The following is a 51547-nucleotide window of genomic DNA, read 5'->3' on the forward strand; positions in this document are numbered from 1 at the left end:
AGAACCAATAGTTTGTTTAACTGGACGGAGAATTTTCAATACGACAATCAAGACCGCTTAACACATTATACGAATACTCAGGGTGTTCAAGTAGAGCAAATCTATGAGAATGATGGTCGTATTAAAGAAAATACTCTAGGTACTTATAACTATAGTAACAGCACTAAAAAGTATCAAAATACCTCTATAGATGTAACGGCAGAAGCAAAAGCATACTATGCTAATAGACTAGGTTTATTAAATGATAGTATGGAGCAACAAGTGGGTTGGACAACTTATTATGACCCAACTGTTTTATCTTATGATTCAACTGTAGGTCATACAGGAACATCTTCAATAAAAATAAATAATACTACTACGAGTGAGAAAATGATTTTTGCAGAATCATGGATAGCAATAGATAATGCTGTGCCGACCGAATACACCTATTCTGCTTGGGTAAAGAGTGATGGTACTAATCCACAGGCTGAAGTTTTCATGTATATGAAAACAGAAAATGAAACGGCATATGCTACAACTTTTGATGGTGTTCAATCAGCTACTTCAACGGAATGGGTAAAAATTGAGAAAACAGTTTTAGTTCCTGCAAATATTAAAAAATTAAACATCCGTTTAGATAACAATAGTACGGGAATTTTATGGTTTGATGATATTCAAATTAGAAAAACAAGTGAAGCGACTCCTACTGAAAGGCAATTAAATATTTCTTACAACACATGGAAAAGTCCATTTGAGATTTATGAAACAGGTGTAGATCGTATTAGTTTTACGTATAACCATGCTAATAACCGTAGTGCGATGTATTATGGAGGTACACAAGCCGATAAAATGCAACGTCAGTACCGTAAATATTATTCGCTAGAGGGTAGTATGGAAATCAAACACAATACGTACACAGATGAAGTAGAGTTTGTTACTTATGTAGGAGGTGATGGATATACCGCACCGGTAGTGTATAAAACAGATGGTACTACAGGAGAATATTTGTTCTTGCATAGAGATTACCTAGGAAGTATTGTAGCTATTACCGATATTTCAGGAAATGTGGTCGAGAAACGTTTGTTTGATGCTTGGGGAGAAGTAATAAAAGTAGTTGATGGACAAGGCACAATTTTAACTAACTTTGCCGTATTAGATAGAGGAGATACAGGTCACGAACATTTAACAAGTGTGGGACTGGTTCATCTGAACGGGCGTTTGTATGATGCGAAATTACATCGTTTCTTACAACCAGATAATAACATACAAGATCCTTACAATACCCAAAACTACAATCGTTATGGATATGTATTGAACAATCCATTAAAATACAACGATCCAAGTGGTGAATTTGGTCTATTAGCGGCAGTTGTTGTAGGTGCAGTTATTAGTGCTACCAGTTATACTTTAACAGCATTATTGGCAGATGTGCCTTTTACACCTAGTAGTTTTATATTGGCATCATTTTTGGGAGCTCATAGTTCGGCAATGACTTTTGGACTGGGGAATGGAGTAGCAACAATTTTTAATTTTAAATCCACTGCTGTTGGATTTTTTCAAACAGCGTATTATGGCACAGTTAAAGGCTTTGTATCTGGAATTTACAATCATACAGTAACAACGCTCTCTTCTGGAGGAAGTTTAAGAATTGCTGATTTAATAAAAAATGCTTCTACAGCTGCTGCTACTTCTGGATTGTTAGAAGGTATAACAGGAGGTTTAAAGGCGATTAAAGACGATTCAAATTTCTGGACAGGAAAAAGTAACTGGAAAGTAGTTGGAGCTTATAATAGAAATCCTATAACTGGTAAATATGATTTTTCAGGTACAAATTGGGAAGTTAAAGCAGAACTCGAAATAGATTTTAGTAGGCAAACTAGAAATTTAACTTGTACGTATCATTGTAAAAGAGCAGTAGATTGGTTCTTTTTAGGAGGTGACGAACAACAAGAAATTAACTCATCATGGTTTGATAGAGCAGATGCAAATGGTATTAAAAATAGTCATTTACCATTTATGTATGAGTCAGCTGGTTATAATGTTGAAATTTTTTCTCAAAGATTAAATGAAAGAAATATTTCACAATGGGCAATTAACCAAATGAATTCTAATAGAATAGTTCAGATTTCATGGCAACCTGATTCTTCAGTTAATATATATCATGCAAGTTTAATAACAAAAATTGAACAAAACGTAAAGAATTTAACTTATAGATTTAGTTTGATGGATCCTGCTCAATATAGAACATTCAGCTTTAGTAAGTTAAAAGGAGCATTTAGTGTATGGATGGATATAACAAACTAATAAGGATTGTAATCTTATGTTTTTTGGCAATGAACTTAAATAGTCAAAATACTTGTTATAGGATTGATTTTAATAAAGAAGAATATTCAAAAGTTGCTTATGAAAATTTGCAAACTAGATATCTATATACTTTAAAAGTCAAGGATTATTTAGTGAATGAATTAAAAATAGATTCTATGCTTTTGGTAACGCAATATGACTTAGATTCTCTAAAAATTTATTCCATTCCAAAATTCAAATTTAACAACTTGAATTCTAAAGGGAATGTTTTAGAATTAATTGATTTTTCAAATGATTTTTGTTCACAAAAATATTTTGTTTATAATAATAGTAAGATTGTTTTTGATGATAATGTATCATGCGATGCTAAAATATCAGGTAATAATTTTGATAAGTATTTATTTTCTTTAATTAGTGATGATTATTCAAATCCAATTAGGTATGGTAGTTTATCTGGCTATATTGCAAAAATTGATTTTAATAAATTTGAAAATTTATTTTTTATTAAAGGTTTGGAAAATGTATTATTTATAGTAGAGGAGAATTTAGTTTATGCAATCTATAATATTGATAACAATGGCAACTATGAAAAATTAGAAATTAATAAATATTTTTCTAAATATGATTTTTTAGGTAACCAAAGAAATTATCCCATCAAATATAATAGAAAAAAATATCTTGTCGAAATAATCAAATAACATGATTATGTAATTTTTTAAATCAGAATGGGAATGTATATAATGGTATAGCAGCAGGTAATAATGCTTTCTTTGGATTAGGAAGAACGTGGAATTTTACGGTTAGATATGAATTCTAAATAGTTAAGATGAATTAGTTTTAAAAGAGGTTGTAATTTGCAACCTCTTTTTTATTTTATATTTGTGAAATGAAAAATAATAAATACAATAAATGGTTGGCATTACTTACGATTCCTTTTCAGATGGGAGTTGTAATTTTTGGCTTTAATTATTTAGGTGTTTTTTTAGATGAAAAATACCAAACCCATTACATTCAAAAGATAAGTATTTTATTGGGTGTGTTTGTAGCTTTGTATTTCGTTATTAAGCAAGTCAATCAAATTAATAAAGGAGAGAAATAGTATCAATTCAATCAATAGAACCTTAAATGAAATTCAATAAAGCATTATACTTACAATATATCTTATTTCTTATTATTATTTATTTAGCCAATAGATTAGTAATTGCAGTTTTCCAATGGGAGCCTGATTTTGAAAAAACACAGTATAGTCTCCATCAAATTTTTGCTTTTTTAAGCATTAGCAGTGCCATTTTATTATTGATTCATGATTTTGTCAAAAATAAAAATGAAGCTGTCTTAGGCTATGTTTTTTTGGTTACGTTAACGATTAAAGTTGTAGCGTGTTATATTTTTATAGCACCCGTATTGCAAAACGAACCCGTAAATACTTTTGAGAAAGGCTATTTTTTTATTTTGTTTGTTCTTTTTTTATGCATAGATGTCTATTTTACAGCGAGATTGTTAAACAAAAACAACTATTAGATAAAAAAAATGATAAATTCTCAAAAAAAAGTATTTTAGAAACTTGAAATATTAATTAAAATTGTACTTTTGCAAAAATTTTTAACGACCGTAAAAAGAACATTTTATAACGTTATGGTGATTTCAAAAAGACCACTTCATTTATTTGTAGCTTTCGCAGTAGCGATACTACCATTTTTTAGTTCTGCTAATACCATTTCAGATTCTACTCATGTAGCTACTGAAACCACTCACGAATCTCCTAGTGAAGCTCACGAGGCTCATGGAGAAGGACATGGAGAAGCAGAGTCTTTAGATAAAAAAGATAAAGTTAATGCTTACATAGAGCATCACTTACAAGATTCTCACGATTTTACATTCTTTTCTGATGAAAAAGAAGGAAAGCATTATGGGTTTTCTTTACCAGTAATTTTATTTGATAAAGAAGCAGGTGTACAAGTTTTTTCTTCTTCCAAATTTCATCATGGAGAAGAAATTGCAGAAGTAAATGGAAATTACTATGCTTTACACCATGGTAAAATTTACAAAACAAATGCAGAAGGACAATTGAATTATGATGAGCACCATCATCCAACAAATGAAAAACCATTGGATTTCTCAATAACTAAAAATGTGGTTTCCATGTTGTTTACTTCAGCATTATTATTATTCTTGTTTATTGGTTTAGCAAAATCATATAAAAAAGGACCAATCCCGACTGGCTTTGGAAGAGTTTTAGAGCCGTTGATTATCTTTATTCGTGAAGAAATCGCTATACCAAATATTGGAGAAAAAAAATATAGAAAATATATGGGCTTTTTATTAACCGTATTTTTCTTTATTTGGTTGTTGAATTTATTAGGAATGACTCCACTAGGTATTAATGTAACTGGAAATATAGCTGTTACGGTTTGTTTGGCTTTGTTTACCTTTATTATTACACAAGTTAGCGCTAACAAAGATTATTGGAAACACATTTTCTGGATGCCAGGTGTACCAGTTCCAATGAAAATAATCTTAATGCCTATTGAATTATTAGGAACATTGACTAAACCATTTGCTTTATTAATTCGTTTATTTGCAAATATTACAGCAGGTCACGTAGTTATTATGAGTTTGATTGCGATGATTTTTGTGGGTAAAAATTTGGCAGCTGATCTTCCTATATCTTTAGGACTTACATTGTTTATTTCTGTTATCGAAATATTAGTAGCATTTTTACAGGCATTTATTTTTACTATGTTGTCTTCTTTATTTATTGGTATGGCGGTTCAAGATCATCATCATGATGAACACCATAGTGAAGATATGTTAGGAGAGCATGATAATGCCTTAGTTTAATTTTAAAATTTTGTTTAATTATATAAATCAATTTTTATGTACAATTTAATTGGAGCTGGTTTAGTAGTAATCGGTGCAGGTTTAGGTTTAGGTAAAATCGGTGGATCTGCAATGGATGCAATCGCTCGTCAACCAGAAGCTGCTGGTAAAATTCAAACTGCGATGATTATTATCGCGGCTTTATTAGAAGGTTTAGCATTCGCTGCTTTAATCTTAGGAAAATAATAAAGAACCAAAAATAATTACCTGTAACGGTTGGTTGCAGGTAATTTTTTAAAAAAAATTAAACGAATAAATATAATTTTCAACAATGGATAAGTTAATTAACGATTTTTCATTTGGATTGTTTTTTTGGCAAGCGTTAATTTTAGTAATATTAATCATATTATTAGTTAAATTTGCATGGAAACCAATTATGAACTCTATCACAGAACGTGAAGAAGGAATTAAAAATGCTTTATTAGCAGCTGAAAACGCTAAAAAAGACATGCAAAATTTAAAAGCTGATAATGAGAAATTATTAGCAGAAGCTCGTGCAGAGAGAGATACCATGATTAAAGAAGCGCGTGAAATTAAAGAAAAAATGATTGCAGACGCTAAAGAAGAAGCACAAGCACAAGGTGAAAAAATGATTGCTCAAGCAAAAGCAACTATTGAAGCTGAGAAAAATGCAGCTATGGCTGAAATTAAATCTCAAGTTTCTACTTTGTCTTTAGAAATTGCAGAAAAAATATTAAAAGGAGAATTAGCTAACAATGACGCTCAAGCTAAATTAGTTGAGAAAATGTTAGATGATGCTAAATTAAGTTAATTATGGCAACCAGTAGAGCAGCTATCCGATATGCTAAGGCTATTCTAGATATTGCACAAGCAAACAATACAACAGCACAAGTAAATAACGATATGTTACAAATTGTTGTTGCGGTAAAAGAAAGCAAAGAATTGAAAGATTTTTTGAAAAGTCCTGTTGTAAAAGGACCTACTAAGTTTGCTGCTATATCAGAAGTATTTGCATCAGCACAAGGAGAAACTAAAGAATTATTTCGTTTGCTACAAGAAAATAGTAGATTCGAAATTTTAGCAACAATTGCTTCTCAGTACAATACTTTGTTTGATGAATTAAATAATATGGAAACTGCATTGGTTACTACTGCATTTCCTATTACAAAAGATTTAGAAGAAAAAGTATTAGCTAAGATTGCTAGTTTTTCAAATAAAAAAATAACACTTAAGAATATTGTAGATCCATCTATTATTGGTGGGTTTGTATTACGAATAGGTGACAAACAATATAATGCTTCTGTTGTAAATAGTTTACAACAATTAAAAAGAGAGTTTAGTAATTAATAATAGTGATCGCACTTCTTTAAGTGTTAAAATTATAAATTAAAATGGCTGAAATTAAACCTGCTGAGATATCAGCAATATTAAAAAAGCAATTATCAGGTTTTCAATCTGGTACTTCATTAGAAGAAGTTGGAACAGTACTTCAAGTAGGTGACGGTATTGCACGTGTGTATGGATTATCTAATGCTCAATACGGTGAGTTAGTTCAATTCGATAATGGATTGGAAGGTATTGTATTGAACTTGGAAGAAGACAATGTTGGTGTGGTATTATTAGGACCATCTACTGGTGTAAGAGAAGGTTCAAATGTAAAAAGAACACAACGTATTGCATCTCTTAAAGTAGGTGAAGAAATCGTAGGTCGTGTTGTAGATACTTTAGGTAACCCAATCGATGGTAAAGGTGCAATTGGTGGTGAGTTATATGAGATGCCATTAGAAAGAAAAGCGCCAGGAGTTATCTTCCGTCAACCAGTAACAGAACCATTACAAACAGGTATCAAAGCAATTGATGCTATGATTCCAGTGGGTAGAGGACAACGTGAGTTAGTTATTGGTGACCGTCAAACGGGTAAAACAACAGTTTGTATTGACACCATCTTAAATCAAAAAGAATTTTATGATGCTGGGAAACCAGTATATTGTATATATGTAGCTGTAGGTCAAAAAGCTTCTACAGTTGCTGCAATTGCAAAAACATTAGAGGAAAAAGGAGCTATGGCTTATACAGTAATTGTTGCTGCTAATGCTTCTGACCCTGCTGCGATGCAAGTTTATGCTCCATTCGCTGGTGCATCAATTGGAGAATATTTCCGTGATACAGGTCGTCCTGCATTAATTATTTATGATGATTTATCAAAACAAGCGGTAGCGTACCGTGAGGTGTCTTTATTATTAAGAAGACCACCAGGACGTGAGGCTTATCCTGGTGACGTATTCTACTTACACTCAAGATTATTAGAGCGTGCTGCTAAAGTGATTGCTGATGATGATATTGCTAAAAACATGAACGATTTACCAGAATCGTTAAAACCAATCGTTAAAGGTGGTGGTTCATTAACAGCTTTACCAATCATTGAAACACAAGCAGGTGACGTTTCTGCATATATCCCAACAAACGTTATCTCAATTACTGATGGACAGATTTTCTTAGATGGTGATTTATTCAACTCAGGGGTTCGTCCAGCAATTAATGTAGGTATTTCTGTTTCTCGTGTAGGAGGAAATGCTCAAATTAAATCAATGAAAAAAGTAGCGGGTACTTTAAAATTAGACCAAGCACAATACCGTGAGTTAGAAGCTTTCGCTAAATTTGGTTCTGATTTAGATGCGGTTACTTTAAATGTAATTGAAAAAGGAAAACGTAATGTGGAAATCTTAAAACAAGCGGTAAATGATCCATTTACAGTTGAAGATCAAGTTGCAATTATTTATGCTGGTTCTAAAAACTTATTAAAAGATGTTCCAGTTGAAAAAGTAAAAGAATTTGAAAAAGATTTCTTAGCATATTTAAATGCAAAACACAGAGATACTTTAGATGCATTAAAATCAGGTAAATTTGATGATAATATTACCGATGTTTTAGCTAAAGTAGCAAAAGAAATTTCTGCAAAATATTAATTAATTTTCAATTAGTCAATGTGTCGATTAATCAATTGACACATTGATAATTGTCAAATTGACAAATTAAAAAAATGGCAAACTTAAAGGAAATTAGAAATAGAATTAGTTCCGTTTCATCTACGATGCAGATTACATCTGCTATGAAAATGGTTTCTGCTGCAAAGCTTAAGAAAGCACAAGATGCAATTACAGCAATGCGTCCTTATGCAGAAAAGTTAACGGAATTACTACAAAACTTAAGTGCTACTTTAGATGGGAACACTGGAGGAGCTTTTGCTGAACAAAGAGAAGTAAATAAAGTCTTAATGGTTGTAATTACTTCTAATAGAGGTTTGTGTGGTGCTTTCAATTCTAATGTAATTAAAGAAATAAAAAATCGTTCTGAATTTTACAAAGGAAAAACAGTTGATGTGTTTGCAATTGGAAAAAAAGGGAATGATGTTTTGAAAAAAACAAATACAGTAATTGCAAATGAAAGTGCTGTTTTTGATAACCTTACTTTTGAAAATGTTGCTGAAATTGCTCAAGTTTTAATGGATAAATTTGTAGCAGGAGAATATGATAAAATCGAATTGGTTTACAATCATTTTAAAAATGCAGCCACTCAAGTTGTTAAAACTGAACAGTTTTTGCCATTAGCACCAATTTCTGGAGGAGAAGAAATTTCGTCAGATTATATTTTCGAACCTTCAAAAGAAGAAATTGTATTAACGTTAATTCCAAAGTCTTTAAAAACGCAATTATATAAAGCGATTAGAGATTCTTTTGCTTCAGAACACGGAGCAAGGATGACAGCAATGCATAAAGCAACGGATAACGCAACAGCATTGAGAAATCAATTAAAATTAACTTATAATAAAGCACGTCAAGCCGCTATTACTGGAGAAATTTTAGAAATTGTTGGTGGTGCAGAAGCTTTAAATAGCTAGTATTTAAAGATATATAATAGATTAAGAGGCTATTTGGGTAACCAAATAGCCTTTTTTAGTTATATTTGAATGGCTATATTTTTAACATTTTTTTTTAAAAGTGTAACTTTAACAAAGTTTTTGCGTATAATAAAAAACAATATAACACTTAATACATGTCAAAAGAAGGTTTTAATTGGAAGAGTTTATTTATAAACGAAACTGAAAATGGTACTAAAAAAGAAGAATCTATAAAAGCAACACCATCCAATTCATCAACTCAAACTACTCAAACACAAAAATTTCCTGAAGAAAAAATAGCACACGTTAATAACGAATCTAGTGCGAACCCTTTTGTAAACGAAATTTTAGAAGTGTATGAAAAAGGTTTTGAATCACTTAATTTAAATGATTTTGATTTTTTTGAGTTATATAAATCAGTAGTAGCTGTTGGAATTACCAATCCGCAAAGTTATCAAATGGCTTTTATGATGGGGAAATCAATAAAGCCAGACTTAACTAAAGAATATTTGCTGGATAAATCGAAGTTTTATATTGAAGAAATTAACAAAGTACATACTAAATATGATGCTACTGGGAATGCTAAAAAACAAGATTTAAGTGGATTAGTTCAAAAAGAAAAGGAAGCTTTAACCACTTCTATTACTAATTTAGAAGCGAAAATTCTTCAAATGCAACAAGAACTACAGGAAAAAAAATCTTTATTAGCCAATATTGATAGCAAAAACGAACAAGAACTTAGAGAACTTCAATTAAAAATAGAAGCGAACAATTTTGCAAAACAAAAAATCGTAGACTCGATTAATTTAGTCATAAGTGGAATCAATCAATACTTATAATATCAATGAATAAATACGAACAAGAGAAAAGTACTTTATTAGAATTACCTATCTTAAAGCACTTTGATGAATCTAAAGGAGAAATTGCATTAAAAGCAAATTCATTAAAAAAAGGAGAAAAAGGACTTTTTTGGGTAATCGCTCTAGGATTATTAGGCATTGGAGGTTATTTAACCTGGACCTATATTATTCCGCCTTTATTTACCATGTTAGGTCAAGTAATTGCATTATCAGCCACCGCTATTTTCTTGATTTTTTTAGTAATTATGTTTCCAGTGATTATGAAGGCATTGCGATTTGCGGCTAAAAATATTCATAAAGCTTTAATTCAAAGTAATCCCTTTAATGAGTTAGAGGAACAAAAACAAAAAATGATTAAAAACCGTGAAGTTTTTAAGAATACCAAAGCAAAACTAAAAGGTCTTAAAAATGAAATGGAAATGGAAGCTTCAAAATCTGAAAAAGAAGCGAAAGATTACCAAGAACAACTTTTAAGCTTGCAACGTCAATCTGAAAAGTTAAAATCAGCGATGGACGAAATGATTAGGCAACACGGTGCTGGAGCAAAAGATACCGATGAATATGTAGCATTACAAAGTGAATTGGCTAAGAAATTAAGTAATTCACAACGTATTTCAAATCAATATGAGCAAAGCAAAAGTTTTATCCAAAAATACGGGGTGAGAGCAAATGTCTTAGGTAAAATGGATCGAAAATTAACCTTGGCAGGAACAGCTATAGATATTAAAATTGCCGATTTTGATGCCACAATTACCATGCTTAGAAAAGAGTATGAATTTGCTAGAAATGCAAAGGCAGCTACAGAAAGTGCTAAAAATGCTATGATGTTTACTAAAGATTGGGAATTAGAATATGCTTTAGAAGTAGTAACTTCAACCATTGCTCAAGATATTGCAAGAACATCAGAAAATTTATTAGATATAGACACTTTAACGTCTCAATATTCAGTGGATAATGATGAACTATATTCTCGTTTAGATTCTTTAGCAGATAAAATTAAAACGGGCGATAATACCATCCCAGATTCAACTAAATATTCGAATCCAAATTACAAAATGACCAAAGAAGACAAGCAAAACGCAGGTGGCTTTGGTGATATATTTTAATAACTAAAACTAAATTTTTTATACATAATGGGAAAAATTCTTAGAACAAATAAACTAACGACATTATCAGAATTACTTATTGTTATTCTTGGTATAGGAGGAATTTTAGGAGCAATCTATTTTCTATCTCCAGGACTTAGAACAGAAGTTTCAAAGAAATTAGATGGAATTACTTTAGACAAAGCGGAAGTAAACAATGTAGTAAACGCAGATAAAATTGAATTGCCTACAAAAGATGTTTCAAACGAAGTAAACAATAAACCTTTAGTAAGAATCGCGGGTTATGCTTGGAATGCGCAATCTGGAATTATCGTTTCTAATGGTGGTCCAAAAACAACAAAAGGTTCTCTAATGGAAAAAAATGGCGTAAACTTAGAAATCATTCGTCAAGATTGGTTGTCTGAATTACGCAATATGCAAATGAAATTTATTGAAGAATTTGATCAAGGTGCTAAATTTCCAACATCCGATAAAAGTGCATTCGCTGTAATGATTATGGGTGACGGTGCTCCTTTTTATATCAGTTCGGTTCAAAAATCATTAGATGAAAAATACGGGAAGGACAAATACCATTTACAAGTAATGGGTGCTGTAGGAATGAGTTATGGTGAAGATAAACTAATTGGACCACCAAGCTGGAAAACAGATCCGCAAACTATGAAAGGTGCTGTTATTTCTGCCGTTTTAGGTGATGGTGACTGGGTTACTACAGTTAACTATTGTTTCGCAAACGGTTTAAAAGTAAACCCAGATCCAGCGACTTATGATGCAGAAGCTGTTAATATTTATCCTTCAGAAAATGATGATTATATCAAATCAGCTGAAGAATTGATTAAATCCCAAACTACAGGTTGGACTGTTTCTTTAAAAGAAGTTTCTAACGGAAAACTAACTGGAAAATCAGTAAATAGAAAGATTGATGGTTGTGCTACTTGGACACCTGGTGACAAATTGGTTTTTGATAAATTATCTGGTTTTGTTGATATTGTTTCTACAAAAGAATTTAACAACCAAATGCCAACAGTTTTAATTGGTTTAAAAGAATGGGCAAGTCAAAATCCTGAGATTGTTTCTAATATTTTAAAATCGGCTTTAACAGCGTCTAATCAAATGAAAAATTATGATGATTGGAGAGTAAGAGCTTCTGAAGCGGTAACAGATACATACCAAATGGAAAGTCCTAAATATTGGTACGATATGTTCAAAGGACAACAAGGAACAAAAAACGGATTAACCTACAATATGGGTGGTTCTAAAGTATTTAACTACTTGGATGCCATGCAATATTTTGGACTATCGGATGGCGTAAATAGATATAAATCGGTTTATAACCAAGTTGGTACTTATTTAACAGAATTAAATCCTTTTGGTTTTAATGAAAACGTAGGTAAAGTATCGGCTTATGAAGATGCTGTAAATTTATTTTACCTTAAAAATATTAACGATATCCAATCTACGGCTCCTGAAAAAGCAGATTATACAGAACAAGCAACGGAAGTAATGGCTTCTGGTGAATGGAGAATTAACTTTAACACGGGTAGTGCACAAATTTCATCAAGTTCGTCTAGTGAATTAGAAAAAATTTACAACCTATTAATTCAGGCTGAAAATACAAAATTAACGATTGTAGGACACACTGATAATGTGGGTAATCCGGATTCAAACATTAAGTTATCAAAAGATAGAGCGGAAGCAGTTGTGGATTATTTAAGAAAGAAAGGTATTCCATTGAATCGTTTCCAAATGATTGATGGTAAAGGTGCTAATGAGCCAACAGCAGATAACAGTACTGCTGAAGGAAAAGCTAAAAACAGAAGAGTAGTGATTACTTTATTGAAATAAATAAACTAAAAGTAAGAAGCTGTATGAAAAGTGTTGTTTTTGTCATTCCGAATTTATTTCGGAATCTAAAAACATTCGATAATCAATAGTTAAATGAAGCTGAAACAAGTTCAGCTTGACAAGATTGCACTTTTTGTACAGCTTCTTTTTATAACAACATGATGCAATTAATTACCCCTTTTCAGACGATTTCAAAATCTAAGAAAACGATAATTTTAGTCGCTTGGATTGTGCTTTTACTGGTGCTTTGGTTTGTGGGAACATCAGGAGAAAAGCATTTGTTTCCTAATCCTCAGCAAGTTTTTAAAGGCTTTTCGGAACTCTATAATGAAGGATTAGTCGTGCATATTTTCAATTCGTTGAAGTTGTGCTTTCTTTCTATCTTTTTGGCTACCACTATTGCGCTACTTTTTGCGTATAGTTGGCCTATTCCGCTATTAAAACCAGTTTCAGAATTTGTTACTAAATTTCGTTTTTTGCCTTTTACAGGTTTGTCATTTTATGTAGCAATGGTCATTCATGATGCTAGAAACATGCAAATCTGGATTATGGTCATTTTCTTAACGACATTCTTAACGACTTCCTTAATTGCGGTAGTTAAAGATATTCCTCAAGAAGAATTTGATCATGCTAAAACGTTAAAATGCAATCGTTTTGAAGTGCTTTGGCAAGTTATTGTATTAGGAAGACTAGATTATGTAATTGATGTGATTCGTCAAAATCTAGCGATTACTTGGATGATGCTCGTAACGGTAGAATCTATAGTAGTAGCTTCGGGCGGACTTGGGTTTTTAATTAAAAATTCTGATAAGTTCATGAATCATGGAAGAATCATCGCATTACAGATTATTATTTTATTAATTGGGTTGTCCTTAGATTGGTTTATTAACTTTCTAAGAAGAGCACTTTTTAGATACTCTAAAATATAAATTTATGGATTTCGAATACAAAGAAACGCTTTTATATGTAGAAAATCTTAGTGTTGCTTATGATGACACTATTATTATTAAAGACATTAATTTAGTTGAAAAAGATGTCGTGAGAGAAGGACATAACAGTACGTCTCAAGTGATTGCTGTAGTAGGCCGTTCTGGAAGAGGAAAATCTACCTTTTTTAAAGCGTTGACAGGTTTGGTGGAACCCAAAACAGGAAAAATTTTAATTAAAGATTTTACCAGTAATGAAGAAGGTGCTGCCAAAGAAATTAAAGAAGGAGATATTGGTTTTGTGGACCAAAAATATACACTGTTTAGACATAAAACAGTACATCAAACCTTAAAATTTGCGTTGCGAAAAACGAGCTTAACGGACGCTGAAAAGGAAGAAAAAATCATCGAATATTTGCACAAATGGGGTTTAGATAATTTCGCGGATAAGTATCCTAATGAATTGTCAGGCGGACAAAGACAACGTACAGCAATTATTGAACAGCTTTTTTCTTCAGATCAGTTCATCGTTATGGACGAACCCTTTTCAGGACTTGATGTAGGAAATATTATAGAAGTAAAAAAATCCTTCGATTTATTGAATTCTACTTCGGAATACAATACGATTATTTTCTCTACACATGATATTGAATTAGCAGTAGAACTAGCTCAAGTAATTTATGTTATTGGTTACCCAACAGTAAACGGTGAAAAACAAAAATATGGTTCGATAGTGGCAAAATTCGATTTACGAGAATTAGGCTTGGCTTGGAAAGAATTTGGGGAAGAACATTTACACTTAACCAAGCAAATTATCAATCAAATGATGCTTTCGTAGTTTTATGATGATAGTACCTGATGAAAGAAATTATTCTAGTTATGTTGAAGAGAAGGGTTTTGCAATAATAAATGCAGTTTTTACCTTAGAGGAAGTGAATGCTATAATTGATGAAATTAATCAACTTGTTGCAACTTCTAATAACAATTCGTTTAGAAGAACTAAAGATTTATTTGCAATAAGACAATTTTTAAAAGAAGTTCCTTCAATTGAAGCAAAGATTTTTAATGAAAACTTAAAAAGAATCTTATATACTCTTTTAGGTGATACTTATTTTGTAATCAAATCTATTTATTTTGATAAACCAGAAACTTCAAATTGGTTTGTTGCTTATCATCAGGATTTAACCATCTCAGTCAATAAAAAAGAAGATGTGAAGGGATTTTCTAATTGGACAGTAAAACAAAATCAATTTTCAGTGCAACCTCCAGTAAACTATTTGGAACAAATTACAACACTCAGAATTCATTTAGATGACACTACTGAAGAAAACGGAGCATTAAAAATAATTCCTAAATCACACAAAAAAGGAATTATTCGTTTAGAAGAATTAAATTTAAATGAAAGAAATGAAATAAGTTGTAATGTTGCAAAAGGTGGTGTCATGATAATGAAACCCTTATTATTTCATGCTTCAAACAGAACAACGAATGCTTCAAGAAGAAGAGTTATTCATATCGAATTTTCAACGATGGAATTACCCAATAGTTTGTCTTGGGCAGAAAAAAACAGCATCAATTAAATACATTCATGACAATAACAGTAGATTATATTCACCAGCTTAAAAAAGCAACTTCAGAAGCTTTAGCGGTTTGTGAAGCTATAAATAGCGAAACACAAACCATTTCTGAGATCAATGCGTTGTTGCCACAAAAAGGCGATCACAAACTTTTATTAAAAACGGAGAAAATACTCCTTTCAGATCTGATTTATGTATTTAGCAAAGTGAAAAATCTTTCTGAAAAAGCACAGTTTGGATTGGCGTATTATTATGATGCTATTCGAAATCAACATTTTGCAGACGAAAAGGAATTGGAAAACTTAAATAAATTGGTGGCAACCAATGCTTTTAAAAGTCATTTCAACACAATTCTACAAGAAAATATTTTGTTTGATTTAAACCAAAGCAAAACGTATTTGTTGCAATATCTAAAACAAAAAAAACATCCCAAATGGAAAGAAATGCACCAAGCATTTGCTTCATTTTTAGCTTTAGTTTGTGACTTTGATATCCATAAGAATCAAAATGCAACTACAATTTTAGGAGTTGATTTTAATCTGAATTATGCTTTTGAAGTGGAAAACGATTCCTTAGAAAAAGTGTTAGAAGAATTGCACGAATTAGTCGGTTTGGAAAATGTAAAAAAAGACGTTTCGGAATTGGTTAACCTTTTAAAAGTGCAACAAAAAAGAACAGCTCAAGGATTAAAAAATATTGAAATTACTTTGCATACTGTTTTTCTTGGTCCTCCTGGAACAGGAAAAACAACGGTAGCTCGTTTGCTGGGAAGAATTTTCAAGCAATTGGATTTTTTATCTCAAGGACAAATGATTGAAACCGATCGTGAAGGTATGGTGGCAGGTTATGTAGGACAAACTGCTACTAAAGTGGATGCCATCGTAACTGAAGCCAAAGGAGGTGTTTTATTTATTGACGAAGCCTATGCATTAAGTCAGAATCTAGGGAATGATTATGGTGCGGAAGCGGTCAATACCTTGTTGAAACGGATGGAAGATTTCCGAGACGATTTTGCAGTTGTGGTAGCAGGTTATGACGAACCCATGCAAGTATTCATAGATTCTAATCCTGGATTGCGTTCTCGTTTTAATCGTTATTTTCATTTTGATCATTTTTCACCAGATGAGTTATTTGCTATTTTTGAAATCTATTGTAAAAAATCGGATTTTATTCTAACAGAGGAAGCCAAAGAAAAGCTTAAAGATACCTTTGAACTGTTATTTGAAAAACGAGATGATAGTTTTGGTAATGCCAGAGTGATTCGAAATGTTTTCGAAAAAGTCATTCAAAAACAAGCCAATAGAATTGTGACGCTAAAAAGAATTTCTAAAAAAGCATTGCGAACCATTACAGAAGAAGATATTCCAGAACCCATGGAAACTGTAGCACAAGTTTTTTATAAAAAACAAGAAGAATAAAAGACAAAAAGCCATTTTTTAACCAACCTCAATTGGAAAAACCAATCCAATTTTCTATCTAAATTAATTTTATATAATGAATAAGAATTTTTTAAAAACCCTATTTTTAGTTATTACCACGGGTGTTTTCGCTCAAGAAACAAATCCAGAAGAAAGTAAAGTAAAAATTGATGTTTCTGGATATTTAGAAGCGTTTTATGGCTACGATTTCAATCAACCTACATCACCAACTCGTTTAGGGTGGATTTACAATCACAGTAGACATAATGAATTTAATATTAATATTGGAATGTTACGTTCTACAATTAGTTACGAGAATGTTTATGCTAATATTGCCATTCAAGCAGGTACTTATGTAGACGATAATTATACCGCTGAAAGTTTAAAATTATTCCATGAAGCTTATTTAGGGGTTTATTTAGATTCAGATAAAAAACATGTAGTCGAAGCAGGTATTATGCCTTCTTATATTGGATTTGAATCCGCTTCTACCTTCTCTAATCTTACATTAACACGTTCAATTATGGCTGAAAGTTCCCCTTTTTATTTCACTGGTGTAAAATATAAGTATACACCTAATGATTCTTGGAGTTTGGCTTTTATTACTACAAATGGTTGGCAACGTATTGAAAAACCAAATAACAAAGCATTGCCTACTTTTGGAACACAAGTAGTGTATACACCCAATGAAAAAACAACCCTTAATTGGAGTACTTTTATCGGTGACGAACCAGTTGCAGTAGATGTTTTAAGAACAAGATATTTCAACGATTTGTATGTGGATTATGCTTGGAATGACAAATGGAAAACGATTGCTGGTTTTGATTTGGGTTACCAAAGAAACTTAGCAGGAGATGATTTCCAAGATTGGAAAACGATTACTTTAATAACACAATATGCCATTTCTCAAAAATGGAATGTAGCAGCAAGAGCAGAATATTTTGAAGATCAAGAGAACGTGATTGTAGGTGTAGGCGCTCCTTTTGAAGTATTTGGCGCTTCTTTTAATATAGATTTTATCCCGAATTCTAAATTAAAATTAAGAACGGAAGCAAAATGGTTTGATTCAGATGAGCCTATATTTACAAAAGAAACAGGCACAACTACAACCAACTTTTTTGTAGCCACTTCCTTAGCTTTTGAGTTTTAACAAATCTTTATCATATAGATTAAGAGTCAAAGAAATTTGGCTCTTTTTTATTTTTATATTTGTTTATACCAAAAACAATAGCATGAAAAAATACTTTTTCTCTCTTTTTATTTTCTCCACAATAGTTATACAAGCACAAACCCTTCCATTAGAAGAAATCATGAAAGGAGATGATTTTATTGGTCATCAACCCTATAATCAGCGTTGGTCTGCCGATGGGAATACGCTTTATTTTGAATGGAATCCTAAAAATGAAATTTCTGGGAGTACGTATTATTGGCAATCAGGTATGCAAGAGCCTAAATTACTAGAAGAAAATGCATTTGATTATTCTACCGTAAATATAGAATCTCAAAGAGAATTTGAAGAAGTATATTATACAAAAAGAGGCAACTTATATTGTTATGATAAAAAGGCTAAAAAAAGTAAACCTATTTATCTTTCAAATGAACGAATCTATGCAGTAGAAAGAGCGCATAATCCAGCTGTTATTTTCTTTCAAATGAATCGAAATGTATATCAATTGAATACCAAAGATTTCTCTTTTAAACAGTTAACTAATTTTAGAACTGGTTCCGAAAGTCCCAAAAAAGAAAAGGAACCTACTTATTTAGAAAAACAACAAGAAGAGTTATTTCAATATATAAAAGATACCAAAGCAAAAAATGATTGGTTTGCCGAAAAATCCAAAAAAACCCCTTCTGATTTACCCAAATCCATCTTTTATGGAAGTGCTTCTTTAGAACAATTAAAGCCCTCTCCAGATGGTAAGTTTGTCACCTTTCGATTGTCCGATTATACAAATTCCAAAGAAACAAATGTGGAACATTTTATTACGGAAAATGGTTATACAAAAAGCGAATCGGCTCGTTCTAAAGTTTCTATTTCTAATATAAGTTCCCACAAAATGGGAATTTTTAATGTAGAGAAAGATACTGTTTATTATGTTTCGTTTGCCCATTTATCTGGGATTAAAAAAAATCCTGACTATTATCAAGAATATCAAGAGCTAAAAGAAAAAGAAGAGACTGAAAAGCCTATTGTTATGGTTGCACCAATGTATAATAAAAAAGGAACAAAAGCAGTTTTTGAAGCACGAAGTCAAGACAATAAAGACAGATGGATTATGGCTTTGGATTTAAATACAGGAGACATCACTGAACTAGACCATCAACATGATGAAGCTTGGATAGGTGGACCAGGAATACCAAATTATTCTTTTGGAGGTGGTGTTTTGGGTTTTTTAAATGACGGAGAAACAGTTTATTTTCAATCGGAAGCTTCAGGCTTTTCTCATTTGTATACTATCAATTTAAACACAAAGAAGAAAAACCAACTTACAACTGGAAATTGGGAAGTAAGAGAAGCGTCGCTTTCGCTAGACGGGAAAAACTTTTATATAACAACCAATACAAATCATCCAGGAAATAGAGAATTTTATAAGTTAGAGATTGCTTCTAAAAAAATGTCTCCTATTTTAAATGCAGATGGAGCACATGAAGTGGTCCTTTCTCCAGATGAGAAAAAAATGGCAGTGCGTTATTCTTATAAAAATAAACCATGGGAAATATATGTGGCTGATACTAAGGAAAAAGCAACTTTAAAACAAATTACGCATTCCACAACAAAAGCTTTTGAAGCGTATTCTTGGAAAGCTCCTGAAGTGATTACTTTTAAAGCGAAAGACGGAACATCTGTGAATGCGAGATTGTATCAACCTAAGGAAGAAGACAAGAATAAAGCGGCTGTGATTTTTGTTCATGGAGCGGGTTATTTACAAAATGCACACAATTATTGGAGTTCGTATCACAGAGAATATATGTTTCATAATTTATTATCCGATTTAGGATATACCGTTTTAGATATCGACTATAGAGGAAGTGATGGCTATGGTAGCGCGGTGCGAACTGGAATTTATAGACATATGGGTGGTTTAGATTTATCGGACCAATTAGACGGAAAAGACTATTTGGTAAACACTTTAGGGATAGAGGCGGATAAAGTGGGTATTTACGGTGGGTCTTATGGTGGTTTTATTACGCTAATGGCTTTGTTAACGCAACCCAATCAATTTAAAGCAGGTGCTGCATTGCGTTCGGTTACTGATTGGGCGCATTATAATCAAGGATATACGGCTAATATTTTAAATTTTCCAGAAACCGATAGTATGGCTTATAGAAGAAGCTCTCCAATTTATTTTGCTGAAAATTTACAAGATAGATTAGTAATGTTACATGGAATGGTAGACGATAATGTGCAATTTCAAGACGTAGTACGTTTATCGCAACGATTTATAGAATTAAAAAAGAAGAATTGGGATTTAGCTATTTTTCCAGTGGAAGAACACGGTTTTCAAGAAACCTACTCTTGGATAGATGAATACAGTAGAATACTAAACTTATTTAATGAAACACTTTTAGATAAGTAGAAGAACTAAATTTTTACTTTTTTTGCAAAATAAACTTCGCTAATATAAAAAAAGGCAAAGCGACTATTATAGTCGCTTTGTAAGTAAATAAAAGGGTTAAATAAATTTATTCTTTCACAATTTTTTCAATTATATCTAATCCAGTATTCGTTTTTACTTTAAGAATATATATGCCTCTTGGACTATTCTGAATATCAATGGCTGCTTCTTTTTGATTTTTAAGGATTGATTTATAAATAGTCAATCCATACAAATCCATAATTTCAATTTCACCAACTGTATCGGTTTTAAATAACAACTTAAAAACACCATTATTGGGGTTAGGAGCAATTTTTAATTGCTCTTTCAAAGTTTCAGTTTCCACACTTTGTACTTCATAATTATATTCCTCATGAATGGAAGGGTTTACTTGTCTAGCCACGTAAATGTTTGTACAACCTTCAATGTAAGCTCTAAAAGCAGAACCATTAATAGAAGTAAATCCATTTGATAGTAAAACCTCGTTTCCGGCATGGTAAATACCCATAGCTCCAGCGTTAATTGTGTTTGAAGCGTTAATAGTAGATGATGCTTGTTTTGTATCGACCCCAAAGTTTACGTTTAACATAACATTTAATGCTATATCACAATTACAAGTTGAAGGTAAGTCGAAAGCTTGTGTACCGTCATTTTTATCAAAAGAAGATCCTTGACTGGCACTATAACCTAAACCTCTTTTAGCAAATGCAGTCCATATAGCACATTGATTAGCTCCTCCATAAAGTGCTATATCAGCTGCTAAAATTGCGTTTCTTGCGTCTACAAAACCAGGAGAACAGGGTTGTAATTTTAAACCTTCTGTAACTAATGCTAAAGAAATATTATTGCCACCGTTTCCATTTATTAAATCAGCATCAAAACCATGTTGATTAATTAAGTTCCATGTCATTTCCCATAACATTGTGCACCAAACTGAACCAATTGCATGTGGACCAGAAACTGTTTTTATACTGTCATAAGTTTGAGGATTAATAGTCATACTTGTATTGTATGGAAAGGGTCTAATCCCAGCACCATTTGGTCCTTGATTGAATAGATAAGTTCCTACTGTTCTTGAACTTGTTGAAGAGTTTGCACTAGTCATAGTCATTAATAAACCATAATAATCACTCCATCCTTCTCCCATTTGCTCTTGATTCATTAGACAACTAGAATTTGAAGGTCCTCCAGTTAATCGGTTGGATATACCATGGCCATATTCGTGTACTATTACTAAATTATCGAAATCTCCATCTTGAGTACCACAAACATACATTTGCATTCTAGGCGATGAACCATCTGAAGGAGTTGCAAAATTGGCATTACAAGTACCAGAGCCATCTTGTGCTTCTGCTTTTACAAAATCATTTCCAAGTCCACCATTTCCATAATTATTAGATTGAAAATTACCACTGGTTTCATCAAAACCATAAACATACATCAAGTCGTGGATGATATTATTCCAATAAAATAAATTGGTAATAGCAGCAGCTTCCGACTGATTACTATTAGAATAAGTTGGATTAAAAGGAAAATTAAAATTAAGTGATGTACCTCCATTAGGTTGAAAACCTGGATTGTCACCATCTTCATAAGCATTAACATTATTTCCTCGTGTTACTGTATATTCTACTCCAGATACGCCATTAGTATCATGCCATCCAAAAGGTGAAGCTACATTTGCAGTATTTGTTACAATAGATCTTGAACCATAATACGGGCTTTCTAAAGGCATAGCAAATACATTGTATGTTCCATTTAGTAGAGTAGATGAAAATGAATTTGTATTTTTAAATAATGAAAATTGTTGTTTTTCATTATGAAAATTATGAACTTGACAATCATTTTCACTATGATCATGATCAAAATTACAACTTACTACCCAATTGAATTTTGCAAGAATCTCACCTGTTGCATGATGCACTAGTACATTATACCATTCCTGTTGTGAAATGGCCTCTATAGATAAATTCCAAACTAGTTCTATTTCACCTGAATCTGAAAGGAAATAATTTAATTGGACAGGAATATCACTTAATGACACACCTCCATTACTAACTAGCGTTTTTTTATTTGACGAATTATCTTCCTTAACTACATAAAAATTTTCTGTAATTTTGTATCCTAACTGATTACTTGCTGCTTTAACTGCTTGTAAAGCGCTAGTAGAAGAAATAGATCTAGACAATACTTTACTAGAAATATCTTTAGTAAATTTATAGTTAAAAGTTAACACATCACCTGTAGGTAAAATATGTATATCAGATTCGGTATTTATAATTTCCAATCCATTTACTACTTGTCTGAAATAAATGTGTCTAATACTACTATTTCTACTAGTATACTGATCTGTGATATTCCAATTTAAAATATCTTGTTCATTTAATATGCCTTGTTCTACAAGTCTTTCTAACTCAGTTTGGATAATGTTTTTTTCCTGAGCATATAAATTTGTGTAAAAAACGCAACATATAATTAACATTATTGATAAATATATATTTTTCATAATTTAAAATTTTTAGAATTAAACTATGATTTATTTGTTGTTTATCTTAGCTTCTAAAGCTTCAATACGTTTGTTTTGTTCAATGATATATAGCGTTAACTCTTCAATTTTTTCTTGTTGAATTTTACTTATTTCACCAATACTAATCCCTTCTTCTTCAACTTGTTTAGCAGAAGGAACATTTGGCAAATGTTTGTTTTGAGTTATGAATCTTTCAACTTCAGCTAACGATTTTAATTTATAATTTTCTCCAAAAACATAATCTGCCCAATTTGTTCTTACTCTTACTTCTTTTGTTAAAATACCTCCTTCTACAAACAATTTATAATTTTCAATATTTACATTTCCAATTAAACTAGGAAAATTTGTTGTACCAATTCCAACCTTACCACTTGAACCCACTTCTTGAATGGTCATAATTTTATCTCCAGCAGTATGAAAAGCGATTTTTCTATTTTCATCGGTACCAGGTATAGTAAATAATAAATCACCGCCTCCCAAAGTCCTTATAACCGCATCGGTAGGTTTGGCAAATGTATCGTAACAGCCATTACATGAAGCGATACCAAATTCTAAAGTAGAACCAGTTGTAGTAGTAAGTTTCATATTTGGACCATTTGCTCCACGTACTTCTAAAACTGCTGTAGGAGAGCTCGTTCCTATACCAACATTTACAGCATCTGTACCTGTTCCTCCTAAAATTAATGAATTGCTATTAGCTACAGTTGCATTTCTACCAATTGCAATGGCATTTGAAATATTTGTAGTACTTGCATAAGCATTGCTACCAATAAAAATATTATCCGTACCATTTAATGTAGTTCCAGGATAACCACCCACGGTTTTGTTACCAATAGCTATGTTACTATCACCATAATATTTATATCCGGCAAGATTTCCTAGATATACATTGTAGGATCCTGTTGCATAATGTCCTGTGTTACTCCCCATAAAAATATTGGACGAACCATTATTCTTTGCCCCAGCACCAGAGCCTACACTTGTGTTATAACTTCCCGTAGTGTTTACTGAACCAGCATTTTGTCCTATAAATGTATTTTGAGAACCAGATGTATTTCTGTAACCTGCAATACCTAAAAAAGTGTTTTGAGATCCTGTTGTATTCATTTCACCAGCATTTTGACCTACAAAAGTATTATTTGAACCAGAACTGATATTGGGAACACTAGAACCTAACATTGTATTACTATTTGATCCAGAGACTGGGGAATCAATTCTAATAGATCCTTGTGCATAATTTTTAGTGAATGCTAAAGTGGTTAGAATAATTAAAAATGAGAATATTTTCATGATGTTTATTGTTTAAAATTTTACGCCCTTACTCTATAAGCTTTTCAGGTTCCGCTTGATGGTATATATTTATGGCCTTAAATATTTATGTAAAATTAGTAAGCATTATTGTTTATATATTTCGCTTTTAAACGTTAATTAGAAGGGGTGTTTTCCCCCTTTTTTTGATAATTAATTAAATATTACCTTAATTTTGTTACAACATATTTGTATCTTTATGATAAAACAAAAATGTATGTTTCATAAATTGATTAGCCTTTTTATAAGTTCCATAGCCATTATTTCATGTAATAGCTCAAAAGAAACTACTAAAACTGAAAAACAAGTAATTCAAAGTAGTGAAAACAACTTTCAAAATATTCTTTTGCCTATACAAGAAGTATATTATCAAAAGTGGGTCGCGGGAATTAAAGGAGGAGGAAGTGGCATCGATTTATATATTGTATTAAAAGACCCATTAGATAAAGGTGTTTTTTTTGAAAATGTAAGATATGATGTATATGATGCTTTAATTGAAAAAGTGTCAGATACCAGTTATGCTGCCCACATGCGAACCCCTTTAAATGATATGATTTTAGATGAAAACCCTAAAAAAGAGTTTGGAAACCAAGTGCCTAATACTAAGCTAAAACCTAATGAAGCCATCATAACATACACTATAAATGAGAAAAGATTTTCTCAACATTTTGAAAATGTGAAAGAAAAAGAGATGCTAGCATACCCTTCTACTAAGCCTCAAGACAATGAGGAATAAAGAAAAGATTTAATTACTTTTGTAAATCATAAATACATTTTATATTGAGTCTTTATAAAAAGCTTTTAAATCAAACGGCCATTTATGGTCTTGCAACAGTATTGCCTAGAATGCTGAGTTTTCTATTGGTAAGACTCTATGTAGATTATATGCCTTCAGAAGAATATGGCGAGGTGTCTGTTATTTTTGCGTATTTGATTTTCTTTAATGTTATCTTATCTTATGGAATGGAAACGGCTTTTTTTCGTTTTTATAATACAGAAGAGAATAAGCAAAAGGTAATTTCTACGAGTACTATTTCACTCTTAATTTCTACCATTGTATTTTTAATTTTAGGATTGATTTTTAGAGAAAATATTGCTCAATGGAGTGAAATCAAAATGGACTATATTTTTTATACTCTTTTAATTTTAGGTTTAGACGCTTTAGTAATTATTCCATTTTCAAAGTTAAGAGCAGAAGGAAGACCCATAAAATACGCGGTAATTAAGATAGCAAATGTTGTTATTAATTTAGGACTAAATGTATTCTTTATTGTTTTGTTACCTAAATGGCAAGAGGATGTAAGTTTTTTGAAAAGTATTTATGTTGCAGATTTTCAAATAGGGTATATTTTTATTTCAAATTTAATAGCTAGTTTATTTACCCTTTTTGTTTTATTGCCTGATTATTTTAAATTAAAATGGCATTTTGATAGTGTTTTATGGAAACGAATGATGCGTTATGGATTTCCTATTTTAGTTGCTGGAATTGCCTTCGCTATAAATGAACATTTTGATAAAATCCTTTTAGAATGGATGGGAGTTTCTTTATCTGATATTGGTGCGTATTCCGCTTGTTATAAAATAGGGATGTTTATGGTTCTTTTTAGAACGGCTTATACTTTAGGTATTGAACCTTTCTTTTTTAGTCATGCGAAAAATGAAAATGCACCACAAACGTATGCTGAAATTACAAAATACTTCGTCATTTTTGGTTCCTTTATTTCTTTAGGAGTTATTGTATTTGCTGATGTTTTAAAATTGCTTTTGGTACCAAAATCAGAATATTGGATTGCTATGAATATCGTTCCTTTAATCGTAATTGCTAATTTCTTTTTAGGAATTTATACGAATCTATCCGTTTGGTATAAATTAATAGATAAAACAAAAATTGGTGCTTATATTTCTATTGTAGGTGCTGTAGTAACTTTACTTTTAAATGTACTTTTAATTCCTCTTATTGGATTTGTAGGTTCTGCCATTGCTACTATTTTAGCTTATGGAACGATGATGTTTATTTCTTATAAATTAGGTCAAAAAAAATACCCAATACCTTATGATAAAGCTAAAATAGTTATGTATTTGGGCTTGTCTATCTTTTTAAGTGGTATTGCTTTTTATGTAAATTTTTTAAGAGAAACATATGTTTTTGGTATACTGGCAATTTTATTTTACGCTTATTTTGTATATAAAAATGAAAAAGAATGGGTAACCAAATTAATAAAAAGAAAGTAACGACTTCTCCATAACATACAAGAGAAGTCGTTATTGTTTTATTTTTTTAAGACATCTTTTATTCCATTTAATCCATCTGAGAACTCTGAAAGTAAGGCTACAATTTGAGCCATTCTATCTTCACCACCCACACCCACTCCTTTTATCAGTTTGTTTTTGATAAAAGTAGTTTTAATTTCTTCCCAACGTTTTTGTTCTACTTCGGTTTGAATTTGCATTACTTCTTTCAATTTTAACAAATTTGACTCTGCACCCGTAGTTAAGGTTTGTGACTCATTTTGGTAATGATTTAATACAATAGCTTCTACTTCTTTTTCTGTTAAAATAGGCTGAATTTTGGCTACAAGTTTATTCATGTCTCGATAAGAACCTTGTAATTTAAAAGTTGGTTCATTTCTATATTCATCAGACATAGCTGCCGATTTTATGTAAAGTGCATTCGTTTTTAGAACGGTATTTCTTACTTGAATGATTTTTTGCAATACTTGTTTAAAATCTTCTATTTCTTGAGACGAAAAATTGCCTTCCAAGTCAAAGTTACTACTGTCTTCCTGAATAGCTTCATATAAGTTATATAAATTTTGATACGCAGGTTGTGTCAAACGCATCATATATTCGTTAGACATTAAGGCGTTTTCAATTAAACTTAATTCGAATAAATCGCTTTTTGAGCCTGAAATATCTCCTAAATTATAGGTGTCTGCTCTATTGGCTAACATATCTGGAATTTGAAACTTATCACCACTTTCGGTATAAGGATTTCCAGCCATAACCAAGCAAAATCGTTTAGAACGTAAATCATAGGTTTTGGCTTCTCCATTATAAATTCCTTCAATTTTTCTTTGTCCGTCTGCTAGAGAAATAAACTTTTGTAAAAACTCTGGATTACAGTGTTGAATATCATCTAAATACAGCATCACATTGTCTCCCATTTCAAATGCTAAATTTAATTTTTCTAATTCTTGACGTGCACCAGCATTTTTAGCTTCACTTGGATCGGTTGAAGTAATATCATGACCAATAGAAGGACCATTTATCTTCATGAAAACCAATCCCATTCGATCGGCTAAATATTCCATTAAAGTTGTTTTTCCATAACCAGGAGGAGAAATCAACAACAACATACCCATTCTGTCTGTTCTTTTATTGTTTCCAATTGCCCCTAATTGCTTTGTTAAGTTAGCTCCAATTAATGGGAAATACACATCATTAATTAATTTATTTCGCACAAATGAGGTTAAAACCTGACTCGTAAAAGTATGCAGTTTTATGTCTTTTTTCTTTGCTTCTACCCATTGTTTTTTTAATTGTTGTAAGGATACAAACAAAGGTTTTAATTTGGTATGGAAATAATCTAATCTTGAAGAAAATTCATAATAGTCTAAAGTATAAGAAAAATTGTTTTCTAACGATTTTAAACCAGTTATTTCAACAGATGAAGTAACATTAATAATTTGATTTTTATGGTAATTTTGAGTGATGATAAAAGCAGCTACTTCTTCAATGCATCCTTTTGGATACGCCATTTTTTCATTTAAGAAAAATGTTTTTAACGCATTTTCAACGATATCATAACACGCAGAAGGATAAATATACAATTCCTTTACTTGATTGATAAAAGCAATGTCTTTTCCTTTTTCTTTTAAACTTTTGAAGAAACTCTCATAAGCATCTGCAGCTATTTTTGAAATAGCAAAAGCGTCTCTATTTTCTTTTTTTAAGTAAACGGCCGCTCTGAAAGAAGAAACAAAATCAAAGCCATCGAAAGTGCTATTAAATTCTTCGATTTTTTCTGAAAGACGTTTACTTAAATATTTGAATTGTTCGGTATTTGAAAAAGTTTCTTTCAGTAAACTGACAGCATTAAATTGTTTTTCATAAAACTCTTTGTCTTCTTGATTTAGGAAAAACCAAAATAATTGTGCTAAAGCACGCTCAGATGGAGTATATTTTAAAACACCTAATTCGTTATTTATTTGTTGTAAATGCTGTAATAATGTTAAAGCATCTACATCATGTACTCCTTTTACTAAACCTTCTCCAAAATGAGTAGTTAAGAATTCCTGAGCTCGCTGTGAGTTTGTGGTATCTGGAACAATATTTTCTTCTTGTAAAAATAATTCCCAAGCCATGTATTCAAAACGTTTTACATTTTGATTTTCTGATATAAACTCTTGATTCCAAACTTCTTTATATTCTTCTAGAGTTTCAAACGCTACTTTCTGATAGAAATTGGTTCCTGTTAAATGATAGAAATAAGAATCGTCTTTTAATACTAAAGTTAGATCTAATTTTTGTTTGTTTACAGCAAATTTATAATCACCAAAAGCAATTACACTGTCACCATCTTCATAGATTTCATTTTTATCTTTTAACTTTCTAACCGATTCTTGTTGAGCAGTTTTAAGCAATGTGGCAACTTCTTCCGCTTTATTAGAATCATTTAAATCTCTAAGTTGATTGATAATATCCCGAATTTTTTCAATCATTAAATCGGAAGCAAAGTAACCGTTAATTTCATTCACTGTTTCAAAAGAAGCCGCTTTGTTTTTTACTCCTTTTAAAATACGTTCAGCCGACTGCAATAGCAGGGTTGTTCTTCTGTTTCGCGCTTCGGTTAATTGAACACTTTTATTTTGAAAATGATTATAAACTTCTTCTCTTTTATTGTTAATTTCTTGAATGAATGCATCAAAATCGACAAATTTTGCTTCCATTTCTTCTAATTGAATGGAAAGTTTATTAAGAAAGTCTTCGCATTTTTCAGCTGTATTTGCAAGCTCTAAAAAGTTAATTACGGCTTGATCAAAAAGAGTTATTTGTGCTTTAAAATCTGCAGAGAGTTCTTTTCCAGAAATTTCTCTTTTCTTATTGTTAAGCTCAATACGTTGCTGATTGATTTGTGCAAAAATTAACGAAATGCTTTCTATAATTTGAGTAGAATGAGAAGCGTCTTCTATTTTTAAATTGTTAACAATATCAACTAATAATTCTAACTGTATGGCAAGTTCATCAATGTTTTTTTCAAGAGATTTCGCATCAATCGTCTTTTTAAGATTGCTTATTTCTTCATTAATTTCAGTTACTTTGTCTTGGTATGGAAGTAAAGCATCGTCTTGTAACAGAAAAGAAACACAAGCATTAGATAATTCGTCTGCTCTTTCTTGAAGTTGTTTTTCAAGTGTTTCAATAACTAAGTTGTCTGCGTATTTTAAATCTTTGGCACTAATAAGTTCTCCTCGTAAAACTCTAATTTCGGCTAAAACAACAATAAATTGATCTAAAGCTTGATAGCCAATAATACTGGTTTCAGATAAGATATGTTCGCATTTTTCTTTTAATGCGGCAATTGTTTGTGCTGTTTTATTTTTAATTTCCTGTGCCTTTTCAAACTCATTGATAGCTGCATGTGCAATTTTTCGAATTTCAAGTAAAGGCTGATTTAGTTCATGAATTTCTTTTTCGCCTAAAAAGTAGTAACTGTCTAAAATGATGGTTGCTTGTTTTACAATATCATTGTATAAACCAGAATAGGAATCTTTTTTAGATAATAAGATGTTTAGTTCTTGGCATTCGGCCATAACGCGAACTAGATCTTTGTTCCCTATTTTATATAATAAGTTATTTTTCAGTGATTCATCAATAATAACTTCTTTGGTAAAGGGAGTTTGCCAAATTTGGATAAGATGATGTTTGGTTTCTTCATTCGATTTAAAATAAGCTAATTTTCCACTATCAAACAAAGTAAAACCATTGCAACTTATAGGTGTTTCAATGGTTTGTTTAATGATATTGTACGGAATTAGTAAATAATCATGTCCTTCTTCATCATAGAAAACAAACATGTAATTTTCTCCATTTACACCAATAATTCTGCGATTAAAATAAACAGGTTTGTCTTCTGTGGCAATTACTTTTATTTCTCCAGTTTGTAGTGCATAACCATTAGGGTAGATAACACCTTGGTTTTCTGGTAAAAGAATGATACAGTATTGTAAAGAATCTACACGAGCAACTTTTTTCTCTTTATGATTGTAAATAAAGAACCGTTCCGATTCTTGATACGGTTTGATTTTAAAAATAACAAGGTTATTATAATCAAAGAAATGAATTTCTGCATCATCTAATGTTTGGTCTTTATGAATAACATCTTCGCTGTAAATTCCTTTTCCTGTGCTTGTGTTGTCTTCAATTTTGATGGTTATATCGCCACCAATAGCTTCTACAAAAACTTTGTCTGCTAAAGAAACATGCGGATGACTTCCTTTGCGTTGCATGTCTCGAGTCACTTTTGTCCATTTAAACTCTTGTTGGTTTGGATATTTTACTTCTGAAGCACTTCTTGCATCAATAAAAGTTAAGGTGTTGTCTTTAATTAACCATTTAAAAGCTTTAATGTCTGAAGGACTATTCGATAATTGAAATACAAAATATAAATAGTTTTGTGTTATGTGAAAGCGAACAAAAATGGTGTTTCGATAATATTTGTAAAGATTTTTAAATTCTTCGATAAATATTTCATCTTCAATGAATTGAATAGATTGTGGTTCAAAACGATTTTCTTTCAATAAATAAGCGGAAAAAACATCATTAAGGTTTACTTCTGACCGAAGACCGAGATGAGTATTATGTCCCACTAAGCATAATTTTCCTAAAGAAAAAATATCTTTTATAGTGCAATTTTGATCTGTAGAAATACGTTCATTCGCAATGAGTGAGAAATCTACACCACCAAAGACTTTTTTTCGATCTTCATTTAAAGATTGAATGCGCTGAATTAGCTCTTCTTTTTGTTCATTCAGTCTACTTTGAATTATTTCGTATGTCCCTGTATTTAATTTTTCGTTGCTCATTAATTTTTTTAGTAGAAGTTATAAATGCCATCATTTATTTTGAAAGTAACATGATAAAGAACGCTATAATAAGAAGAAATACTTGTTTCTTCTTATTATAGATTCTTTAAAAAAAGGCCATTATTTTATCGGTTTATTGTCTATACCTAAATGTTTTGCCATGTTCATTGCTTGTGCTAAGATTCCTTGTTCGTTTTCATTGGCTACTTTTTTCAATTGGAAAATTAAAGATGCGATGCTTAAATTTTTGATATCTTCAGATGAAATTTTATATTTTTCAACCATATTCATCACTTTACCAATAATATTTTCATTATCGTCATTATTCAGTAAAGCTTCTTTTACCAGTTGTGCATTTTCACTATGTTGAATGAATTTATCAATTCCTTTTCCTGCTGAAATTTGTTTAATCACATTGTCAAAGAATGAATTGTCACCACCTACAATATCGATATTTGCTGTTTTAAATGCTTCCGCTAATACTTGTGCTTGTGCTTGTGCAATATCTTTTTGAATTGAAATTTGTGCTAATTCTACTTCTTTTTCTTTGGCAAGAGTAAGTCTGAATTCTTCATGTTCTTTACCAGCATCGTTTAATTTTTTCATAGCTTCAGCTTTTTCAGTAATACCTGCTGCTTCAGCATACGCTTTTTCTTTGATTACCTCTGCTTGTGCAAGACCTTCTTGTTTGTTTGCAGTTGCTTTTTTCTCAATAATATTAGCTTCTATAAATCCTTGTTTTTCCATTGCGTCTGCTTTAGCATGCATTACTTGAGCTTCAGATAAACCTACTGTAGCTTCTTCTTTTGCTTTTGCTTCAGCTATTATTTTACGAGCATCTGCTTCTTTTTCAGCAGCATCTCTTTTTGCTTGTGCTTCAATAACATATTTTTGAGCATCTTTTTCAGCAGCTAATTTACGAGCTTCAGCGGCACGAGTTTGAGCAATTAAATTTTCTTCTGCTTCTCTTGCGGCAATAATTAATTGAACTTGTTTTTCTCTTTCAGCCCCTTTTAGCGCTTCAACATCGTAAATATTTTGTTGCTCTTCAACCACTGTTTTTTCTTTTACCAATCTTTCTCGAATAACATCCTGAATGTTTTTCTTTTCTACTTCTACAGCTTTATCTTTTTCAATATCAGCTAATGCAACCACACGTTCTCTTTCTGTTGCTTCTAATAAGCGGTCTTTTTGAACTCTTTCAGTTTCTACTAATTCTGCTCTTTCTTTATTTTTAGCAGCAATAACAACTTGTCTTAATTTATTTTCTTCAGCAACTTGTAATTTTTCTTCAGTAGCAATACGAACAGATTCCGATTTTAAACGTTCTTCTTCTGCTACTTTTAAAATTTCAGCATTTTCTCTAGCTTGAATATTGGCAATTTCTCTTCGTTGTTGCTCTTCTTTTTCTGCTAATTGTTTTTCAAGCTCCAAAATAGTTTCTCTAGCTTCAACATCTTGCTTTTTAATCGTTTTTTCTTCTTCTCTTCGAACTAAATTTGCTTTAATGTTTTGAGAAGCTGTTAATTCGGTAATTTTCTTAATTCCTTCAGAATCGAGAATATTGTCTTTATTTAAATGTTGTAATGACGTTTGTTCTAAATAATCAATAGCGCAATCATCTAAAACATAACCATTTAAATCAGTACCAATAATATTTAATATCTCTTGACGAAATTCGCTTCGGGCTTCATACAATTCGATGAAATCAAATTTTTTACCTACTGTTTTTAACGCTTCAGAGAATTTGGCTTCAAATAACTCTCTTAAGGTTCCAATGTCTGAAGCTCTTTGACAACCAATAGTTTGTCCTACATTTATAATGTCATCTACCGATTTGTTTACTCTAACGAAAAAGGCAACTTGTATATCTGCACGCATATTGTCTTTACAAATCAACCCGTCTTTTCCTTCTCTTGATATTTCTAGTTTTTTTACTGAAATATCCATATATTCTAAACGGTGAATAACTGGAATTACAATACCAGCATTAAAGAATACTTTAGCACCACCATAACCCGTTCTCAAAAGGACAACTCCTTGAACAGTCTTTTTGTACATGGATAAAATCCAAAAAATTAACCCCAAAAATGCAATAAGAATTACTGCAATTGTAATGTAAAATGTAGTCATAAAGTAAATTTTAATTTATTTTTAAAGTAGTAAGGTTTATATTTCATATGATTTTTCAACCCAATAAAATTTTTTATCAGGATTTTCGTCTACAATGCAAACATTTTCTCCTTCTTTTAAAAGAGAGCCATCTTTGCTTTTTACCAATAATTTGATTGGATCTTTATTAATAATTATTTCAATCATTCCTAATCTATCCTTATCAATAGTTGATTTTAATCGTCCTATTCTGCCTAAATAATCATAAGCTACTTCTCCTTTATGGTTAATTTCTTTAAATATTGGTTTTAAAGGCAAACTTATATATTTTGTTATAAATAAACTGATTATAAATGCAGGTAGTATAGTTATAAAATACATCCAATTTGGTAAAGGAAGTAAATAACTTACGTTTACATTGATAAGCCAAGTAAAAAGTAATACAAGAGTTAAAAAAAAGGTTATAGGAATAATATCTAAATTTAAAAATTTAAGAAATTGAATAAATGAAGAAGGATCTTGTGGAACTTCTACCATTCCATCCGGTGTATCAATGTCTGCATCTACATCTAAATCAATGTCGCTATTAAAATCGGTATCAAAATCAACATCAAAATCTCCTACACCTGAGATTATAGTAAAAACCCAATACAGCACACTTAATATTAATAATATAGAAAGTATGCTGTTTGCTGGATTAAATGAAACTTTTATTAACTCTTCAAAACTCATTGGCTATTATTATTGAATTGTTCTTTTAGTTTTAATAATTCGTTTTCCGCTCTTGACTCAGAAGTATTTACCGCATCGTTAATTTCTTGGTCGATACTTTTAGATGCATTTGCAATATGACCATAGGCGTCTGCTAATGCTTCTTGTTGAATTACTTTGTCTTTCATTTTTTCTAACATTGAAATCGTACTGTCAGAATCAATTTGCGTCATTTTTTTATTTATATCCTGAGTAGCTTGACTTACTTGTACACGTGCTCTAAGTGTTTTTAATTCGCCTTCCCATTTCGATATTGTAGATTTTAATGAGTTAATATTAACTTGCATTTTATCCACATCGCTTTCCAGTTTTTGTCGTTCATTATCAGCTATTTGAGCATCTTGTAGAGATTGTTCTTTCTTTTTTAAGGCTTCTTTAGCTAAGCGATCGGCTTCTTCAATTGGCATTTCTTCTTTAATCCCTTTTTGAACCAAAAGCATGGCTTTATTTTGATAGTCTTCGGATTGATTCAGTAAGGCTTCTTTTTCATTTTTTCTACGAATAGAAAGTGCTTTTACTTGAGCTAAGGCATGTATACTTTGATCTAATTGTTCTTTCATTTCACGAATACCTTGTTCAGTCATTTTTATAGGGTTTTCAAGGCTGTCAATAGCCGAATGTGCCTCCGCTTTACCTATTCTAAAAAGTCTTTTAATTATGTTCATGATAGGGTGTGAATTATAATGTTAATACTACGGTTTTTTTTGGAATTATCTAAATAGCAAATAGATTATTTTTGTTAAAAAGCAGGCTATTTTAAAAATGAGATATACCATCTGTTCTTTATTTATTTGTCATTTTATTATTTGCTAAAAGCAATCATTTCACTAGAATATTCACTTAGTAATAAACTCAAAGAGTTCAGTGTGGCAATCAATTCATTCTGATCTAAATTCTCGGCTTGTAAAGTATCTCTAAAAATTACTTTCTCTCCTGTTTCATCAATTACAAAAGCGCCATGTACAATGTCTCTATTTTTAATTAATAATTGCTTGTAAACATTTTGCTGATTGTTTTTACAACGGAATAAAAATTGTTCAATAATTAAAATTTGAGGCGCAATTACAATCATCATGTTTTTTATTCCTTCACTTTCTTTTTCGATAATAAATGTTTGATGTTCTTCGCTTTCAAAGCTAATGTTGTATTCTAATTCTAGTAACCAACTTTTAATTTTTGAAAATAGTTTTGATTGTTTCATATAAAAAGAATTAGGTTGATTAGTAAAACAAATTTAGGTAAAAAAAATCACTTTGCAAATATTTTTAGCAAAAAAATCTATAATTGTTTGTATATTTGCAAAAAAGAATAGCGAAATGACATATTTTGGAACCAATTTAAAAAAAATAAGACAGATAAAAGGCTTAAGCCAACAAGCCTTTGCCGAACTTATTGATTTGAATAGAGGGGTGATAAGTTCTTATGAAGAAGGAAGGGCTGAACCCAAAATAGAAACCTTGCTAAGAATTGCAAATTATTTTGGAATATCGACAGATGATATCATTTCAAAACCTTTAACCGTTAACCAGTTGGCTAATTTTACCTTAATAGAAGATAGTATTTCTTCCTTTCAAAATGATTCAGGCTTTGAAATTCAAGAACTTACTGAAAAAGGGGATACTAAAAATATAGAATTGCAAAAAATATTTGCAAATTTTGATTTTGTATTCTTTGTAAACGAAGATTTAGCTCGTAAAAGCCATTATTTAAATGCTACTGTTTTATTTTTAAAAGAAGTGATTCAAGCGGAAGAATCGCATAATGGCTTTTTACAATTTCCTAAAGGAAAAGCTGTTTTTTCTACTACATTTACTCCTACAGAAAAAAACTATGCTGTAATAGGTGTTTTGGGGAGTGCTTTTTTAGCAGAACAAAAATCATTAGTAAGTCGTATAGAATTATTGGAAAAAAAGGTGTTTGGCAATTAAAATGCTACATTCTATTTTCTTAAGTACGTTAACAAAAATCAAAAAAGAGACTTATATCTGTAGATTTTTTTAACTTTGAGAACTAATTTTAAAATACAACTAAATTAGGCTTCTCAAATTTTAGAAATACAGTATGAATATTAAAGTAATTAACCGCTCTCAACACGAATTACCATCTTACGAAACAATGACATCTGCAGGAATGGATTTAAGAGCTAATCTATCTGAATCAATTGTTTTAAAACCACTAGAAAGAAGTATCGTAAAAACAGGATTGTTTATAGAATTACCAATTGGGTATGAGGCACAAGTGCGTCCTAGAAGTGGCTTGGCAGCAAAGAAGGGAATTACAGTCTTAAACTCGCCAGGAACTGTAGATGCAGATTACAGAGGTGAAATAGGTGTAATTTTAGTCAATTTATCTAATGAAGAGTTTACTGTAGAAAATGGAGAAAGAATTGCTCAATTAATCATAGCTAAGCACGAAAGAGCCGAGTGGGTTGAAGTAGAAATATTAACTGAAACGGCCAGAGGTGAAGGAGGTTTCGGAAGTACTGGAGTAAAATAAGTTCAACGATTTGTAGTTTTTAATAACAAATCATAAAATACAAGATGAGAATATGAAAATAATAGTACCAATGGCCGGACGTGGTTCTCGTTTACGCCCACACACATTAACTGTTCCAAAACCATTAATACCTGTTGCAGGAAAACCAATTGTACACCGATTGGTTGAAGATATAGCAAGAGTACTAAATCAAGATATTGAAGAAGTTGCGTTTATTATTCATGAGAGTTTTGGTACTCAAGTGGAAAAGGAATTAATTGAGATTGCACAAAAATTAGGTGCTAAAGGAACCATATACTATCAAAATGAAGCTTTGGGAACAGGACATGCCATTATGTGTGCTAAAGATTCTTTGAGTGGTCCAGCAGTTATAGCATATGCAGACACACTTATTAGAGCCGATTTCGATTTGGATACAACTGCTGATAGTGTTATTTGGGTAAAACAAGTTGACAAACCTGAAGCTTTTGGAGTGGTTAACTTGAATGAAAAAGGAGAAATTATTGAATTAGTCGAAAAACCAAAAGAATTTGTTTCTGATTTAGCTGTAATTGGAATTTATTATTTTAAAGACATTGGTATCTTAAAAAATGAATTGCAAACGGTATTAGATAACCACATAATTCATGGAGGAGAATATCAAATTAATGATGGTATTAAGCAAATGATGCAAAAAGGCATGAAATTTGTACCAGGTAAAGTAGAGGAATGGATGGATTGTGGAAATAAAGAGGTAACGGTAGAAACAAACGGTAGAATGTTGCATTTTTTACATCAAGATGGAGAAAGTTTGGTTTCCAATCAGATTAAATTAGAAAACAGTACCATTATTCCTCCTTGTTATATAGGTGAAGATGTTGTTTTAATAAATGCACAAATTGGACCCAATGTTTCCATTGGTAAAGGCTGTCAAGTAACAAATTCCGCTATAAAGAATAGTTTGATTCAAAACCATTCTCAAATAAAAAATGCCATTTTAGATAATGCTATGATTGGGAATCATGCGTCATTTGATGGTAATTTTAAAAGTATTAGTATTGGAGATTATTCCGTATTAGAATAAACAAGTATATGAGTAAATTAAAAAAACAGTTTTTTTGTATTATATGGCTACTATTAAGTAGTTATGCCTTTTTATTTGCTCAAGAAAATCCAGAAGATATTGCTTTAGCAGATGATAAAATTGAAAGTGATTTCTATGAAAGTTTGAAACAAAGAGCGATTGAAAATTATGATAAAGCTATTATAGCGATTGAAAAATGCATTTCAATAGACCCTGCTAATCCGGTTTTTTATCATGAGTTAGGGAAAAATTATTTAAACTTGAAGCAATATCCTCAAGCAGAAAAAGCGTTCCAAAAAGCGGTTGATTTAAATCCAAATGAAAGATGGTATTGGAATGGTTTATATGATGTATATTATCAATCGAAAGACTATCAAAAGTCGATACCCATTGTCCAAAAGTTAATTGAATTTGATACCAATATGAGGGAAGATTTAATTTCTTTGTATATGTATACCAATCAAAGAGATAAGGCATTAGAGCAGTTAAAACAAATGGAGAAGGAAATGGTTTTGAGCAAAACGATGGAGTTTTATAAGTTGAAAATTCAAGAATCGAATTCTTTTGCAAAACCAGAGAAAAATGAACTAGAAAGAGCCATAAAAAACAATCCAAAAGAAGAACAGAATTACATCGATTTAATGCTTTTGTATTCAGAGAGTAATCAAGAAGAAAAAGCATTTGAAGTAGCAAAAAAATTAGCAGAAGCGATTCCAAATTCAGATTGGGCTCACATTAGTTTGTTTAAATTTTATTTAGTTGAAAACAAGGGAGCTGAAGCTTCAAAAGCGTTACTCAATGCCTTAAAAAATGAAAAGATAGACATGAAAATTAAGCAAAGAATGCTTAATGAGTTTCTTTTGTTTGTAGTTAAAACGAATACTTACGAACCTGAATTAATGCAAGCAGTAGACTATGTTTCATCAGATACATCAATTAATTCTCCTTTAGAAATTGGTAAATTTTATTTTAATAAACAATTGTTTGCCAAGGCGATACCATATTTAGAGAAAGGTTTGAAAAGAGATCCTGAAAATTTAAATACTGTTATGTTATTGATTAAATGTTATGAAAGTACCCAAAACTTTGAAGCAATAGCAAGACTTACAGAAGATTATATCGATTTGTTTCCTTCTCAGGCTAATTTGTATTATTATGCAGGAGTGTCTAATGTAAAAATTGCCAATTTTAAAAAAGCTAAAGGCTATTTAGAAAATGGGTTAGAATTTTTAGTAGAAGACCATGAATTAGAATCGCAATTCTATATTCAATTAGCGGAGGTATATAAAAATCTCGGAGATCAAAAGAAAGAAGAATTATATTTATTAAAAGCTAAAGAAATAGCTAAAAAAAGAAACTAATGAGAAAGCTTTTCATCCTATTGTTTGTTGCTGCATTTCTTTTTTCTTGTAAAAGTAAAAAAACGGTGGTAGATGGTGTTGCAATAAAAGAAGTGTCAAGTGTAAAAATTATACAAGGACATTATAAAAACAGTCCTGATTTTAAAACGATTGCTATACGTGCCAATGCAAAATATAAAGACAATCATCAATCGCATTCAGTGAATGCTGATATTCGTATTAAGAAAGATGAAATGATTTGGATTAATGTAAAAATGCTAGGTTTTCCGTTAGCGAAAGTTTTAATCACACCAGAAAAAGTAAGTTATTATGAAAAAATAAACAATACCTATTTTGAAGGAGATTTTAGTATGCTAAGTAATTGGCTTGGAACCGATTTAGATTATACTAAAGTGCAAAATTTGCTTTTAGGATACGCGGTAGACGATTTAAAGAAAGGGAAATATGAAAATAGTATTGAGGAAAATTGGTACAAACTAACCGAAAAAGAAAAGAAAACTGCTACCGTAGCTAAAGAGTTTTATTTTGAATCGGCTAACTTTTTATTGAAAAGGGAAAACATAAGTCAGCCTACCGAGAATAGAAAACTCGAAATACAATATCCGTCATATCAAAATGAAATGGCGATTTTTTTACCTAATGAAATCCAAATAAAAGCAACTCAAAAAGAAGAAGTTACCATTTCATTATTCTATAAAAGTATTACTTTTAATGAAGATTTGAATTTTTCTTTTTCCATACCTGAAGGCTATGACAGAGTAAGTGTAGATTAATCTACTTTTGAATAAAAAACAAATTATCTTTGTAAAAACAAATACAATGAATCGATTATTTAATGTAGTATTCTTTTTTTTAATTTCTTTTACTGCTTTTGCGCAATTATCTGAACAACAAAAGTTAGAGCAACGCAAAGAAGAGATTAATAAAGAAATTGCTGCTTTTAAAGCATTATTAAAGGTTGAAAATACCAAAGAAAAATCGGTTTTGCATCAAATCGCTGAACAAAGAGCTAGAATTCGTTTAAGTGAGCAGTTAATTAGTACTACAGCAAGACAAATGCGTTTGCTGGATGATGATATTTATCTAAAACAATTAGAAATAAACAAATTAAATAGAGAATTAAAGATTCTAAAAGAAGATTATGCAAAAATGATTGTCAAATCATATAAAAGCAGAAACGATCAAAGTAGAATTATGTTTGTTCTTTCTTCCAAAAACTTTTTGCAAGCTTATAAAAGAATTCAGTATATGAAGCAATATGCTAGTTTTAGAAAAATGCAAGGAGAAGAAATTGTTGAAAAACAAGAGAAATTAGTAGAAACTAAAAAGAAGCAAGAAGCTAGTAAAAGGGAAAAGCAAAAAGCTTTAGCACAAAATTTAGCCGAAAAGAAAGAATTGGAAAGTCAGAAAGTGGAACAGGAAAAATTAGCTAAAGAACTACAGAAAAACAAGAAGAAGTATACAGCTGAAATTGATAAAAAGGAAAAGGAACGAAAAGAAATAGATAGGAAAATTAAAAAATTAATTGCCGATGCAATTGCTGCTGCCAATAAGAAGAATGAAAAGAAAACCGGAGTTAAATCTTCAGGATCTTCTTCAAAATTTGATTTAACACCAGAAGGGAAAATTGTATCTGATAATTTTAAATCAAATAAAGGAAAATTACCTTGGCCAGTAGATAAAGGATATGTACAATTAAAATATGGAAATTATCAAGATCCTATTCATAAAAACGTAACACATTTAAATAGCGGAATTGAAATAGCGGCATTGCCAGGTACTTCAGCTAGAGCGGTTTTTGATGGGGAAGTTTTACAAGTTCAAAAAATTAATGGTGATAAAAAAGCAGTGTTTGTGAGACATGGAGATTTCATTACAGTATATTTAAATTTAGAAACAGTTTCAGTGTCTGTTGGAGATAAAATTTCTGTAAAACAAAATCTTGGAAAAATCATCACTGATCCGTCAGGAAAAGCCATTTTAAAGTTCATGGTGTATCAAAATGCCAATACATTAAATCCTGAACAATGGTTGTCTAACAAATAAAGATAATACTTTAACAAAAAAGGCAGAAATCTTATATCCAAGTTAACAAAATATGGTCGTATGTTTGTACTGGTTAATAGCAGTAATTTTTTCTACTCGAGAAAAAGTTTGAACCGAAGCCTTAAGGCTTCGGTTTTTTTATTTTATATATTGTTTTATGATATCTAAAAAAACTTTAACAAAAAAGGTAGAAATCTTATATCCAAGTTAACAAAATATGGTCGTATGTTTGTATTGGTTAATAGCAGTAATTTTTTCTACTCGAGAAAAAGTTTGAACCGAAGCCTTAAGGCTTCGGTTTTTTATTTATAGTAAAGATCAAGTAAACTTTAACAAAAAAGGCAGAAATCTTATATCCAAGTTAACAAAATACGGTCGTATGTTTGTACTGGTTAATAGCAGTAATTTTTTCTACTCGAGAAAAAGTTTAAAACCCGAAGGTCTCTCTTCGGGTTTTTTTATTAGATTAGCTTTTTAAAAAACTCGTTTATGAATGCCTCAATTGTAACCCCAAAACCAGTTAATCCGCCTAAGGAGCTAACAAAATTATCTCAAGCGTATATTGTTAAAGCTACAATAGCAATACTATCTATTCTATTGTTTTTTGTTTTATACACTTCGTTAATAATCGCTTTATTCTATTTAGTATATGTAGCGATTACCTATGAAGTAGGAAGTATCAATAAATTAACCATATTAATAAAATTAGGAGCAATTGCTGGATCGGTTATGTTAGCACTGTTTACGTTGAAATTTATTTTTAAGTTAAAAAATCATAAACCAGATAATCGAATTAAATTAGATAAAAAAGAAAATGAAGAACTGTTTTCTTTTATAGACGATATTTGTAAGAGCACTGGAGCTCCAAAGCCCAAAAATATTTATGTGGATCCAGATGTAAATGCTTATGTTTCGTATACTAATGTTTGGTTGAGTTTATTTCTTCCTACGAAAAAAGAACTTACTATTGGTTTAGGTTTGGTTAGCAGTTTGAATTTAAGTGAATTTAAAGCAGTTGTAGCTCATGAATTTGGACATTTTGCGCAAAGAAGTATGAAAATAGGCAGTTATATTCATAGTGCAAACACTATTATACATGGGATGATTTTTAGTAGAGACAAATGGGATGAAATATTAGAACAATGGAGAGGTTCAGATATTCGTCTTTCTTTTGCCGCTTGGATAATCACACCGGTTATTTGGGTTATTAGGCAGTTATTAATGCTTTTTTACATGTTATTAAATAGAATGCATTCTTTACTTTCTCAAGAAATGGAATTCAATGCAGACAAAGTGGCTGTTAAAGTGGCAGGAAGTGATGCCATTGTTTCTGCTTTATGGAGATTAGAACACGGGTTTACCAATTGGAACACGATTGTGAGTAATGCCTTTCATGCTTCAAAAAAAGAGGTATATTCAAAAAATTTATATCATCATAAAGGAATTGCTTTAGAAAAGCAAAAGGAAAATTTTACTACTATTTTAAATGATTTACCTGTAGATCATAATGGTTCAAAAGTTTTCTTTTCTATTTCTGAAAATGCTAAAGTAAGTATGTATGCCAGTCACCCACCAAATGCATTAAGGGAAAAAAGTGCAAAATCTCCCTTTTTAGGATGTGAAATAGATACGAGAAGTCCGTGGATATTGTTTTCTAATAAACTTTTGCTTCAAGAAAAGTTAACTCAGTTAGTTTACGAAAAATACTTGCAAAAAAAACCAACGCAATTTGTAGAAGAAATAGACTTTCAGCAATTTATTGAAGCGGAATCAGTAGAGAATTCATTATTTGAAGAATATGAGAACACTTTTCAAAATAGATTTATTACAATACCATCTATTGCAAAAATCGACTTATTAGATACAATTTCTACATCTTTAGACGATTTAAAAAAAGAAGTAGCAATTTTGATGCTTCCTGTAAAAGACATTGAAAACCTTTTGCAAAAAGCAAATGAAATAGCTTCAGGAACAACTAAAGAGAAGAAGCTAGTGTATAAAGACAAAGTATATACTAAAAAAGACATTCAAATTGTATACGATATTTTAATCGCAGATAGAGAAGCTTTATTTTTCTCTTCTTTTACAGCATGGGATGAGAAATTTATTGGTTATTTTTATCAATTAGCCAAACAGAAGCAGCAATCTGAAGTATTAATTAAGCGTTATGAACAACATCAAAAAATAATTGCATTATTTCAATTTTTATTAGCTTCCAAAAATGAGATGCTTACTAAAATTAGTCAGTTACAAAGTATAGGAGAAGTAACGCAAACTATGGTAGATAATTTAGCCAATGATATAAAAGATAAAGTAAAGCATATCAACGCAGAACTAATGCAGTTTTACACTATAGATTTTATTCCATTACCTAATATTGAAACGGTTGCTGAATTAAAAAATGCGTTATTTGATGGGGGACAACTAATAGAAGAAAAAGGTAGAATTTTTGAAAACAATGGAATCAACCGAATTATAACAGCGATAGACAATGGTATTGTAAGTTGTAATCGTATTGAAAATAAAAGTTTGGAGCAAATTCTAAAAACACACAAAGAACTACTGCAGAATTAACAAGAAAGGCAGAAATCTTGTATCCAACTTAACAAAGAGTAGCTGTATATTTGTATCAGTTAATAGCAGTAAATTTTTCCAAATTAAGGAAAGGGTAAAAATTTTGAAGGCCGAATTTCTCATTTTTCGGCCTTTTTTTATGCTCAAAAATGAAATAGTAACTTTAACAAGAAAGGCAGAAATCTTATATCCAACTTAACAAACAGTAGCCGTATCTTTGGTGTTAGTTAATAGCAGTAAATTTCCAAATTAAGGGAAAGGGTAAAAATTAAAAGGTCGGTTTATCTCATTCCGGCCTTTTTTTATTAAAAGAATCTTAATAAAAGTTAAAGAATAGACTAACTTTAACAAAAACGGCAGAAAAGTTGTAACCAACTTAACAAGTTAAGGTCGTATCTTTGAATTGGTTAATAGCAGTAATTTTTTCTACTCGAGAAAAAGTTTGAAAGCCGAAGTACTCACTTCGGCTTTTTTATTTTACTAGTGTCCCGTTTTTATATATTTCTGTTTTTTCTAAACTTCCATCTTCTTTGTAAAGTTTTCTTTCTCCATCTCTTTTCCCATTATTGTAAAAAGATTCAGCTTTTAAAATACCAGTGTTGTAAAATGATTGCCATTTTCCAATTTGTTCTCCTTTTTCATTATAACTTCCAATTAAATCAATTGTTTTTCCATCATCATGAAAATATTTCCATTCTCCAGTTATAACACCGTTTTTCGCCATTTTTCCAATGCCATCAAGAACATCCCTAGCTTTTTCTTTATAAATTTTCGTTAGTCCTACTGTTTCACCATTTTTATAATTAGTTTCTTGTTTTAAAAAGCCATTATCAAAATACAATTTACCTAAACCATTTATAGCATCTTTTGTATATGATGTTTCTTCTACAAGTATTCCTTGTTTATTGTAAAAACGAAACAATCCGTTTTTTATTCGTAAGCCTTTATCGTAAAGATAACTCTCCTCGCTAATTGGAAAACCATCTTCCGTATAAAAGAACCATTTTCCAGATTGTACATTTTTAGTGTAAAATCCTTTGCTTTGTATTTTACCATTTGGATGGTAAAAAGTATAATCACCGTCTAATTTTCCATCTTTCCAATTTGCTACACTTCGTAGTTGCCCAGTTTCATAAAAATCTTTACAAGTACCTATTTGTAAATCATCTTTAAAACCACATGGATTATCTGTTTGAGAATAAAAGTTTAATGTTTTGATTAGGAGTATTATAAAAAAGAGATTAGTTTTCATTTTGTAATAAATTATACCCAAAAATAATAATATATTTGTAAAAAGAATTGTTGTTTCTATGAAAAAAATATTTACAATTGTAGTGATTATTATGAGCTTTACTGTTCAAGCTCAAAAGGGGAAAACCATCTATTTTCCTCAAGTTTTTTTTGACAAAAAGGAAGCTACAAATTCTTTAGCAGAAGGGAAAAGTACGATTGAAGGAGTTGCTTTTACCAAACAAAAAAATTCCTTAGGTTTTAAACCGTTATTAGCTGAAAAACATTATGCTAGAGAAGGAACAGTGGTTATGCTTTTTCCGTGTACCAGCTATTTTGATGAATGGTATAGACTTAGAAACAAGTATGAAAATAAAAATACATCTGTATTTATGTCTCAAGAAGCTTTTGAGTATAGAATTGAAGCAAAAACAGATGCTTATGGTAGATTTAAATTTACCAATCTAAAACCTGGGAAATATTATTTAGAAACGATAATCGATTTTTCCGCAGTAGGTAGTTACAACGAACAAGTAGGTAATACAAATTATTATAATGGTTACGGAGCCTATGTGGGATCTAGCCCAATTTATCAGAAATATTATTACAACTATACCCTTGAAAACAGAGAATATGAATTTGTCGAAATTGATAGAGATGGAGAATTAATCGAAATTAAATTGAAATAAGATTAATTAAACAATTCCATTGACATATTCTAACGCTTTATTGATGGTTTTTACATTATCAAAAGTTAGTAATAAACGCAAACCGCTTTTCGTTTGTTTTTCTTTCATTCTACAAATGTTTCCGTGTTGCTGTACATATTGTACCACTCTCATAAAACGGTTGCTTTGATAAAAATTACTTTGTTGGTCACTTATAAAATAACCAATCATTTTCCCTTGTTTAATTACTATTTTTTCTATTCCTAAAGCAGTAGCTTTCCATTTTAAACGAACACTGTTTAATAAAGCAACAGCTGGTTTTGGTAAAGGCCCAAAACGATCAATTAATTTTTGTTCAAATTGTGCTAATGCCGATTCTTCTTTGATGACACTCAATTCGTTATACAAATTTAAACGTTCTGTAATGTTGTTGATGTATTCATCTGGAAAAAGAATTTCAAAATCGGTATCAATTTGTATGTCTTTTACATATTCTTTGGTTTCTACATCATTATCTTCAGGATATAAATCCGCAAATTCATTTTCTTTCAACTCTTCAATAGCTTCATTCATGATTTTTTGATAGGTGTCAAAACCAATTTCGTTGATAAAACCGCTTTGCTCTCCACCTAATAAATCACCAGCTCCTCTAATCTCAAGGTCTTTCATGGCAATATTAAAACCACTACCTAATTCGCTAAATTGTTCTAGTGCTTGTATTCTTTTTCTCGCATCTTCTGTCATAGCCGAATAAGGAGGTGTAATAAAATAACAAAAAGCTTTTTTATTGCTTCGTCCCACTCGACCGCGCATTTGGTGTAAGTCGGATAGACCAAAATTATTCGCGTTATTGATAAAAATAGTATTTGCATTAGGAACGTCTAACCCGCTTTCAATAATAGTCGTAGCAACAAGAACATCAAATTCTCCTTCGATGAAAGCAAGCATTAATTCTTCTAACTTTTTTCCATCCATTTGACCGTGACCTATACCCACTTTAGCACCAGGCACTAATCGTTGAATCATTCCGGCTACTTCTTTAATATTTTCAATACGATTATTAATAAAGAAGACTTGTCCTCCACGTTCAATTTCGTAAGCAATGGCATCTCTTAACACTTCTTCATTGAAAGAAATAACTTGTGTTTCAATAGGATATCTATTAGGAGGAGGCGTGGTAATTACAGATAAATCTCTTGCAGCCATTAAAGAGAACTGCAAGGTTCTTGGAATAGGAGTAGCGGTTAAAGTTAAAGTGTCTACTGTTTCAGAAATGGTTTTTAATTTGTCTTTTACATTGACACCAAATTTTTGTTCTTCATCAATGATAAGTAATCCTAAATCTTTAAATTTCACGTTTTTATTTACTAATTGATGGGTGCCAATAAGTATATCTAAACTACCTTCTTCCAACTGTTTCAAAGTCTCCGATTTTTGTTTTGCTGTTCTGAAACGGTTGAGGTAACCCACTTTTACAGGTAAGTCTTTTAGTCGTTCGGAGAAAGTGCGAAAATGCTGATAAGCTAAAATGGTTGTAGGAACTAAAATGGCTACTTGCTTACTATTGTCTACTGCTTTAAAAGCCGCTCGAATAGCAACTTCAGTTTTTCCAAAACCTACATCACCACAAACTAAGCGATCCATAGGTTTGTCGCTTTCCATGTCCATTTTAACGTCATGTGTTGCCTTTACCTGATCTGGAGTGTCTTCATAAATGAACGAACTTTCCAATTCTTTTTGTAAGTAACTATCTGGTGCATAAGCATATCCTTTTTCTAATCTTCTTTTAGCATAGAGTTGGATTAGGTTAAAAGCAATGTGTTTTACTCGGGCTTTTGTTTTCTGTTTTAAAGCTTTCCAAGCATTGCTTCCCAGTTTGTATATCTTCGGAGGTGCACCATCTTTACCATTGTATTTTGAAATCTTATGTAAAGAATGAATGCTTACATACACAATATCATTATCTGCATAAACCAGTTTAATCGCCTCTTGTTTTTTTCCATCTACATCAATTTTTTGTAATCCGCCAAATTTTCCAATGCCATGATCAATATGGGTTACATAATCGCCAACAGATAAAGAAGTAAGTTCTTTTAAAGTGATGGTTTGTTTTTTAGAATAGCCATTTTTGATGCTGAACTTATGATAGCGTTCAAAAATTTGATGATCGGTGTAACAGGCAATTTGTAGCTCTTCATCAATAAAACCTTGATATAATGGAAAAACAACTGTTTTGTATTGCTTGCGAGTTTGGTCATGATTTTCAGAATCAATATCTTCAAAAATATCATGAAATCGGTTCGCCTGATTTTCATTGGAACAAAATAAATAATTCGTAATGTGATTGGCGTGATTATCACTTAAATTATGGAGTAATAAATCAAATTGTTTGTTAAATGAAGGTTGTGGTTGAATATGAAATTGAAACTTTTTATCCGATTTAAATAAGGATTGGTTTTGTAATTCTACAACCGAAAAATCCAAAGCTTTATGAAGAAATTGTTTTTCATTTACAAATAACTCTTCTGGTTTAGCATGTTTTATATCGGTGGATAATTTACCAAAAGCCTCATTTGCTTTGTCAAATAATTTGTTTAGTTTTTGACCTAATGCTTCGGTATTTTGGATAAATAAAACCGTTTTTTCATTAATATAATCTAAAAAACTTTCTCGGTTTTCTTCTAGTAGTTTATTTTCTACATTTGGAATGATGCTAATTTTTTTCAGTTTTTCGACTGAAAGTTGGGTTTCTACATCAAAACTACGAATACTGTCTACTTCGTTACCAAAAAATTCAATCCGATACGGATGATCGTTAGAAAAAGAAAAGACATCGACAATACCACCTCGAACTGAAAATTCGCCTGGTTCAGTAACAAAATCTACTCGTTTAAAATTATATTCGAAAAGCGTTTCATTAATAAAATCTATAGAAACTTTGTCAGCAACTGCTAGTTTTAATGTGTTTTTTTCTAATTCTCTTCGAGTAACTACTTTTTCAAAAATGGCATCTACATAGGAAACAATAATAGCTGGTTTTTTTCTGGAGTTAATTCGATTTAAAACCTCGGCACGCAATAATACATTAGCATTATCTGTTTCTTCAATTTGGTAAGGTCTTCGGTATGAACCGGGGTAAAACAACACATCTTGATCATTAATTAATTGTTCTAGATCGTTTAAATAATAAGCAGCTTCTTCTTTGTCATTAAAAAGCAACAAAAAAGGGAGTTCTGTTTTTTTAAAAATAGCGTCTATTACAAAAGAGAAGGAAGATCCTATTAATCCTGTAACATGAATTTTTTTACGCTGTAATATAGATTCAGAAATTTGAGAAATGGTACTGCTTTTCTCATATTTTTGGATTATTTCAGAAGCTTTCAAGACCAGTGTTTGTTTTTGTTTTATTTATTCTTTGTGTTCAATTTCAGTAGGTTCCTGCTTTTCGTTTTCGATAGTTTCAATTTCTTCCTGAAACTTTTTATTGGCTAAACGCGTGGTGTCTAATGCTCTAATCATATCATCTTCACCCACTTCTTTCGGAATCGCTTGTTTTATAATTATTTCATCCCATTGATTGTGAACCCCTTTTATTTCTTCATTAATTTCGGTTATTAAAGAAAGCACTCTTTTTTCGGGAATTTCGTCTAAATGGATAAAAGTATCTAATGATTTTATTTTCGTATTTAATGTAATTAATCGGCTTCTTACTTGAGGGATGTTGAATTTTTCAGGAACTGTTAAGGTAAGACTGTCAGCTCTTTTGGAAACATTTTTTACTTTTAATTGAAAAGCTAATAAGGAAGTTTTTGGTTTTTCCTGAAGTTCTCTTTTAAATTGATCCCATTCTGTCCATCCTTCAATGTTTTTTTTAACTTCTGCTCTAGGTTCAGGAAAGGTGAATGACCATTTTTTAGAAATGGCTTTAAAAACAGCTTCTTTTTTTTCTATAAGTTTAATGGATTCTTCGTTTTGTTTTGAAAAATCATTACAAGAAAGTAAACTTAGAAAAAGAATTAAAAATAGAGCGGTATATTTCATTTTTAAGTATAATAAGAACAAAAATACTAATGTTTGTGTAAACTAAAATGGATTTGGCTATTTTCTTAACATTTCTTCTTAGAAATAATTTGTTTAAAATAAATAATTCATCCTTACGAAAACCTTATATTTGTTCATTAATTTCATTTAAAGCATGGATACAAAAGTTTTAATCATTGGTGCCTGTGGACAAATTGGTACTGAACTAACCGCTAAATTAAGAGCTACATATGGAGTCGACAATGTGATAGCTTCAGATATACGAAAATTAGAAAATGATGTGGTAAACAACGGCATTTTTGAAGTAGTAAATGCTTTAGATTACAATCAGATTGAACATTTGATTGAAAAATATGAAATTACAGATGTATATTTAATGGCTGCTTTACTTTCGGCAACAGCCGAAAAAAATCCTGCATTTGCATGGGATTTGAACATGAATTCGTTGTTTCATGTTTTAAATTTAGCTAAAGCAGGAAAAATTCAAAAGATATTTTGGCCGTCTAGTATTGCTGTTTTTGGACCTACGACTCCTTCTAAAAATACGCCTCAATATACTATTATGGAACCTACAACTGTATATGGTATTTCAAAACAAACAGGAGAAAGATGGTGTGAGTACTATAATAAGCAATATGGCGTAGATGTAAGAAGTATACGCTATCCAGGACTGATTAGCTGGAGCACCGAACCAGGAGGAGGAACTACTGATTATGCGGTTGATATTTATCATAAAGCCATTACGGAAGGAACATTTACTAGTTTTCTTTCCGAAAATACCGGTTTACCAATGATGTATATGGACGATGCGATTAAAGCGACCATAAGCATTATGCAAGCCCCTAATGAACAAATAAAGATTCGTTCTTCTTATAATTTAGCAGCAATGAGTTTTACTCCAAAAGAAATTGCTGGAGAAATTAAAAAACATTATCCCGATTTTACCATCGATTATGATCCCGATTTTAGACAAAAAATAGCTGATAGTTGGCCAGAAAGTATAGATGATACTGCTGCAAGAGAAGACTGGGGATGGCATAACGATTACAATCTGGAAAACATGACTACAGAAATGTTTGCTATGTTAAACAAACACGTGTATTAATTGGTTTGTCGTTTGTTTTTATGATACTATGAAGCTGATATTTTTATATTTTTGTGATTAGTAAACAAACAAAAAACAAACACAATGAACACTACACTACAATGGAAGTACATTACTGTACTTGCATGGACTATGGTATATGCTAGTCTGTGCGCCCAAACGCAACCTTTCCCTGCTAATGTCACTTTTTCAAACGGTTTAATGGCATCCAATAAAAACGATGCTGATGCTACTTCAAGTTATGATGTTTGGAAAACCAACTTCATAGAAGCATGTTCTAATGGAAGGTATCGCGTAAAATTTGATAATTCTTCTGAAACCGTTTCTGAAGGAATAGGTTATGGTATGTTATTAACGGTTTATAAAGCAGACAAAGTAACCTTTGACGGACTTTGGGATTTTTATAAAGATAACAGGAACGGAAATAATGTAATGAATTGGAAGATTCAAGGTTGTTCTGTGGCAACTTTAGGTCAGAATGGAGCTACAGACGCGGAATTAGATGCAGCCATGGCACTCATTGTGGCAGATTACCAATGGGGAAGTACTGGAACCATCAATTACAGAACAGATGCAGAAACCTTAATTGCTGCGATAAAGATGCATGAAGTGGAAGCGAATACGTATGTGTTAAAACCAGGTGATATGTTTGGTGGGAGTACGTTAACCAATCCTTCTTATTTTGCACCAGCTTATTACAGAGCTTTTGGTGTTTTTACTAATGATACGGTGTTTTGGAATAGTGTAGCTACGCAAGCGTATACTATGATTAATGCTAATTTAACTCAAAATAATGCTGTGGGCGGTTTGGTT

41 protein-coding genes are annotated in these 51547 nt (G+C 31.0%); 31 read left to right on the forward strand and 10 right to left on the reverse strand.

From position 1 onward, the window contains the following. The 19 genes from CX675_RS00005 to CX675_RS00095 all read left to right on the forward strand — a co-directional run. Positions 1 to 2283 (forward strand): RHS repeat-associated core domain-containing protein (locus tag CX675_RS00005; protein ID WP_205728584.1); only part of this gene is annotated, 2283 nt, incomplete at its 5' end. Next, a complete protein-coding gene (locus tag CX675_RS00010; RefSeq protein WP_130733141.1) occupies positions 2262 to 2981 on the forward strand; it encodes a hypothetical protein in 720 nt (239 codons plus the stop codon). The genes CX675_RS00005 and CX675_RS00010, both read left to right, overlap by 22 nt. Before the next feature lie 188 nt (positions 2982 to 3169). Then, on the forward strand, positions 3170 to 3382 hold the full coding sequence (locus CX675_RS00015) for an AtpZ/AtpI family protein (RefSeq protein ID WP_130733143.1): 213 nt from the start codon (positions 3170 to 3172) through the stop codon (positions 3380 to 3382). Positions 3383 to 3408: 26 nt separating this feature from the next. Next, positions 3409 to 3804, forward strand: coding sequence for a hypothetical protein (locus CX675_RS00020; protein ID WP_130733145.1), 396 nt, complete (start codon positions 3409 to 3411; stop codon positions 3802 to 3804). 114 nt (positions 3805 to 3918) lie between these two features. Next, a complete protein-coding gene (gene atpB / locus CX675_RS00025; protein WP_130733537.1) occupies positions 3919 to 5124 on the forward strand; it encodes a F0F1 ATP synthase subunit A in 1206 nt (401 codons plus the stop codon). A 36-nt stretch (positions 5125 to 5160) separates the two neighbouring features. Continuing rightward, complete coding sequence (gene atpE, locus CX675_RS00030) at positions 5161 to 5349, forward strand: ATP synthase F0 subunit C (RefSeq protein WP_111566383.1); 189 nt, start codon at positions 5161 to 5163, stop codon at positions 5347 to 5349. 85 nt (positions 5350 to 5434) lie between these two features. Next, a complete protein-coding gene (locus CX675_RS00035; protein WP_130733147.1) occupies positions 5435 to 5935 on the forward strand; it encodes a F0F1 ATP synthase subunit B in 501 nt (166 codons plus the stop codon). Between the two features lie 2 nt (positions 5936 to 5937). Next, the gene (atpH, locus tag CX675_RS00040) at positions 5938 to 6471 is read left to right on the forward strand and encodes an ATP synthase F1 subunit delta (RefSeq protein WP_130733149.1); all 534 of its coding nucleotides are present in this window, start codon (positions 5938 to 5940) and stop codon (positions 6469 to 6471) included. Between the two features lie 44 nt (positions 6472 to 6515). Then, positions 6516 to 8090 carry a F0F1 ATP synthase subunit alpha gene (atpA, locus tag CX675_RS00045; RefSeq protein WP_130733151.1) on the forward strand — a complete coding sequence of 525 codons (1575 nt, stop codon included), beginning with the start codon at positions 6516 to 6518 and terminating at the stop codon, positions 8088 to 8090. A 74-nt stretch (positions 8091 to 8164) separates the two neighbouring features. Beyond that, positions 8165 to 9022 carry an ATP synthase F1 subunit gamma gene (gene atpG, locus CX675_RS00050; protein WP_130733152.1) on the forward strand — a complete coding sequence of 286 codons (858 nt, stop codon included), beginning with the start codon at positions 8165 to 8167 and terminating at the stop codon, positions 9020 to 9022. A 155-nt stretch (positions 9023 to 9177) separates the two neighbouring features. Beyond that, positions 9178 to 9861: a hypothetical protein gene (locus CX675_RS00055; protein WP_130733153.1), complete on the forward strand. Its 684-nt coding sequence runs from the start codon at positions 9178 to 9180 to the stop codon at positions 9859 to 9861. A 5-nt stretch (positions 9862 to 9866) separates the two neighbouring features. Next, positions 9867 to 10988: a hypothetical protein gene (locus CX675_RS00060; RefSeq protein ID WP_130733155.1), complete on the forward strand. Its 1122-nt coding sequence runs from the start codon at positions 9867 to 9869 to the stop codon at positions 10986 to 10988. 27 nt (positions 10989 to 11015) lie between these two features. After that, positions 11016 to 12830 (forward strand): OmpA family protein, encoded by a 1815-nt coding sequence (locus CX675_RS00065; RefSeq protein ID WP_130733157.1) that lies wholly within the window; start codon positions 11016 to 11018, stop codon positions 12828 to 12830. A gap of 158 nt (positions 12831 to 12988) precedes the next feature. After that, positions 12989 to 13759, forward strand: coding sequence for an ABC transporter permease (locus tag CX675_RS00070; protein WP_130733159.1), 771 nt, complete (start codon positions 12989 to 12991; stop codon positions 13757 to 13759). Positions 13760 to 13763: 4 nt separating this feature from the next. After that, on the forward strand, positions 13764 to 14594 hold the full coding sequence (locus CX675_RS00075) for an ATP-binding cassette domain-containing protein (RefSeq protein WP_130733161.1): 831 nt from the start codon (positions 13764 to 13766) through the stop codon (positions 14592 to 14594). Positions 14595 to 14598: 4 nt separating this feature from the next. Next, positions 14599 to 15336 carry a phytanoyl-CoA dioxygenase family protein gene (locus CX675_RS00080; RefSeq protein ID WP_370277445.1) on the forward strand — a complete coding sequence of 246 codons (738 nt, stop codon included), beginning with the start codon at positions 14599 to 14601 and terminating at the stop codon, positions 15334 to 15336. Positions 15337 to 15344: 8 nt separating this feature from the next. Then, positions 15345 to 16751 carry an AAA family ATPase gene (locus CX675_RS00085; protein ID WP_130733163.1) on the forward strand — a complete coding sequence of 469 codons (1407 nt, stop codon included), beginning with the start codon at positions 15345 to 15347 and terminating at the stop codon, positions 16749 to 16751. Positions 16752 to 16827: 76 nt separating this feature from the next. After that, a complete protein-coding gene (locus CX675_RS00090; protein ID WP_130733165.1) occupies positions 16828 to 17901 on the forward strand; it encodes a porin in 1074 nt (357 codons plus the stop codon). An 82-nt stretch (positions 17902 to 17983) separates the two neighbouring features. Then, positions 17984 to 20329 carry an alpha/beta fold hydrolase gene (locus CX675_RS00095; protein ID WP_130733167.1) on the forward strand — a complete coding sequence of 782 codons (2346 nt, stop codon included), beginning with the start codon at positions 17984 to 17986 and terminating at the stop codon, positions 20327 to 20329. Positions 20330 to 20435: 106 nt separating this feature from the next. Here the strand turns inward: CX675_RS00095 and CX675_RS00100 are convergent, their stop codons facing one another. Continuing rightward, positions 20436 to 22853 (reverse strand): M36 family metallopeptidase, encoded by a 2418-nt coding sequence (locus CX675_RS00100; RefSeq protein WP_130733169.1) that lies wholly within the window; start codon positions 22851 to 22853, stop codon positions 20436 to 20438. 30 nt (positions 22854 to 22883) lie between these two features. Then, positions 22884 to 24164, reverse strand: coding sequence for a hypothetical protein (locus CX675_RS00105; RefSeq protein WP_130733171.1), 1281 nt, complete (start codon positions 24162 to 24164; stop codon positions 22884 to 22886). A gap of 235 nt (positions 24165 to 24399) precedes the next feature. Here CX675_RS00105 and CX675_RS00110 point away from each other — a divergent pair, with 235 nt between their 5' ends. Continuing rightward, the gene (locus CX675_RS00110) at positions 24400 to 24918 is read left to right on the forward strand and encodes a hypothetical protein (RefSeq protein ID WP_130733173.1); all 519 of its coding nucleotides are present in this window, start codon (positions 24400 to 24402) and stop codon (positions 24916 to 24918) included. Positions 24919 to 24962: 44 nt separating this feature from the next. Beyond that, positions 24963 to 26414 (forward strand): lipopolysaccharide biosynthesis protein, encoded by a 1452-nt coding sequence (locus tag CX675_RS00115; protein WP_130733175.1) that lies wholly within the window; start codon positions 24963 to 24965, stop codon positions 26412 to 26414. Positions 26415 to 26452: 38 nt separating this feature from the next. Here the strand turns inward: CX675_RS00115 and CX675_RS00120 are convergent, their stop codons facing one another. The 5 genes from CX675_RS00120 to CX675_RS00140 all read right to left on the reverse strand — a co-directional run bounded on the left by CX675_RS00120 (position 26453) and on the right by CX675_RS00140 (position 35351). Beyond that, the gene (locus CX675_RS00120) at positions 26453 to 31267 is read right to left on the reverse strand and encodes a DNA repair ATPase (protein WP_130733177.1); all 4815 of its coding nucleotides are present in this window, start codon (positions 31265 to 31267) and stop codon (positions 26453 to 26455) included. Positions 31268 to 31387: 120 nt separating this feature from the next. Then, the gene (locus CX675_RS00125) at positions 31388 to 33400 is read right to left on the reverse strand and encodes an SPFH domain-containing protein (protein ID WP_130733179.1); all 2013 of its coding nucleotides are present in this window, start codon (positions 33398 to 33400) and stop codon (positions 31388 to 31390) included. Between the two features lie 36 nt (positions 33401 to 33436). Continuing rightward, on the reverse strand, positions 33437 to 34111 hold the full coding sequence (locus tag CX675_RS00130) for a hypothetical protein (protein ID WP_130733181.1): 675 nt from the start codon (positions 34109 to 34111) through the stop codon (positions 33437 to 33439). Further along, complete coding sequence (locus CX675_RS00135) at positions 34108 to 34815, reverse strand: PspA/IM30 family protein (RefSeq protein ID WP_130733183.1); 708 nt, start codon at positions 34813 to 34815, stop codon at positions 34108 to 34110. The genes CX675_RS00130 and CX675_RS00135 overlap by 4 nt, the downstream gene beginning before the upstream one ends. 137 nt (positions 34816 to 34952) lie before the next feature. Next, positions 34953 to 35351, reverse strand: a complete 399-nt coding sequence (locus CX675_RS00140; protein WP_130733184.1) for a molecular chaperone Tir — start codon at positions 35349 to 35351, stop codon at positions 34953 to 34955. Positions 35352 to 35466: 115 nt separating this feature from the next. Here CX675_RS00140 and CX675_RS00145 point away from each other — a divergent pair, with 115 nt between their 5' ends. The 7 genes from CX675_RS00145 to CX675_RS00175 all read left to right on the forward strand — a co-directional run bounded on the left by CX675_RS00145 (position 35467) and on the right by CX675_RS00175 (position 43690). Continuing rightward, positions 35467 to 36078: a helix-turn-helix domain-containing protein gene (locus CX675_RS00145; protein WP_130733186.1), complete on the forward strand. Its 612-nt coding sequence runs from the start codon at positions 35467 to 35469 to the stop codon at positions 36076 to 36078. 133 nt (positions 36079 to 36211) lie between these two features. Further along, the gene (gene dut / locus CX675_RS00150) at positions 36212 to 36646 is read left to right on the forward strand and encodes a dUTP diphosphatase (RefSeq protein WP_130733188.1); all 435 of its coding nucleotides are present in this window, start codon (positions 36212 to 36214) and stop codon (positions 36644 to 36646) included. A 52-nt stretch (positions 36647 to 36698) separates the two neighbouring features. Next, on the forward strand, positions 36699 to 37709 hold the full coding sequence (locus tag CX675_RS00155) for a sugar phosphate nucleotidyltransferase (protein WP_130733190.1): 1011 nt from the start codon (positions 36699 to 36701) through the stop codon (positions 37707 to 37709). A gap of 8 nt (positions 37710 to 37717) precedes the next feature. Continuing rightward, positions 37718 to 39070, forward strand: coding sequence for a lipopolysaccharide assembly protein LapB (locus CX675_RS00160; protein ID WP_130733191.1), 1353 nt, complete (start codon positions 37718 to 37720; stop codon positions 39068 to 39070). Continuing rightward, positions 39070 to 39843, forward strand: coding sequence for a DUF4292 domain-containing protein (locus CX675_RS00165; protein WP_130733192.1), 774 nt, complete (start codon positions 39070 to 39072; stop codon positions 39841 to 39843). The genes CX675_RS00160 and CX675_RS00165 overlap by 1 nt, the downstream gene beginning before the upstream one ends. 46 nt (positions 39844 to 39889) lie before the next feature. After that, positions 39890 to 41116: a murein hydrolase activator EnvC gene (locus CX675_RS00170; protein WP_130733193.1), complete on the forward strand. Its 1227-nt coding sequence runs from the start codon at positions 39890 to 39892 to the stop codon at positions 41114 to 41116. A gap of 489 nt (positions 41117 to 41605) precedes the next feature. Beyond that, entirely contained in the window at positions 41606 to 43690 is a 2085-nt protein-coding gene (locus tag CX675_RS00175; protein WP_130733194.1) for a M48 family metallopeptidase, read from the forward strand. 472 nt (positions 43691 to 44162) lie between these two features. Here the strand turns inward: CX675_RS00175 and CX675_RS00180 are convergent, their stop codons facing one another. Further along, entirely contained in the window at positions 44163 to 44942 is a 780-nt protein-coding gene (locus tag CX675_RS00180; protein ID WP_130733195.1) for a toxin-antitoxin system YwqK family antitoxin, read from the reverse strand. A gap of 58 nt (positions 44943 to 45000) precedes the next feature. Between CX675_RS00180 and CX675_RS00185 the strand changes: the two genes are divergently transcribed. Next, positions 45001 to 45609, forward strand: a complete 609-nt coding sequence (locus CX675_RS00185; RefSeq protein ID WP_130733196.1) for a SpaA isopeptide-forming pilin-related protein — start codon at positions 45001 to 45003, stop codon at positions 45607 to 45609. A gap of 6 nt (positions 45610 to 45615) precedes the next feature. Here CX675_RS00185 and mfd read toward each other — a convergent pair whose 3' ends face one another. After that, positions 45616 to 48927: a transcription-repair coupling factor gene (gene mfd / locus CX675_RS00190; RefSeq protein WP_240723567.1), complete on the reverse strand. Its 3312-nt coding sequence runs from the start codon at positions 48925 to 48927 to the stop codon at positions 45616 to 45618. A 69-nt stretch (positions 48928 to 48996) separates the two neighbouring features. After that, on the reverse strand, positions 48997 to 49629 hold the full coding sequence (locus CX675_RS00195) for a hypothetical protein (RefSeq protein ID WP_130733198.1): 633 nt from the start codon (positions 49627 to 49629) through the stop codon (positions 48997 to 48999). Between the two features lie 154 nt (positions 49630 to 49783). On the opposite strand from CX675_RS00195, the gene CX675_RS00200 reads away from it, so the two are divergent. Together CX675_RS00200 and CX675_RS20050 are read left to right on the forward strand one after the other, a co-directional pair. Further along, positions 49784 to 50734 carry an NAD-dependent epimerase/dehydratase family protein gene (locus tag CX675_RS00200; RefSeq protein WP_130733199.1) on the forward strand — a complete coding sequence of 317 codons (951 nt, stop codon included), beginning with the start codon at positions 49784 to 49786 and terminating at the stop codon, positions 50732 to 50734. A gap of 84 nt (positions 50735 to 50818) precedes the next feature. Next, on the forward strand, positions 50819 to 51547 hold a 729-nt coding region (locus tag CX675_RS20050; protein WP_240723548.1), incomplete at its 3' end, for a glycosyl hydrolase family 8.

It is taken from the genome of Flavobacterium sp. J27, from assembly GCF_004303025.1.
GTDB lineage: Bacteria > Bacteroidota > Bacteroidia > Flavobacteriales > Flavobacteriaceae > Flavobacterium.

What these genes read in the sequence shown, in the direction of transcription:
- CX675_RS00010 (WP_130733141.1), top strand. Translation starts at nt 2,262, where the DNA reads ATGGATGGATATAACAAACTAATAAGGATTGTAATCTTATGTTTTTTG.
- CX675_RS00015 (WP_130733143.1), top strand. Translation starts at nt 3,170, where the DNA reads ATGAAAAATAATAAATACAATAAATGGTTGGCATTACTTACGATTCCT.
- CX675_RS00020 (WP_130733145.1), top strand. Translation starts at nt 3,409, where the DNA reads ATGAAATTCAATAAAGCATTATACTTACAATATATCTTATTTCTTATT.
- atpB (WP_130733537.1), top strand. Translation starts at nt 3,919, where the DNA reads ATGGTGATTTCAAAAAGACCACTTCATTTATTTGTAGCTTTCGCAGTA.
- atpE (WP_111566383.1), top strand. Translation starts at nt 5,161, where the DNA reads ATGTACAATTTAATTGGAGCTGGTTTAGTAGTAATCGGTGCAGGTTTA.
- CX675_RS00035 (WP_130733147.1), top strand. Translation starts at nt 5,435, where the DNA reads ATGGATAAGTTAATTAACGATTTTTCATTTGGATTGTTTTTTTGGCAA.
- atpH (WP_130733149.1), top strand. Translation starts at nt 5,938, where the DNA reads ATGGCAACCAGTAGAGCAGCTATCCGATATGCTAAGGCTATTCTAGAT.
- atpA (WP_130733151.1), top strand. Translation starts at nt 6,516, where the DNA reads ATGGCTGAAATTAAACCTGCTGAGATATCAGCAATATTAAAAAAGCAA.
- atpG (WP_130733152.1), top strand. Translation starts at nt 8,165, where the DNA reads ATGGCAAACTTAAAGGAAATTAGAAATAGAATTAGTTCCGTTTCATCT.
- CX675_RS00055 (WP_130733153.1), top strand. Translation starts at nt 9,178, where the DNA reads ATGTCAAAAGAAGGTTTTAATTGGAAGAGTTTATTTATAAACGAAACT.
- CX675_RS00060 (WP_130733155.1), top strand. Translation starts at nt 9,867, where the DNA reads ATGAATAAATACGAACAAGAGAAAAGTACTTTATTAGAATTACCTATC.
- CX675_RS00065 (WP_130733157.1), top strand. Translation starts at nt 11,016, where the DNA reads ATGGGAAAAATTCTTAGAACAAATAAACTAACGACATTATCAGAATTA.
- CX675_RS00070 (WP_130733159.1), top strand. Translation starts at nt 12,989, where the DNA reads ATGATGCAATTAATTACCCCTTTTCAGACGATTTCAAAATCTAAGAAA.
- CX675_RS00075 (WP_130733161.1), top strand. Translation starts at nt 13,764, where the DNA reads ATGGATTTCGAATACAAAGAAACGCTTTTATATGTAGAAAATCTTAGT.
- CX675_RS00080 (WP_370277445.1), top strand. Translation starts at nt 14,599, where the DNA reads ATGATGATAGTACCTGATGAAAGAAATTATTCTAGTTATGTTGAAGAG.
- CX675_RS00085 (WP_130733163.1), top strand. Translation starts at nt 15,345, where the DNA reads ATGACAATAACAGTAGATTATATTCACCAGCTTAAAAAAGCAACTTCA.
- CX675_RS00090 (WP_130733165.1), top strand. Translation starts at nt 16,828, where the DNA reads ATGAATAAGAATTTTTTAAAAACCCTATTTTTAGTTATTACCACGGGT.
- CX675_RS00095 (WP_130733167.1), top strand. Translation starts at nt 17,984, where the DNA reads ATGAAAAAATACTTTTTCTCTCTTTTTATTTTCTCCACAATAGTTATA.
- CX675_RS00100 (WP_130733169.1), bottom strand. Translation starts at nt 22,853, where the DNA reads ATGAAAAATATATATTTATCAATAATGTTAATTATATGTTGCGTTTTT.
- CX675_RS00105 (WP_130733171.1), bottom strand. Translation starts at nt 24,164, where the DNA reads ATGAAAATATTCTCATTTTTAATTATTCTAACCACTTTAGCATTCACT.
- CX675_RS00110 (WP_130733173.1), top strand. Translation starts at nt 24,400, where the DNA reads ATGTTTCATAAATTGATTAGCCTTTTTATAAGTTCCATAGCCATTATT.
- CX675_RS00120 (WP_130733177.1), bottom strand. Translation starts at nt 31,267, where the DNA reads ATGAGCAACGAAAAATTAAATACAGGGACATACGAAATAATTCAAAGT.
- CX675_RS00125 (WP_130733179.1), bottom strand. Translation starts at nt 33,400, where the DNA reads ATGACTACATTTTACATTACAATTGCAGTAATTCTTATTGCATTTTTG.
- CX675_RS00130 (WP_130733181.1), bottom strand. Translation starts at nt 34,111, where the DNA reads ATGAGTTTTGAAGAGTTAATAAAAGTTTCATTTAATCCAGCAAACAGC.
- CX675_RS00135 (WP_130733183.1), bottom strand. Translation starts at nt 34,815, where the DNA reads ATGAACATAATTAAAAGACTTTTTAGAATAGGTAAAGCGGAGGCACAT.
- CX675_RS00140 (WP_130733184.1), bottom strand. Translation starts at nt 35,351, where the DNA reads ATGAAACAATCAAAACTATTTTCAAAAATTAAAAGTTGGTTACTAGAA.
- CX675_RS00145 (WP_130733186.1), top strand. Translation starts at nt 35,467, where the DNA reads ATGACATATTTTGGAACCAATTTAAAAAAAATAAGACAGATAAAAGGC.
- dut (WP_130733188.1), top strand. Translation starts at nt 36,212, where the DNA reads ATGAATATTAAAGTAATTAACCGCTCTCAACACGAATTACCATCTTAC.
- CX675_RS00155 (WP_130733190.1), top strand. Translation starts at nt 36,699, where the DNA reads ATGAAAATAATAGTACCAATGGCCGGACGTGGTTCTCGTTTACGCCCA.
- CX675_RS00160 (WP_130733191.1), top strand. Translation starts at nt 37,718, where the DNA reads ATGAGTAAATTAAAAAAACAGTTTTTTTGTATTATATGGCTACTATTA.
- CX675_RS00165 (WP_130733192.1), top strand. Translation starts at nt 39,070, where the DNA reads ATGAGAAAGCTTTTCATCCTATTGTTTGTTGCTGCATTTCTTTTTTCT.
- CX675_RS00170 (WP_130733193.1), top strand. Translation starts at nt 39,890, where the DNA reads ATGAATCGATTATTTAATGTAGTATTCTTTTTTTTAATTTCTTTTACT.
- CX675_RS00175 (WP_130733194.1), top strand. Translation starts at nt 41,606, where the DNA reads ATGAATGCCTCAATTGTAACCCCAAAACCAGTTAATCCGCCTAAGGAG.
- CX675_RS00180 (WP_130733195.1), bottom strand. Translation starts at nt 44,942, where the DNA reads ATGAAAACTAATCTCTTTTTTATAATACTCCTAATCAAAACATTAAAC.
- CX675_RS00185 (WP_130733196.1), top strand. Translation starts at nt 45,001, where the DNA reads ATGAAAAAAATATTTACAATTGTAGTGATTATTATGAGCTTTACTGTT.
- CX675_RS00195 (WP_130733198.1), bottom strand. Translation starts at nt 49,629, where the DNA reads ATGAAATATACCGCTCTATTTTTAATTCTTTTTCTAAGTTTACTTTCT.
- CX675_RS00200 (WP_130733199.1), top strand. Translation starts at nt 49,784, where the DNA reads ATGGATACAAAAGTTTTAATCATTGGTGCCTGTGGACAAATTGGTACT.